This is a genomic window from Ruminococcus sp. (genome assembly GCF_024691275.1).
Classification (GTDB): Bacteria; Bacillota; Clostridia; order Oscillospirales; family Ruminococcaceae; genus Ruminococcus.
Genome location: NZ_JAILNU010000085.1, coordinates 1 through 57,671, shown reverse-complemented (window position 1 = coordinate 57,671; position 57,671 = coordinate 1). Strand labels below are relative to the sequence as shown.

The 57,671-nt window shown below is 42.9% G+C and carries 49 protein-coding genes, 2 tRNA genes, 1 pseudogene and 1 riboswitch; of the genes and pseudogenes, 37 read left to right on the top strand and 15 right to left on the bottom strand.

Annotation, left to right across the window (positions count from 1 at the left end; all coding sequences use genetic code 11):
- Positions 1-269: 269 nt before the first annotated feature.
- Positions 270-2,207, top strand: coding sequence for a nucleoside-diphosphate sugar epimerase/dehydratase (locus K6G33_RS10340; protein ID WP_296779115.1), 1,938 nt, complete (start codon positions 270-272; stop codon positions 2,205-2,207).
- A gap of 289 nt (positions 2,208-2,496) precedes the next feature.
- Positions 2,497-4,593, top strand: coding sequence for a glutamine synthetase III (locus K6G33_RS10335; protein WP_296779113.1), 2,097 nt, complete (start codon positions 2,497-2,499; stop codon positions 4,591-4,593).
- Between the two features lie 117 nt (positions 4,594-4,710).
- Here K6G33_RS10335 and K6G33_RS10330 read toward each other — a convergent pair.
- Positions 4,711-4,797, bottom strand: a tRNA-Leu gene (locus K6G33_RS10330).
- A 340-nt stretch (positions 4,798-5,137) separates the two neighbouring features.
- Positions 5,138-6,670: a sensor histidine kinase KdpD gene (locus K6G33_RS10325; RefSeq protein ID WP_296779110.1), complete on the bottom strand. Its 1,533-nt coding sequence runs from the start codon at positions 6,668-6,670 to the stop codon at positions 5,138-5,140.
- A 93-nt stretch (positions 6,671-6,763) separates the two neighbouring features.
- On the opposite strand from K6G33_RS10325, the gene K6G33_RS10320 reads away from it, so the two are divergent.
- The 18 genes from K6G33_RS10320 (at position 6,764) to K6G33_RS10235 (ending at position 23,082) form a co-directional block, all read left to right on the top strand.
- Complete coding sequence (locus K6G33_RS10320) at positions 6,764-7,450, top strand: response regulator transcription factor (protein ID WP_296779109.1); 687 nt, start codon at positions 6,764-6,766, stop codon at positions 7,448-7,450.
- 419 nt (positions 7,451-7,869) lie between these two features.
- Positions 7,870-8,802 (top strand): hypothetical protein, encoded by a 933-nt coding sequence (locus K6G33_RS10315; protein ID WP_296779106.1) that lies wholly within the window; start codon positions 7,870-7,872, stop codon positions 8,800-8,802.
- A 137-nt stretch (positions 8,803-8,939) separates the two neighbouring features.
- Entirely contained in the window at positions 8,940-11,126 is a 2,187-nt protein-coding gene (locus K6G33_RS10310; protein ID WP_296779103.1) for a hypothetical protein, read from the top strand.
- Between the two features lie 359 nt (positions 11,127-11,485).
- On the top strand, positions 11,486-12,349 hold the full coding sequence (locus tag K6G33_RS10305; RefSeq protein WP_296779100.1) for a radical SAM protein: 864 nt from the start codon (positions 11,486-11,488) through the stop codon (positions 12,347-12,349).
- A 14-nt stretch (positions 12,350-12,363) separates the two neighbouring features.
- A complete protein-coding gene (locus tag K6G33_RS10300) occupies positions 12,364-13,026 on the top strand; it encodes a response regulator transcription factor (protein ID WP_296779098.1) in 663 nt (220 codons plus the stop codon).
- Between the two features lie 90 nt (positions 13,027-13,116).
- On the top strand, positions 13,117-14,031 hold the full coding sequence (locus K6G33_RS10295; RefSeq protein ID WP_296779096.1) for an ABC transporter ATP-binding protein: 915 nt from the start codon (positions 13,117-13,119) through the stop codon (positions 14,029-14,031).
- A complete protein-coding gene (locus K6G33_RS10290) occupies positions 14,024-14,884 on the top strand; it encodes an ABC transporter permease subunit (RefSeq protein ID WP_296779094.1) in 861 nt (286 codons plus the stop codon). Before K6G33_RS10295 ends, K6G33_RS10290 begins: the two co-directional genes overlap by 8 nt.
- 9 nt (positions 14,885-14,893) lie before the next feature.
- Positions 14,894-15,781 (top strand): ABC transporter permease subunit, encoded by an 888-nt coding sequence (locus K6G33_RS10285; RefSeq protein WP_296779091.1) that lies wholly within the window; start codon positions 14,894-14,896, stop codon positions 15,779-15,781.
- A 9-nt stretch (positions 15,782-15,790) separates the two neighbouring features.
- Positions 15,791-16,576, top strand: coding sequence for a hypothetical protein (locus K6G33_RS10280; RefSeq protein ID WP_296779090.1), 786 nt, complete (start codon positions 15,791-15,793; stop codon positions 16,574-16,576).
- 10 nt (positions 16,577-16,586) lie between these two features.
- Positions 16,587-17,462 (top strand): sensor histidine kinase KdpD, encoded by an 876-nt coding sequence (locus tag K6G33_RS10275; protein WP_296779087.1) that lies wholly within the window; start codon positions 16,587-16,589, stop codon positions 17,460-17,462.
- A gap of 64 nt (positions 17,463-17,526) precedes the next feature.
- Positions 17,527-17,634: riboswitch (TPP riboswitch) on the top strand.
- Between the two features lie 58 nt (positions 17,635-17,692).
- Positions 17,693-17,887 carry a sulfur carrier protein ThiS gene (gene thiS, locus K6G33_RS10270; RefSeq protein ID WP_296779084.1) on the top strand — a complete coding sequence of 65 codons (195 nt, stop codon included), beginning with the start codon at positions 17,693-17,695 and terminating at the stop codon, positions 17,885-17,887.
- A 3-nt stretch (positions 17,888-17,890) separates the two neighbouring features.
- On the top strand, positions 17,891-18,529 hold the full coding sequence (gene thiF / locus K6G33_RS10265; protein WP_296779083.1) for a sulfur carrier protein ThiS adenylyltransferase ThiF: 639 nt from the start codon (positions 17,891-17,893) through the stop codon (positions 18,527-18,529).
- Positions 18,530-18,549: 20 nt separating this feature from the next.
- Positions 18,550-19,320 (top strand): thiazole synthase, encoded by a 771-nt coding sequence (locus K6G33_RS10260; protein ID WP_296779080.1) that lies wholly within the window; start codon positions 18,550-18,552, stop codon positions 19,318-19,320.
- A complete protein-coding gene (locus K6G33_RS10255; protein WP_296779078.1) occupies positions 19,320-19,802 on the top strand; it encodes a GNAT family N-acetyltransferase in 483 nt (160 codons plus the stop codon). The genes K6G33_RS10260 and K6G33_RS10255 overlap by 1 nt, the downstream gene beginning before the upstream one ends.
- Positions 19,803-19,815: 13 nt before the next feature.
- Positions 19,816-21,069: a 2-iminoacetate synthase ThiH gene (thiH, locus tag K6G33_RS10250; protein WP_296779076.1), complete on the top strand. Its 1,254-nt coding sequence runs from the start codon at positions 19,816-19,818 to the stop codon at positions 21,067-21,069.
- On the top strand, positions 21,062-21,658 hold the full coding sequence (locus tag K6G33_RS10245) for a thiamine phosphate synthase (RefSeq protein ID WP_296779073.1): 597 nt from the start codon (positions 21,062-21,064) through the stop codon (positions 21,656-21,658). The genes thiH and K6G33_RS10245 overlap by 8 nt, the downstream gene beginning before the upstream one ends.
- A 5-nt stretch (positions 21,659-21,663) precedes the next feature.
- Positions 21,664-22,299, top strand: a complete 636-nt coding sequence (thiE, locus tag K6G33_RS10240; protein ID WP_296779071.1) for a thiamine phosphate synthase — start codon at positions 21,664-21,666, stop codon at positions 22,297-22,299.
- Between the two features lie 9 nt (positions 22,300-22,308).
- Complete coding sequence (locus K6G33_RS10235) at positions 22,309-23,082, top strand: TatD family hydrolase (RefSeq protein ID WP_296779068.1); 774 nt, start codon at positions 22,309-22,311, stop codon at positions 23,080-23,082.
- Between the two features lie 202 nt (positions 23,083-23,284).
- Here the strand turns inward: K6G33_RS10235 and K6G33_RS10230 are convergent, their stop codons facing one another.
- Together K6G33_RS10230 and K6G33_RS10225 are read right to left on the bottom strand one after the other, a co-directional pair.
- Positions 23,285-23,758: a TspO/MBR family protein gene (locus K6G33_RS10230; protein ID WP_296779066.1), complete on the bottom strand. Its 474-nt coding sequence runs from the start codon at positions 23,756-23,758 to the stop codon at positions 23,285-23,287.
- A 57-nt stretch (positions 23,759-23,815) separates the two neighbouring features.
- Entirely contained in the window at positions 23,816-24,478 is a 663-nt protein-coding gene (locus tag K6G33_RS10225; RefSeq protein ID WP_296779065.1) for a metallophosphoesterase, read from the bottom strand.
- 343 nt (positions 24,479-24,821) lie between these two features.
- Between K6G33_RS10225 and K6G33_RS10220 the strand changes: the two genes are divergently transcribed.
- Positions 24,822-26,246 carry a D-alanyl-D-alanine carboxypeptidase family protein gene (locus K6G33_RS10220; RefSeq protein WP_296779062.1) on the top strand — a complete coding sequence of 475 codons (1,425 nt, stop codon included), beginning with the start codon at positions 24,822-24,824 and terminating at the stop codon, positions 26,244-26,246.
- A 38-nt stretch (positions 26,247-26,284) separates the two neighbouring features.
- Here the strand turns inward: K6G33_RS10220 and K6G33_RS10215 are convergent, their stop codons facing one another.
- Positions 26,285-27,022, bottom strand: coding sequence for an SH3 domain-containing protein (locus tag K6G33_RS10215; protein ID WP_296779061.1), 738 nt, complete (start codon positions 27,020-27,022; stop codon positions 26,285-26,287).
- Between the two features lie 164 nt (positions 27,023-27,186).
- Between K6G33_RS10215 and K6G33_RS10210 the strand changes: the two genes are divergently transcribed.
- Positions 27,187-28,038, top strand: coding sequence for a prephenate dehydrogenase (locus K6G33_RS10210; RefSeq protein ID WP_296779058.1), 852 nt, complete (start codon positions 27,187-27,189; stop codon positions 28,036-28,038).
- On the opposite strand, the gene K6G33_RS10205 is transcribed toward K6G33_RS10210, so the two are convergent.
- On the bottom strand, positions 28,035-28,982 hold the full coding sequence (locus tag K6G33_RS10205; RefSeq protein WP_296779056.1) for an RluA family pseudouridine synthase: 948 nt from the start codon (positions 28,980-28,982) through the stop codon (positions 28,035-28,037). The genes K6G33_RS10210 and K6G33_RS10205 overlap by 4 nt on opposite strands.
- 209 nt (positions 28,983-29,191) lie before the next feature.
- Between K6G33_RS10205 and K6G33_RS10200 the strand changes: the two genes are divergently transcribed.
- From K6G33_RS10200 to asnB, 14 genes are all read left to right on the top strand, one after another.
- Complete coding sequence (locus K6G33_RS10200; protein ID WP_296779053.1) at positions 29,192-30,805, top strand: glycoside hydrolase family 25 protein; 1,614 nt, start codon at positions 29,192-29,194, stop codon at positions 30,803-30,805.
- A gap of 63 nt (positions 30,806-30,868) precedes the next feature.
- Positions 30,869-34,204 carry a PD-(D/E)XK nuclease family protein gene (locus K6G33_RS10195; RefSeq protein ID WP_296779050.1) on the top strand — a complete coding sequence of 1,112 codons (3,336 nt, stop codon included), beginning with the start codon at positions 30,869-30,871 and terminating at the stop codon, positions 34,202-34,204.
- 2 nt (positions 34,205-34,206) lie between these two features.
- Positions 34,207-37,848 carry a helicase-exonuclease AddAB subunit AddA gene (addA, locus tag K6G33_RS10190; RefSeq protein ID WP_296779047.1) on the top strand — a complete coding sequence of 1,214 codons (3,642 nt, stop codon included), beginning with the start codon at positions 34,207-34,209 and terminating at the stop codon, positions 37,846-37,848.
- Positions 37,849-38,680: 832 nt separating this feature from the next.
- Positions 38,681-39,652, top strand: a complete 972-nt coding sequence (locus K6G33_RS10185) for a M15 family metallopeptidase (RefSeq protein WP_296779045.1) — start codon at positions 38,681-38,683, stop codon at positions 39,650-39,652.
- 77 nt (positions 39,653-39,729) lie between these two features.
- Complete coding sequence (locus K6G33_RS10180) at positions 39,730-40,875, top strand: D-alanyl-D-alanine carboxypeptidase family protein (protein WP_296779042.1); 1,146 nt, start codon at positions 39,730-39,732, stop codon at positions 40,873-40,875.
- 129 nt (positions 40,876-41,004) lie between these two features.
- Positions 41,005-42,339 (top strand): glucose-6-phosphate isomerase, encoded by a 1,335-nt coding sequence (locus K6G33_RS10175; protein WP_296779040.1) that lies wholly within the window; start codon positions 41,005-41,007, stop codon positions 42,337-42,339.
- A gap of 69 nt (positions 42,340-42,408) precedes the next feature.
- On the top strand, positions 42,409-42,816 hold the full coding sequence (locus K6G33_RS10170; protein WP_296779038.1) for a hypothetical protein: 408 nt from the start codon (positions 42,409-42,411) through the stop codon (positions 42,814-42,816).
- 95 nt (positions 42,817-42,911) lie between these two features.
- Positions 42,912-43,361 (top strand): DUF177 domain-containing protein, encoded by a 450-nt coding sequence (locus K6G33_RS10165; RefSeq protein ID WP_296779036.1) that lies wholly within the window; start codon positions 42,912-42,914, stop codon positions 43,359-43,361.
- Positions 43,362-43,395: 34 nt separating this feature from the next.
- The gene (gene rpmF, locus K6G33_RS10160) at positions 43,396-43,581 is read left to right on the top strand and encodes a 50S ribosomal protein L32 (protein WP_019678749.1); all 186 of its coding nucleotides are present in this window, start codon (positions 43,396-43,398) and stop codon (positions 43,579-43,581) included.
- A gap of 75 nt (positions 43,582-43,656) precedes the next feature.
- A complete protein-coding gene (locus tag K6G33_RS10155; RefSeq protein ID WP_296779035.1) occupies positions 43,657-44,958 on the top strand; it encodes a DUF512 domain-containing protein in 1,302 nt (433 codons plus the stop codon).
- Positions 44,959-45,039: 81 nt separating this feature from the next.
- Positions 45,040-46,368 carry a ribosome biogenesis GTPase Der gene (gene der / locus K6G33_RS10150; protein WP_296779033.1) on the top strand — a complete coding sequence of 443 codons (1,329 nt, stop codon included), beginning with the start codon at positions 45,040-45,042 and terminating at the stop codon, positions 46,366-46,368.
- Entirely contained in the window at positions 46,368-47,048 is a 681-nt protein-coding gene (gene plsY / locus K6G33_RS10145; RefSeq protein WP_296779030.1) for a glycerol-3-phosphate 1-O-acyltransferase PlsY, read from the top strand. Before der ends, plsY begins: the two co-directional genes overlap by 1 nt.
- 21 nt (positions 47,049-47,069) lie before the next feature.
- Positions 47,070-48,059 carry an NAD(P)H-dependent glycerol-3-phosphate dehydrogenase gene (locus K6G33_RS10140; protein WP_296779028.1) on the top strand — a complete coding sequence of 330 codons (990 nt, stop codon included), beginning with the start codon at positions 47,070-47,072 and terminating at the stop codon, positions 48,057-48,059.
- A 27-nt stretch (positions 48,060-48,086) separates the two neighbouring features.
- Positions 48,087-49,625: an asparagine synthase (glutamine-hydrolyzing) gene (asnB, locus tag K6G33_RS10135; protein WP_296779025.1), complete on the top strand. Its 1,539-nt coding sequence runs from the start codon at positions 48,087-48,089 to the stop codon at positions 49,623-49,625.
- 117 nt (positions 49,626-49,742) lie between these two features.
- Here the strand turns inward: asnB and K6G33_RS10130 are convergent, their stop codons facing one another.
- The 9 genes and pseudogenes from K6G33_RS10130 to K6G33_RS10085 all read right to left on the bottom strand — a co-directional run bounded on the left by K6G33_RS10130 (position 49,743) and on the right by K6G33_RS10085 (position 57,185).
- Positions 49,743-50,936, bottom strand: coding sequence for a homoserine dehydrogenase (locus tag K6G33_RS10130; RefSeq protein ID WP_296779023.1), 1,194 nt, complete (start codon positions 50,934-50,936; stop codon positions 49,743-49,745).
- A gap of 20 nt (positions 50,937-50,956) precedes the next feature.
- Positions 50,957-51,400, bottom strand: a complete 444-nt coding sequence (locus tag K6G33_RS10125) for an ACT domain-containing protein (RefSeq protein WP_173450057.1) — start codon at positions 51,398-51,400, stop codon at positions 50,957-50,959.
- Between the two features lie 185 nt (positions 51,401-51,585).
- Positions 51,586-52,860, bottom strand: coding sequence for a replication-associated recombination protein A (locus tag K6G33_RS10120; RefSeq protein ID WP_296779020.1), 1,275 nt, complete (start codon positions 52,858-52,860; stop codon positions 51,586-51,588).
- A 348-nt stretch (positions 52,861-53,208) separates the two neighbouring features.
- A pseudogene (locus K6G33_RS10110) lies at positions 53,209-53,550 on the bottom strand (VOC family protein); the annotation flags it as partial.
- Positions 53,551-53,593: 43 nt separating this feature from the next.
- Positions 53,594-54,154: an HD family hydrolase gene (locus tag K6G33_RS10105; protein ID WP_296779151.1), complete on the bottom strand. Its 561-nt coding sequence runs from the start codon at positions 54,152-54,154 to the stop codon at positions 53,594-53,596.
- Positions 54,155-54,245: 91 nt separating this feature from the next.
- The gene (glyA, locus tag K6G33_RS10100) at positions 54,246-55,502 is read right to left on the bottom strand and encodes a serine hydroxymethyltransferase (protein WP_296779017.1); all 1,257 of its coding nucleotides are present in this window, start codon (positions 55,500-55,502) and stop codon (positions 54,246-54,248) included.
- 136 nt (positions 55,503-55,638) lie between these two features.
- Positions 55,639-56,622, bottom strand: coding sequence for a dockerin type I domain-containing protein (locus K6G33_RS10095; RefSeq protein WP_296779015.1), 984 nt, complete (start codon positions 56,620-56,622; stop codon positions 55,639-55,641).
- A 9-nt stretch (positions 56,623-56,631) separates the two neighbouring features.
- A complete protein-coding gene (locus tag K6G33_RS10090) occupies positions 56,632-56,910 on the bottom strand; it encodes a hypothetical protein (RefSeq protein WP_296779013.1) in 279 nt (92 codons plus the stop codon).
- Positions 56,911-56,930: 20 nt separating this feature from the next.
- Positions 56,931-57,185, bottom strand: a complete 255-nt coding sequence (locus tag K6G33_RS10085) for a hypothetical protein (RefSeq protein ID WP_296779012.1) — start codon at positions 57,183-57,185, stop codon at positions 56,931-56,933.
- 169 nt (positions 57,186-57,354) lie between these two features.
- Here K6G33_RS10085 and K6G33_RS10080 point away from each other — a divergent pair.
- Positions 57,355-57,430: transfer RNA gene (locus tag K6G33_RS10080), tRNA-Pro, on the top strand.
- Positions 57,431-57,671 lie beyond the last annotated feature (241 nt).

Below are 57,671 nucleotides of genomic sequence, written 5' to 3'. Positions count from 1 at the left end.
TTACATTTATTTGAATAAATCGCTTAAAACATAGAATGACTTTGGTCATATTGCTGAAATTGTTTTAAGATTTTTATAGATTTATGTTTTCTTCTTGATTTTTATTGGTGCAAAATGTATAATTAATGTATAAAAATAGAGAGGGAAATTATATAAATAAATGTTCATATTACTGTATTTAACATTTTGTATTTTTAACAAAACATATGTTTATTATTATTCAGCAGTAACCATGCATTTATTCAGAATGATATCTGGAGTGGATTATTATGAGAGATTTATTTAAGAACTTCAAATGCCGTAAGATCGTCCTTGCAATTGCGGATTTTTTCATTGTCTGTATTGCTGCACTGATCGCTAATTTTATTCTTTCCTTCATGGGTCGGGATATCGACGAGATGAAGCTTGTGATATCTATCGCCGTAAGCGCGATATGCTGCACGGGCGGCTTGCTCATTACGGGAGCATATAGCAAACTATGGCGTTATTTCAATAAAAAAGACTATCTGTCGTGTATATACGGCTCAGTCGTCGGAATAGTAGTTGCGGCATCTATAGTTTATATTATTGACAGTTCATTCTATCCGCTGTATACGCTTCTGCATATGGTTTTCCTTATTACGGGTGTCAGTCTCTTCCGATTCCTTTTCAAAAGTACTTTTATTACACTTGTAAAGCCCAAAAAATTCAAAGGCAAGCGTACTATGGTAATAGGCGGCGGACAAGCTTGCAAAACTATCCTCAATGAGATATATAATGCTCAGAATTCTCCGTATGCAGGAGATAAACAGGTGACTGTATTTGATCCTGTGTGCATCATCGACGATGACAAGGACAAGATAGGCTCTGATATCGGCGGTGTGGAGATAGTCGGCACTACTGCCGAAATAAGCAGGTTCGTAAAGGAAAAGAGAATAGAGCAGATACTTTTTGCGATCCCTTCGTGCCTTGAGGACGAAAGAAAGCGTATCCTTGATATATGTGCCGATACAGGCGTTTCCGTAAAGGTAGTGCCGTTTATAGGCAACCTTGTTTTCGATGAGAACAACAAGACTATTATACATCAGATACGCGATATAAAAGTCGAGGATCTCCTCGGACGCGATCCTATAACCTTTGATAATGCTGATATCAAGCGTTTTATCGGCGGAAAGGTATGTATGGTCACAGGCGGAGGCGGTTCGATAGGCTCGGAGCTTGTACGTCAGATATCGAAGTACAGCCCGCGTCAGGTAATAATCGTGGATATATACGAGAATAACGCCTATGATATTGAGCAGGAGCTCAAAATGGAGTACGGCGATGACCTTGATCTCGTTACGCTTATTGCTTCGGTTCGTGATTATTTCCGCATGAATCAGATATTCGAGACATACAAGCCTGATGTGGTTTTCCACGCAGCTGCACATAAGCACGTTCCGCTCATGGAAGTATCACCGATGGAGGCTATCAAGAACAATATCATTGGTACATTCAATGTTGCCACTCTCGCACAGTTTCACGATGCTGAGAAATTTGTCATGATATCTACGGACAAGGCTGTGAACCCCACCAATGTCATGGGAGCTTCAAAGCGCTGCTGTGAGATGATAGTGCAGTATCTTGCTCAGCAGCATGAGGGCAGAACTGAGTTCGTGACCACCCGCTTCGGAAACGTTCTCGGCTCAAACGGCTCGGTGATACCGCTGTTCAAGAAGCAGATAGAGCAAGGCAGAGCCGTTACTGTTACTCACCCTGATATCATACGCTACTTCATGACCATACCCGAGGCTGTCAATCTTGTTATGGAGGCGGCTGCGATCGCCAACGGCGGTGAGATATTCGTGCTCGATATGGGCAAGCCCGTCAAGATAGTTACTCTTGCCGAGAATCTTATCCGTATGTACGGCAAAGAGCCTTACAAAGATATCGAGATCAAATTCACAGGACTGCGCCCTGGTGAGAAGATAAAGGAAGAGCTCCTTATGAACGAGGAGGGACTCCAGAAAACATCGAACAAGCTCATATTCATCGGAAAGCAGATCGAGATAGATGAGCTTACGTTCCCGTTCAGACTCAACCTGCTGAGAAATGCAGCTCTTGAAAATAATGAAAAGTCAGCAGTTGATGCGCTCCATGAAATGGTGCCGACTTTTACAACTCCCGAAGCCTTCAACAGCAAGGAGCTGAAAAAGGAATCACTGGAAAAGGAAGTTGCTTCTGCCTGATACTATGCTTATCCCATTCCTTTCGGGGGATATTTATAATACTGCCGATCATCAGGTCGGCAGTATTTTTGCGATTTGGGCTATTCTGCGTGTTCACGGAGAGCCTTTTTACGACTGTTGTCAAAATACACCTTTTTTCAAACCGTGAGAATTATATTTTGTATCAAGAAGAAAAAGTGACAGCAAACACTTGTCCTTATATTGACAAAACTATACAGTAGTGATATAATTTTGAATTATAATGGTGTATTGTATATATAGAGCATTTCAGCTCTGAGGAGGAAAATATATGTCAGTGAATATTCCCGAGATTTTTGCCTGCAATGTCTTTAATGAAGATGTAATGAAAACAAGGCTGCCTAAGAATGTCTACAAGGCGCTCAAGAGAACGATGCAGAACAACGAACCTTTGGCAGATATGGAAACTGCCGACGTTGTTGCCAATACCATAAAGGAATGGGCTATCGAGAGAGGCGCGACCCACTACACACATTGGTTCCAGCCTATGACAGGTTCGACTGCTGAAAAGCATGACTGCTTCATAAATCCTGCCCCGAATGGCATGGCTATCATGGAGTTCTCAGGCAAGGCTCTCGTTAAGGGCGAGCCTGACGCTTCTTCTTTCCCTTCAGGCGGACTCAGAAGAACAAGCTCTGCAAGAGGTTATACAGCGTGGGATCCTACTTCTTACTGTTTCGTTAAAGAGGGAAGCCTCTATATCCCAACTGTTTTCGTATCATATACAGGAGAAGTCCTTGATAAAAAGACACCTCTTCTCCGTTCAATGCAGGCTCTCAGCAAGACAGCGGTACGCTTCCTGAAGCTCTTCGGAAATGACAGGGTCACAAGAGTTACTTCGACTGTCGGTGCAGAGCAGGAATACTTCCTTATAGATAAGAAAATGTATGATCAGCGTGAGGATCTTATCCTTACTGGAAGGACGCTTTTCGGCGCAAAGCCTCCTAAGGGTCAGGATCTCGATGACCAGTACTTCGCTAATCTTCGTCCAAGAATAGCTGCTTATATGGCAGATCTTGACGAGGAACTGTGGAAGCTGGGCATCTATTCAAAGACAAAGCACAATGAAGTTGCTCCTGCACAGCATGAGATGGCTCCGATATTCACGACTTCCAACCTCGGTACAGACCAGAATGAGCTGGCTATGGAAGTAATGGAGAAGGTCGCTCTCAGACACGGTCTTGTATGTCTTCTTCACGAGAAGCCTTTTGAAGGTGTTAACGGTTCAGGCAAGCACAATAACTGGTCCATGTCCACAAACGACGGTCAGAACCTGCTTGATCCGGGTGACACACCTATGGATAATCTCCAGTTCCTTACGATACTCTGCGCACTTATCAAGGGTGTTGATGAGTACGCTGATCTCATGAGACTTTCTGCCGCTTCCGCCGGCAACGACCACAGACTTGGCGCTGATGAAGCTCCTCCTGCTATCGTTTCAATGTTCCTCGGTGAGGAGCTTGAAGCTGTATTGCAGGCTATTGAGGACGACGGAGAGTATAAGACAAAGACACGCGCCTTCAAGATAGGAGTTGACGCGCTCCCTTCATTCCCGAAGGATTCAACAGACAGAAACAGAACTTCGCCGTTTGCGTTCACAGGTAACCGTTTTGAGTTCAGAATGGTCGGTTCATCGGACAATATCGCTTGTCCTAATGTTCTTCTCAATACGATCATGTGCGAAGAATTGAGCCAGTTCACCGAAATACTCGAACCTTTCAAGGGCAAGCCTGATTTTGATGCAGAGGTAAGAAAGCTCCTCAAAACTGTTATCAAGGAGCACAGAAGGATCATATTCAACGGCGACGGCTACTCGGCAGAGTGGGTGAAGGAGGCAGAGAGAAGAGGTCTTCCAAACTATGCTTCAACTGTTGACTGTATGCCTCATTATACTGATGAGAAGAATATCCGCATCTTCCGCAAGTTCGAGATATACAACCAGAACGAGGTAGCTGCAAGAACCGAGATACACCTCGAAAAATACTCAAAGACGGTTCGTATCGAAGCTCGTACAATGATAGAAATGGCAAGAAAGCAGCTCCTTCCGGCTACTATGGAGCACGTTCAGACTCTCTGTGAGGCTATTGCAACAAAGAAGCAGATCGGCTTTACCTGCAATACAGACGAGAAGATCGCAAAGAAGCTCAACGAGCTTGCTGACCGCTTCTATGACTCCATCGAGAGACTGGAGCAGCGTGTTACAGAGGCGAATGCAATTAACGGTATCCAGAAGCAGGCTGAGTTCTTCCACGATGTAGTGCTCGCTGAAATGGATATAATGAGAAGCATTGCTGACGAGATAGAGCTCAATATGCCTTCTGCAAAGTGGCCTATCCCTGCATATTCTGAGATCATATACAACGTTTGATAAAATACATTAGCCCGAAGGCTTTACGGAGAATATCCAAAAGCTTTCGGGCTTTTTGCTGTAAAATGCAGAAGATAAAAACAAATGCTCCCTTGAAAGGGAGCATTTGTACTATGTTGGTGCGGATAACAGGACTTGAACCTGCATGAACTTGCGTTCATATGGACCTGAACCATACGCGTCTGCCAATTCCGCCATATCCGCAGATGTCTGATAAATTTTACACGGCTCAGACTGACCGAGGCGGACTGTAAAAACAGTTGATCCACAGTACTTAAATATTTTACCACGAATTGAAACGTTTGTCAAGCTTTTTTTGAAAAAAGTTTTGTATCTTTTATTTAATCAATATCCCCACTCATATGAAAGAAGTGGGGATACTTTATTTTTTCACATCATTAAGCATTAGCTTGGATAAGATTATACCAATGTAATATGGAAGAATGACAGAAAGAATTTATTATTGGCTATATTAACTAATTATTATATTCCAAATAAAATACACTGGCTTTTTTTCTGAAATTATGGTATAATATAAAAGTATTTATCGTACAGGCAGTGTGAACATAAACGACGTTCCGTTGCCATACTCGCTTTCAGCCCATATCTTACCGCCGTGGGACTCAATTATGAATTTGCATATGTAAAGTCCAAGTCCCGTGCCTGTTTCGGAATGCTTTCCCTTGTAGTAACGTTCCCAGATATGTGGCATATCCTCTGACGAAATACCGCTTCCTGTATCTTTTACTGTTACTTTTATGAATTTTCCCTCCTCTTCTGCCTTGATAAGAATTGTACCGTTTTTTGTATGCTTCAAGGCATTGGAGATAAGATTTACGAACACACGCTGTAATCTTGAACTGTCAGCATTTATTTTCGGCAATTCAATTGGTATACGAATTGCGAGCCTGTTATTGTTCTTGTTGAGCACAGCAAAATAAGTTTCGACGGTCTTACGCACAAGGCTGTCCAGATCACAGGGAGAAGGTTCCAGAATCATTCGACCTTCTTCGATTCGGGTAGCGTCAAGTATCTGCGTTACCATAAGAGCCATGCGATTAGCTTCAGAGGAGATACGCTGCAGCTTTTCCATTATAGGTTCTTTATCAAAGTTGTAAGCAAGCTCCATCTGCGCATTCTGAGCATAGCCTGACATGGTAGCAAGAGGCGTTTTTAACTCATGTGAAGCGTCCGAAAGGAAAGTGGTCTTCATTTCGTTGACCTTTACCAGCATATCATGCTCGGAAACGATAGGGTCTGACAGCTTTTTGGAAAGAATTACCGAGATAATGATAAATAATACCATAACTCCTGCAATTACAGCTATTATGACATAAACATAGCGTTGGAAGAGTGTGTTCATTTCATCTAAAAGAGATTTGGTCTGCTCAGCTGCAATATTATTAATTAGCTCAGTATAGTGATTCTGATTAAACATGATAACACCGTAGCATATGTCATCATAGAGCACATTATGGTTTATCAGATGATCCCATGCACATATGTATCCGCTGCCTTTCAAGCTGTATGTTCCGCTGCTTAATTCAGTATATTGTCCAACGTGTTTTTGAAATGAGTACTCTTCACCGTAAAAATCAGAGTGTTGTTCATAATCATTATTAAATTCTTCGATAGTTTCCTGAATAATGCGATCACCTTCAGGATCTGAAGGTATACTATGAAATTCTCCGTTGGAAAAAGTAAAACCTATAATACCTTCTATTTCCCAATTTGAAGGAGATATATCAAAATACTCCATCAAATGAGTTTCAAGAACAAGATTCTGATCTAAATCAGGTATATCCTGCAAAGATCCTATCACTGTACATACACTATCGCCAAAACTCTCGATTGATGACTGTAAGCTTCCAAGCTTTATCTGAAAGAAACCGTGGGCGGTAGTATCAACGGTATTGCTTGCGATCTTAGATGTATGCTCAACTACTATATTAGTTGAGCGTTTATATACAAGATTAAAGACTAAATAAAATATCATCATTATTGCAATAATACATAATAGCAGAACGCTAAGGAGTCTTCTGCGCAAAAGGCGGCTTTTAGGCATTTTCTTTTTCATTTTTATCCGCTCCTTTCATTATCTTGAATTTATTATACCATACTTTTATAAAAAAGTGTACAATATTACAAAATTGTAATAGGAGGAATTTATATGCCACACATATTATTAGTTGAAGATGATTCGGACATTATGCGTATCAACAGAACATTCCTTGAAAATGAAGGATATACTATTCATTGCGCGGATTCAGTACAGACTGCTGCGTTCAAGCTGGAAGAGTGCGTTCCTGACCTTGTGCTCCTTGATGTTATGCTGCCCGACGGTGACGGAATGGACTTCTGCAAGATACTGAGGCAGAAAACACAAGCGCCTGTGATATTCCTCACAGCTCGTGACGAGAATGACAGCGTTGTAATGGGCTTCCGAAGCGGCGGAGACGATTACATAACCAAGCCATACGACCTTAATGTATTAAAGGCGCGTATTGAAGCCCAGCTCCGACGCAGTGTCAAGCAGCAGCCCCAGCACCCAAGAATTGAACTTCCTTATCTTATTATCGACCTTTTTGCAGGAACTGCTACCCTTGACGGCAATGAATACTCCCTTCCACAGCGTGAATTGCAGATATTTTATATGCTCGCCTCGCAGATAGGTTCGCGTATAAGCTACCATGACATATACAAGACTATTTACGGCTGTGACGTGGAGGACAGCAAAAACACCATAAGAGTTAATATTTCCCGTCTGAAAAAGCATCTGAATATTGACGATATGAGTACATACGAAATAGCTGCCACATCTGAAGGTGAGTACGTTCTCAGACGTGTAATGTTCTGAAGCGATTCCGATTATAATTTGTGATTATCCAATATGTTCTATATCGCAAACAGCCGCAAATGCCAATGGCTCAATAAAATCTGATGAAGCAGCCTGAACCTTAGAAATGAACCCTTATCAACACGGAAAGCGGTATACAGCTTACTGATATATATGCATGTCAGTTCGGTGAAGCTCATTATACACGTCCTCTTGAGTACTGAACTCTTAAATACAACAAATCTTCTGATATGGTTTTCTGTACAGATATCTGCACAGAAAACCATTTTTTATACGTCAAAAATACAGCGGAGAATGCTTTTTTTCTTTTCAATTACAATTTTGTAATTTTACAACAAATCCCATGTCTGTAATGCTATAATGACATTGTCAAAAGAGAACGTTTCAACTCTGATAAAGTAATGATAAGGAGAATAATTATGAAAAAGCATTTTATTATTATCGCAATGACAGGCATACTCGCTTCAATGACCGGCTGCGGAAGCATAGAAACAGGCGATGCTGTATCACTCAAAACAACAACTCCTACAACGACTGCTTCCGTTACAGCAACAGTTACCTCTGGAACTAAAACGTCGACCACAACGGCAAAAACGATTCCTGCTCAGGATCAGACGACCGCTTCAATTATAACTGGAGCAAACAACGAAAAGAATGACAGCGATTATGAAATAGTAAATGCTGATATTCAGAATATCACAGGTTTATGGATAGAGGAATGTGAGTTCAATCCTCGAACACTGAAAATCAATTCTGATTACAGTTACGAGCTTATCTACAGCAGCGGCGGTTCACAGTATGGCACAGTAAAAATCGAAACTGCTCCCGCAGCTGACGGCTCACCTGCCTGTTGGTATAACTTATATGAAAATGACGGAACAATTTTTATGAGTTTCCCAACAAATTCGGACGAATCACCGCGTTATCACCTTTATTCAGGACATGGCCGTGGATGCTCCTTTATACGTGATATGGGAAATGCATCAGGCGGTATCTCCGCCTTTAGTATAACTCCTGATGATTTTATCGGAACATGGAGCGTCGGAAGATGTTACATCAATATAAACAGCAACGGCAACGGTACATACAATGTCGATGTAAAATGGAATTCCAGCGCAGCAGAAGGCAGTGCGTGGACATACATCTGTACATACGACGCTGAGAATGCCGCTCTTGTTTGCGATGGTACAGGTGTAAACGTGGATTATGTTTATACCATTGACGGACAGAGCTCATTTACGGAGAATTATAATGACGGAAGTGCCATATTCACACTCAACAGAAACGGATGCCTGATGTGGCATGACTACTACGCAAATGTTGCCGACGGTGATGAATTCATACGCATATAAAAAAGCGATTACAAAATTGTAATTCAATTACAATTTTGTAATTACAGCCATATCGCCTCAAAAAATATGTTATCATATAATCATAGAAAGGCACCACGCCGAAACAAAGCAATTTTAAAAGGAATGAGGTAGTTTTTATGAAAAAAATGATTTCTTGTCTCACAGTTCTTACAATGCTTGCAGCATTACCAACAGTTGCAGCTTCAGCAGCCGACAACACAGCCTACGAACCGATCGCTGTACAAGATTCTGCTGATGTAACAGATATCAATAATCTGGTCGGTCAGTGGAAGTATATGGCTGCTCTCGAAGGTATGAATATAACAGCAGGAGTTATAAATAACGGAATTATTGATATTAACCCCGACAGTACATACATCTATACCGATCTTGGCGGCAATACTCACTCAGGTGTGATAAAGGTGGATCATGATACATTCGGCGGAGAATATAATGTTCCGTTCTTTGCATTCTATGAGGGCGATGAGTTCTTTATCGGGTGCTATTGTGAACAGAATGAGCCTTTTGTGTATGTCCTCGGAAACGGCGGAACAGGTAAGCTGGTATCGGTCAATCACGATTTTTCTGCAATAACAGGCGAATGGGAAGAACAGGTCGACGACGGAAGGATCTTCAATATAAGCGCAGACGGTGCGTATACTGTGACTTATCCTGATAACGTAACGGATTATGGCTTTATTAAGATCGGAAAAAAAGCATTTTCCGAAGATGACGGCAGCAAATGGTACAATTTCTATAATGCAAATGGGATGGTATGGATCAGCATTCCGGTGACTGACAGCGAAACTGTTGATGATTTACGCGAAGGTGATTTTATTTTAAAGCGCAAGAACGCTGACCCAAGAAATAAATACGGTTACTATACTCCCGATAAATACCTTGAAGCAGGTGTAAGCACAGCTGCTCTTATCGGTACATGGACAGACGCAAAAAATGACAGCGCAGTTCTCATAGTTACAGAGGGAATAAGCCTTTATAACAGTAATTTTGAGTACATTAACGGAAACGAAACGGTAAAAGGCGTTATAAACCTTGAATACATTCTTACCCAGAGCGGAGAAAAAGAATACTGGTATAATTTCTATAATAACGACGGAACATTCTGGAACGGATTTAGCGTCAGCGGAGAAATCCCCCTTAACGATTTTTTCTCGGGTCAGGACGGAGCAACACATTTTGTACGTTTGCAGGATGAAAAGAGCGCAGACAAGAAAGAGATCGCAGCAGCAAGAATGAACGATTTTAATGAAATACTTGCAGTTATGAATGCAAGTCCACAATATACAGCAGACAATGGAGAAATTGAAGACTATGTAAAGGTAACTGACTCTCGTTTTGCTTCGATATCCGATGTCAAGAATTTCATCTCCGATACCTGCACAGAAGAACTGAAAGACGAGCTTATCAGAGACTGTGATGATTGCTTTATCGAAAAGAATGGTTCACTATACGTGAAAAAAACCGGACGCTCATTCTTTAGCTTTGAAACATCATACGGTATAGCTGTTACTGATCCTGCAATGAACTGTTTCTCAGCATTGACAATAGGTGAAAATGATCTTTTTGGCAACGGAAAAGCTGAGTTAAGATACTCTGAAGGACGATGGAGAATAAAAAGCTATGAATACGGCGAATGGCGTGAGCTTATGGCTGTAGAAAATTTCGATATTTCAGGTTTTGCAGGAATATGGTATGAAGACACCAAAACGGGCGTTGATATTCTTGATATCAGAACAGACGGAACATTCTCATACACTAACGAATATGGTTCCACATTTGGAACGTTAGAAGCTATATATGGAATTGGTGAAGACGGCGAAAAGGTAATAGTAATTGAGCTTGTCAGAAACGGAGATATTATTACAATTGCAAACTTTTACCCAACTTCAGAAAATCCATGCAATGATATATATTTAAATCGGGAAGGCGGATCGATCCATTTTGTACGTCACGCAGAAACGGGTAAATACACCGTTGAAAAGCTAATGGAAATGTCCGTAAAGGATTATGAAGAAAAAACGGGCAGAAAACCTGCCAATACACATCCGATGATAAATTATGACAATTCCGTAACTGTAATATTCAGCGATGAAGATGGAAAAACTTTTGATGCATATAATCTTGATCCCGATACAGGCATTGGTGAGAGATTCGCTGATAAAAGCGTGGTCAATCTCCCGCAGACAGGCATTAATTCACTTGCACTTGCAGGCACATTGGCAGGCGCTTCTGCTATTACACTTCTGGGTATCGGTGCTGTGATAAGGTCGGGAAAGCTTCGCAAAAAAGAAGATGAAGAATAAAAAAGCGCTATAGCACAAAAGAAAGATAGAAATACGGTCTCACATAATCGTGAGACCGATTTTTTTCACTATCATATCATAAGCTGAACCATACTCATCTGCAAATTCAGCCATAACTGTTTTAAAATTTGGGGGGATTTGAGATGATCCCGAAGATTTCTCCTTGTCTGTTGCCAATTAAATTTATATATGATATAATGAATGCAAAAGCATTCATTATAAATTTATTTTAAAGCCCTTGCAGATACGCAGATCAACGATCTGCTCCCTGCAATCGGGCAATTATATCATAACGCTTCGCTTATGATATAATTAAGAAAATACGCAGCCGCCGACGGTCAGGACTGAGAGTTGATAAGATGCATTATGTTGAAGCAAAGGGGATACTGTCTCCCAAAAACGGAATGAATATATACAGAGGCTGTACACATGGCTGTATTTACTGTGACAGCCGAAGCTCGTGCTATAATATGCCTCACGCATTCGAGGACATCGAAGTAAAGATCAATGCTCCCGCTCTCCTTGAAAAAGCACTTGTATCAAAGCGGAAAAAATGCATGATAGGTACAGGCGCTATGTGTGATCCGTATATGCCACTTGAAGCTGAGCTGAATCTTACACGTCGATGTCTCGAACTGATAGACAGGTATCAGTTCGGAGCAGCTTTGCATACAAAATCAGACATGGTGCTGCGTGATGCGGAGCTTCTTGGATCAATAAACGAGCACAGCAAAGCTGTAGTTCAGATGACTCTGACGACATTTGATGATGAACTCTGCCGTATTATTGAACCGGGTGTATGTCCTTCAAGCAGACGGTTTGAGGTACTCATGGAGATGAAAAGGCTCAATATCCCGACAGTCGTCTGGCTTTCGCCGTTTTTGCCGTTCATTAATGATACACAGGAGAACATAGATGGATTGCTGAGATACTGCGCAGAAGCAGGCGCTAAAGGTATCATCTGTTTTGATGTGGGAGTAACTCTGCGTGAGGGCAGCAGAGAATACTTTTATGCGGCTCTTAACAAGCATTTTGCGGGACTTTCTGACAAATACCGCCGCGAGTTCGGAACGTCCTATGTGATAAGCAGTCCTCACAGCAGGGAGCTTATGCATAGAATAGATGATTTTTGCGAAAAATACGGCATTATCCATGACATAAGCAGCTGCTTTGAGTATATGAAAGAATACCCCGAACCATATGAGCAGCTTACTTTTTTCTGACAGGAGATACAATAATGAACGAACATATTTTTATAATAGATGATGATATACATATCGGAAATATGCTTGAGGAAGCTCTTACCCGTGAAGGGTACAGGGCCTCGCGGGCGTATTCGGGAACGGAAGCGCTTATGCTTGCAGGCAGCATAAAGCCTGATCTGGTGCTTCTTGACCTGATGCTTCCTGGACTTAGCGGCGAGGAACTTCTGCCTAAGCTGAAAAATATTCCCGTAATAGTTGTCAGTGCAAAGATAGACGTGGACAACAAAGTCGAGCTGCTTCTGAGCGGAGCGGCTGATTATATCACAAAGCCGTTCAATATAAAAGAGCTTATGGCACGTATTAAGGTACAGCTCAGGAACAGAAAAAATGTCACGGAACAGGAAAAGCTTGTATGGGGAGAACTGAACCTTGATATAAATACCCATAACGTCACAGTGGCAGGTGTGGATACCAAGCTCACAAGGACAGAATTTGCGATATTGAAGCTCCTTATGCAGAACCCGGAGCAGGTCATTACCAAGTCCGCCATGCTTGAAAGGATAAGCTGCGATACGCCTGACTGTACGGAAACTTCCCTGAAGCAGCACATAAGCAATCTTAGGAAAAAGCTGAGAAGCGTCAATGAAAAGGAATACATAGAAGCAGTATGGGGGATTGGATTTAAAATGGCATAAATCTTTACTCTATTTTTACTTTTATCTTTACCGTTTTCTTTACTGTTTCATGTTATAATGAATCCGAAAAGAAAAAAGGAGGATACTATCATGGAATATGTACTCAAAACCAATGGATTATGCAGATACTACAAAAGCTTCAAAGCACTTGACGGACTTACGCTTAATGTTCCGAAGGGGTCTATATACGGACTTGTCGGAAGGAACGGCGCAGGAAAGACGACATTTTTCCGTGTGATATGCGGTCTTCAGGAACCAACTTCGGGAGACTACGAGATATATGGGATAAAGAATAACGATAAGGCTATAAAGAAGTCGCGCAGAAGAATGGGAGCGGTCATTGAAACTCCGTCCATATACCTTGATATGACAGCTGAGAAGAACCTTGAATATCAATGCCGTATGCTGGGACTTCCCGATATGAAATGTGTGGATAAGCTCCTCAAACTGGTAGGACTTGAGAACACAGGCAAAAAGCGGGTCAAAAACTTCTCGCTCGGCATGAAGCAACGTCTTGGAATTGCGATTTCTTTGGTGGGCGAGCCTGATTTCCTTATACTTGACGAGCCAATAAACGGACTTGATCCGCAGGGTATCGTCGAGGTACGCGAGCTCATACTCAAACTCAACCGTGAAAAGGAAATAACGGTAATAATTTCAAGTCATATCCTTGACGAGCTTGCAAAGCTCGCAACGCATTACGGCTTCGTGGATAACGGAAGGATAGTCCGTGAGATGAGCGCTGAGGAGCTTGAAAGAAGCTGCCGCAAGTGCATAAACATGGAAGTGACCGACACAAAGGCGCTTGCAAAGGTGCTTGACGGAATGGGTGTGGAGTATAAGATACTCTCGGAAAACACTGCCGATGTTTATGCAAAGCTGAACTTCTCGCAGCTTTCAAAGGCACTTGATAATGAAAACTGTGAAGTTATCTCCATGACAGAACATGATGAGAGTCTGGAAAGCTTCTTTATCTCTCTTGTCGGGGGTGGAAAGAATGACTGATCTTCTTTCTGCTGAGATGCGAAAATGCTTTACAGGACTGCTTTTCTGGCTGATAAGTATTTTTGTTGTGGTCATGTCTTTTAGTTTCAATGCAATTTGCTTCATCAGCACAAAAAAAGATAAAAAAGAAGTATACAATGACAGCATTTTGTATGTGGGACTTATTATACTTCCGATCATAGCAGCTATTTTCGTTGCGATTTTTATAGGAACAGAATTTTCCGAAGGAACTATTCGCAGCAAGATCGTTGCAGGTCACACTAAATATGAAATATACATATGTGAATTGATAGTTTGTGAAGCTGTGATGATACTTATACAGTATGTTTTCTTTTTTTGCATATATGCTTTTTCGTTTTTATTCTTCGGAGCGTTCCACCATTCGTTTTCACTGATGATGAAGCTCCAGCTTCTGGGCTTGCTCGGAACTGTAGAAATGACGGCGGTGATATTTATGATATCAATGCTGGTAATGAACAAAGCTGTTTCCATTTCATCATGTATGATACTTGCGGTATGTCTTTTTGTTGTCGGGGTCATCATATACAATAAAATAGAAGAGCATTATTCCGAGCTTATAGTATTAGATGACGGCTTTATCACCGAAACTCAAAGATCGACCCTTATAGCTCACAGTTATGTATACGGAGTTGATACAGAGGGACTTAACGGCGGCAAGCTGCTGCGGTACGAGTTCTTTTATGATTATCTTCCTCAGTGCCAGGCATCAAGATATATTTATGAGCGCTCTGTGCCTTATCACTGGCAGAGTTTTGCCGTATATGATGTCCTTACAACGATCGTTTCGACTTTTATCGGAGCATTTTGTTTCCGAAGATCAAAACTGAAATGAGGTGGCGCAATGTTTAATCTGATAAGGGCAGAATTCAGGAGAATGCTTAATTTCAAAGGCTTTTACATATATTTGATCCTTTCATTTCTGTTAGGTTCATTTTTTCTGAATGAACGTGATACATTCTCAAGCTATGAGGTGATGATCGTATATTTTACTATGTTGTATGGATTCCTTGCCTCTCCGTTCATATCACTTTTTGTATGTCGGGATCATCATGACGGAACTATCAGGAATAAAATAATCGCAGGACATTCAAGGAGCTCCATACTCATTGCGGAATATATAGTATGTTTTGCTGCGGCAATGATAATGTTTGGTGTTTACTGGACGAACGTCTTTATAAACATGAAGTCTGATAATGGGCGATTCAGTTATTCTTCTTTAATGATAATAAAATTTATGCTGTGCTGCGTACTCATCACGGCAGTATATACTGCATTGATAGTAACGGCTGCTATGCTTATCGGTTCCAGAGCCAGTGCTGTGGTATGGACATTAATTTCACTCATTTTGCTGATAATGGGAGGCAGTTTGATATCAGGCATGGTAGAAACAGATACTATGGAGCGTATTAAAAAAGATATCGGGTTCTATGATGCAGATGAAGAAGAGCTGCTTTCGGATACTGAGAGGGAGATATGTGTTTTCTTTGATGATCTGTTGCCGTTTAATCAGTCTATGCAGTTGGAACACTATATACTTTTGGCGAATTTATATAATAATGATAAGATAAATTATGCTTCGGAATATAAAAAATTATATGAAGAAGAGGCGAAGGTATGTCGTAAAGAATTAATTAATAAAAGTACAAAGTTCTTGTTTGTTGACGCTGCATTTATAGCGGTCATTACAGCTTTCGGAGTATTCTTCTTCCGTCGTAAGTCACTGAAATGAGGTGATACGATGATAAATATAATACGTTCCGAACTAAAACGTCTTGCAGGCTCGAAAGCCTTTTACATCACATTAGCTGTATCATTGCTTTTAGCATTTAATATGGCGGATTTAAAAAACGGTCATATCCTTGATTTTGATCTGAGCGGAACTTTTGGTATGTTTGCAGGCTATTACGGATTGATAGCAGCACCGATGACTGCTTTGTTCGCAGGCAGGGAATTTTCGGACGGAACTGTCAGGAATAAGCTGATCTGCGGAAGATCCAGAGCAGAAGTTTATATTGCTGAGACAGTCGTTTGCTCATTGGCAGCTATAGTGATACAGACTTCTGTGTTTGCGATGTCGTTGATTTATTGTAAGTTCAATGGCATCGTTCTGATCGTAAGCGTGTGGGAAATGATAAAAATAGCTGCGGTTGGATATATCGCAGTAATAACGTATACGGTGATATTTGTGATGGCAGTTATGCTTATATGTGATAAGACAAGCTCAGTAGTGTGGTCAGAGGTAATGGCGGTACTGCTTATGCTTGCGGGAGGATTTGCAATTGACAAAAAATATAGCGATAAATGGCGAAATAACAAGGCAATACTCCTTATGAACGATATCATTCCTTTTTCTCAGACGGCAGAGGTAGCTGTTGAGCATGAAATGACAGGTTCGGAAGAATGTATTGAGATAACCTTTGATGCTTCAGACAATGCTGTCAGGTGTATGGTTTACGGCAGTCTGACCATTTTTCTGACGACAGCTGCGGGCATATACTTTTTCCGCAAAAAAACATTAAAATGAGGTGGTCTGATTGATATATTTTCTGGTGGTCGGTCTTGCAGCTGCTGTGGCAGCACTGCTCATAAAGCTGTATCTTCTGCGGCGTTCTGCAAATGAGGCAGCAGAAGCTTTTTCGGACTGCCTAAAAAATGATACCAATAACATTATATCCATATCAAGCGGCGATAAATATATGTGCAGATTAGTTTCGGAGATAAATGAGGGACTTCAGCTCCTGCGAAGCGAGCATCATCGGTATGTCGTGGGAGATAGGGAACTGAAAAATGCTGTAACCAACATCTCTCATGACCTGAGAACTCCTTTGACAGCTATATGCGGCTATCTGGATATGCTGAAAGATGAGGAGAAAAGTCAGGACGCTCAGCGCTATCTTGAGATAATAAGCGGCAGGACAGAAGCTCTGAAACAGCTTACCGAGGAGCTCTTCCGCTATTCGGTCATCATGTCCTCGGACAGCGAGCTGAAAATGGAGCAGGTGGTGCTGAATGACGCTATCGAAGAAAGTATTGCGGGGTTCTACTCGCTTTTGAAGGAAAAGAAGATAGAACCTGAGATCAATATGACGGAGAAAAAAATAATACGAATGGCTGACCGTTCCGCACTTGGACGTGTATTCTCGAATCTCATCAATAATGCGGTTAAGTACAGCGGCGGCGACCTTTCTGTAAATCTTGACGACGAGGGAAAGATAGTTTTCTCAAACAGTGCTGCGGATCTTACTTGCGTTGAAGTCGATAAGCTTTTCGACAGGTTCTATACCGTTGAAGCTGCACGGAATTCCACGGGCCTCGGACTATCTATCGCAAGAACTCTTGTTGAGCAGATGGGTGGAACTATCACAGCTTTGTTTGAAAATAAAATCCTTTCCATAATAATAAAGCTTTGAACACTTTCGCTGTTAAGAAAAAAATGAAAAAAGTACTTGATTTTCAGAAATGACAGTGATATAATAAAAGAAACAGGGGAGCTTGTGCGGACAGGCTGAGAGGAAGGTGCGACCTTCGACCCTTTGACCTGATTTGGTTAATGCCAGCGTAGGGAGTCTGTTTTGTAATAATGATACATTCAGGGAACTGCGTCGGTAGTTCCCTGAATTTTTTATTAGGAGTGATCTTAATGGTCAAGATAAACGGCGAACTGCTTGATAAGGACGGAAAAACTGTAACGGAAATTCTTTCGGACATGAATATAAGCAGTCAGCAAGTGGCTGTGGAACTGAATGAGGAGATAGTTCCGAAGGCAAAATATGCAGAAACGGTACTTAAAGACGGCGATCACGTTGAAGTAGTGCGTTTTGTTGGAGGCGGCTGATACTTGATACCGACGAGAGAAGAAATGTATGCTGCGCTGGAGGAAAGACACGGCATCGAGCTGCAGCAGAAGCTGAATGCTGCTTCTGTTGCGGTATGCGGACTGGGAGGTCTGGGCTCGAATATCGCCGTTGCTCTTGCAAGAGCAGGCGTGGGAAAGCTCCATATAATAGACTTTGACAAAGTCGATATCTCCAACCTCAACAGGCAGCAGTATTTTCCCGAACAGCTCGGGCAGTTCAAGTCTGATGCAATGTTCGATACTTTGAAGCGTATCGCACCTTACTGTGATATCACAAGTGAGTGCGTGAAGCTTACAGAAGAGAATATATCGCAGATTCTTGCCAATGACGATATTATCGTGGAAGCCTTCGACAAATCCGATCAGAAGGCTATGCTGGTAAATTATGTGCTGGAAAATATGTCGCAGAAATATATTGTGGCAGCTTCCGGAATGGCAGGTCTTGTGCCATCGAACCTGATAACCACAAAGCGTGTTACAAAGCGCTTTTACCTTTGCGGCGACGGGGTGAGCGATATTGCCGACGGTATGGGACTTGTTTCATCGAGAGTCCTTATCTGTGCGGGACATCAGGCTCATGCAGTGATACGGATAATCGCAGAGCAATATGATATAAATTGAGACATAAAGGAGTAATTACAATGAAAGAAGATAAGCTTATTATCGGGGGACATGAGTTCTCCTCACGTTTTATACTGGGTTCGGGAAAGTATTCCCTAAGCCTTATCGAGGCTGCTGTAAAGTATGCGGGAGCTGAGATGATAACACTGGCTGTACGCCGTACAAACTCAAAGGAGCACGAGAATATTCTCGACTATATACCAAAGGGAGTCACACTTCTTCCGAATACCTCAGGTGCAAGAAATGCTGATGAAGCTGTACGTATCGCACGTCTTGCAAGAGAGCTGGGCTGCGGAGATTTTGTAAAGATCGAGATCATGCGTGATACAAAGTACCTCCTCCCCGATAATCAGGAGACCGTCCGTGCTACGCAGATACTCGCCAAAGAGGGCTTTGTGGTAATGCCTTATATGTATCCCGACCTTAACACAGCCCGTGATCTTGTCAATGCAGGTGCGGCTTCCGTAATGCCTCTTGCTTCGCCTATAGGATCGAACAAGGGACTTGCTACCAGGGACTTCATACAGATACTCATTGATGAGATAGACCTGCCTATTATAGTTGACGCAGGTATCGGCAGACCCTCACAGGCTTGCGAGGCTATGGAAATGGGAGCTGCTGCCGTAATGTCCAATACAGCCCTTGCAACAGCAGGCGATCTTCCTGTAATGGCTGAGGCTTTCAAGCAGGCTGTAGAAGCGGGCAGAAAGGCTTATTTAGCTGGTCTCGGACGAGTTCTTACCCGTGGTGCTGCTCCTTCAGACACACTCACAGGCTTCCTTCACGACTGATGATACATCTTGAAAAGGTAAACGGCAGAAATATATGGGATATACTTGAGCTCAGCGTTGACGAAGCGCAGAAAAGCTTTGTTGCAGACAACAGTACAAGCATTATCGAAGCCTATTCCACACTTTGTAGCGGCGGTCATGTTTTCACGTTTGGGATATACGATGACGAAACGCCTGTGGGATTCCTTATGATAGGCTTCGGTACTGACGAATGCTGGGAAGCTCCGCCTGCTGTTGCCGAGGATAATTACAATATATGGCGCTTTATGATAGACAAACGCTATCAGCATAAGGGGTACGGCAAGGCTGCATTGAAGCTCGCGCTGGACTATATCCGTACATTTCCCTGCGGAAAGGCTGAAAAATGCTGGCTTTCATACGAGCCCGAAAATCACGCAGCTGCAAAGCTGTACAGCTCGTTCGGTTTTGGAACGAACGGCGAAAAAGACGGCGATGAGGTAATTGCCGTGCTGAATTTATAAAGAAGGTAATATAATGGAAAATCATTATTTTGTTGACTCGGACAAGCTCTCCGAGGCTGCACTTAAAAAGAAGCACACTCTTGAAACAGACCCGTCCTCACGTACCAACCACATGGAGTACATGGAGGGCATGGAGCATATCAAGTCCGATATCATGGACAGGGTGCTCACGGAGATGAAGAACTACGACTATTCGCAGTATACGGCAAGGGACGTAAATGCTGCCCTTAATCACGATATTTGCTCGGTCGAGGACTTCAAGGCGCTCCTTTCGCCTGCCGCAGAGCCGTTCCTTGAAAAAATGGCTGAAAAGGCAAGACTTGAGACGCAGAAGCATTTCGGAAACACGGTCTATCTGTTTACTCCGCTCTATATTGCCAATTACTGTGAGAACTACTGCGTTTACTGCGGTTTTAACTGCTATAACGACATAAGGCGCATGAAGCTCAACATGGAGCAGATAGAGCACGAAATGAAGGTGATCGCCGACAGCGGTATGGAGGAGATACTTATCCTCACAGGTGAGAGCCGCGTACAGAGCAGTGTCGAGTATATCGGCGAAGCCTGCAAGCTCGCCCGCAAGTATTTCCGCATGGTGGGTATTGAGGTGTATCCGTTGAATACCGACGAATACAAGTACCTCCACGAATGTGGTGTTGACTATGTTACCGTATTTCAGGAGACTTACAACAGCGACCGCTATGAACAGCTCCATCTTCTCGGTCACAAGAGAGTTTTTCCGTACCGTTTCGAGGCTCAGGAGAGAGCTCTTATGGGCGGCATGAGAGGAATTGCCTGTTCTGCGCTTCTGGGACTTTCTGATTTCAGAAAGGACGCTCTTGCAAGCGCTCTCCATGTATACTATTTACAGAGAAAGTACCCGCAGGCTGAGATATCCCTTTCATGTCCCAGACTTCGTCCCATTATCAATAACGACGAGATAAATCCTCTTGACGTACACGAAAAGCAGCTCTGTCAGGTGCTCTGCGCCTACAGGATATTCCTTCCGTTCTGCGGTATAACCGTATCCTCACGGGAGAGCGAGACCTTCCGCAACGGTATCGTAAAGATAGCTGCAACAAAGGTCTCGGCAGGAGTATCAACAGGCATTGGCGATCATGAGAGCAAGTATACAGGCAAAGAAGCCGAGAATGCAGAGGGCGACGAGCAGTTTGAGATCAACGACAGCCGCAGCTTCGACAAGATGTACAAGGATATGTCGTCTGAAGGACTTCAGCCTGTACTGAACGATTACCTCTATGTCTGATATCGTATGTATTACGGCGCGGAAACTGTGCTGCGGAGACTTTTTTGAACAGCTCGGACGGATAGCGGAAGCAGAGCCAAGATATATCGTACTGCGCGAAAAAGACCTTGATGAAGCACAGTACCGCGAACTTGCAAAGAAGTCTGTTGAGAAATGCAATGGGCACGGTACTAAGCTTGTTCTTCATTATTACTGGAAGGTTGCCGCTGAACTCGGTGCGGACAGTATTCATCTGCCGCTGCATATACTTCGTGAAATGAGTGCTGAGGACAAAGCTGGCTTCAGTCTTATAGGCACATCTTGTCACTCTGTTGATGATGCTCTCGAAGCGCAGTCGCTGGGAGCTGATTATATCACCGCAGGTCATGTCTTTGCGACGGACTGCAAAAAGGGACTTCCGCCTCGGGGGCTTGACTTTCTGCGTGATGTCTGCTATAGTGTTGATATACCTGTTTATGCTATAGGTGGGATATCGCCCGATAATATAGCTTCTGTACGGGAATGCGGTGCGGCAGGAGCCTGCATTATGAGCGGCTTTATGAAATGTCTTTCTCCGAAAGCATACATGGGTGAATTTAACGGGAAGTGATTGATTTGAAAATAAACCATAAAGACCTTTTGCTGTATGCAGTTACAGAAAGAAGCTGCCTGCGCGGCATAAGCCTCGAGGAAGCAGTTGAACAGGCTATACTTGGCGGAGTAAGCATAGTTCAGCTCCGTGAGAAGAATATCAGCGGCGGCGAGCTTATGGAAGAAGCGAAAAGACTTCTGAAAATATGCCATAAATATAATGTTCCGTTTATAATCAATGACGATTACGAAGCAGCTCTGAGGTGCGGAGCAGACGGTGTACACGTAGGTATAGAAGATGCTCCTGTAGCTGATATAAGACGTATTGCAGGCAATGATTTCATTATCGGCGCGACAGCAAAGACCGTTGAGCAGGCAAAGCTTGCAGAGGGATCGGGAGCTGATTATCTCGGAGTGGGGGCAGTGTTCCCGTCGCCTACAAAGAAAAATGCGGTAAGGATTACTCCTCAGCAGCTCAGCGAGATATGCGGTTCTGTGAGTATTCCCGCGGTAGCTATCGGCGGTATAAATGCAGAAAATGTACATACCATAAAGGGCTGCGGACATAAAGGAATAGCAGTCGTATCGGCAGTATTCGGAGCTGAAAATGTTAAGGCAGCGGCAGAAGAGCTTCACAGGAAGGTCATTGAGACATTATAAGGTGAAAATATGATAAAATATTATGACATTGGCTTGAATCTGTTTTGCAAGCAGTTCAGAGAGCCTGAGAAAATCATAAACGACGCGGCGGCAGAAGGTGTCAGCTGTATCCTCACGGGTTCTGACATGAAAAGCAGCGAGAGCGTCAACAGTTTCGTTAAGACACATGATTGTTTTGGTACCTGCGGGATACATCCACACAGCGCAGACAGTGCAAAAGCGGAGGATTTCCAGCGTATCCGCAAAATAGTATCCGAAAATGAAAAGATAGTTGCAGTGGGGGAGTGCGGACTTGATTACGACAGAATGTTTTCGACCCGTGAAAATCAGGTGCGCTGCTTTGAACATCATATCAGGATAGCGGAGGAACTCGGAAAGCCGCTTTTCCTTCATGAGCGTGAAGCAGCAGATGATTTTATCGCACGTTTCAAAAAGCACGGCGATATATGCAGCCATTCTGTTGTACACTGTTTTACAGGTGATAAGGAAACGCTGAAAAAGTATCTGGATATGGGCTTTTACATCGGTATAACAGGCTGGATATGCGACGAAAGGCGCAGTGGAGCGCTCAGGGAAGCCGTAAAGTCCATACCTCTTGAACGCGTTATGATAGAGACCGATGCGCCTTACCTTACCCCTCGTAATATCAAGGGACTTGACCGCACTAACGTGCCGCAGAATATAAAGTATGTGGCAGCAGAACTTGCGAAAAATATACGTGTTGATGAGAAGGAGCTTATCGAAGCTGTCAGGGAAAACACGAAACGTTTCTTTAATATATAAAAAATGCTGCACGGTATTTATTACCGTGCAGCTTTTGCTTATTTACAGCAGATTCCGAGCATATCGCAGAGGAATTTCCAGATATTGCAGCACATAATGTTTACCTCCTGATCTTATTGTCCCTTTCGGGATAATTTTATTATATCAGAGAAAGTCAGAACATTCAATGCAAAGATTCTGGAAGAAAAACTGGCAGTATCAGTCAGTTGATAATGTATGTGGCTGCTGCGAGATATGAAGCGAATAACAGCCATATCAGGTATGGGATATTCAGTTTTGCCGCGAACTTTCTTACCCTGGAGAATGCGAGTATCATCAATACAACAAGCAGCATCAGAATTATAGCCGTGACCGCTGCCGCACCGAGAAGTCTGAAACGAAAAAATATTATGCTCCATGAAAAATTTACCGCAAGCTGGGCAAAATACACTTTGAGTGCAAAGGCGCGATCCTTTTTCTTTTTGTTTGTGTTCCAAACCATATATGCAGAAATTCCCATAAGTGCATAGAGTATAGCCCATACCACAGGGAATATCCATGCAGGCGGAGACAGCGGCGGCTGTTTTATCTCTGCATAAAACGATGTGAAATCACCTGATATCAGTGCAGATACAGCTCCTGTGAGCTCGGCTGTGACGACAAAAATGAGCAGATCCGTCAATTTGAATTTATTCATAGTATTACCTCACTTGTTTTGATAGTAAATACTATGACGGAACTGCTCATATTATGTTTATTTAATAGGGATAACGCTGTTGAACACTGCAAAAAACTTTATCGGGATATGCTTGTCGATATGGCACTTGCCAAAAAACCATTTTTTATAATTACAGGTCTTTATCACATCTTCAAAGAAAGCGTGTACTTCAAGCCTTTCGAGCACGTCAACACTCAGGCATTCTTTCAGTGAAGCAGGCGGCTCATGAGTGATGATGTAGTCGACATAGTAGTTGTTTTCGCGCAGATGCGTGATCGCTTCTCTGATCTCCTCATGGGAAGGCTGTTCGCGTTCCCACCAGTCGTTGTCACGTCTGAATTCGATATCCTGACTGTGACCGCCGCCAAAGGTGAAGATCTTTTTCTTTTCGATAGTATAAACCTGACCTCGCATGAGGTGAACGATATTGGGGGCGATGATTCGCGCCTTTCCGCCTTTCCACTCAGAGACAGGATACTTTTCCAGCATATCGAAGTTTTCGTGGCAGCCGTCCAGAAAAGCGATAGTAAAGCTCTTTTCAGCAAGCTTTTTCAGTGCAGCCCTTTCTGCTTTGGAATCGTCCCAAAGGAAGCCGAAATCTCCGGCGATAATAAGAGTATCGCCGCGTCCTACTTTTTTCATTTCAGGGCTTTTAAAGCGGCTAATATCTCCGTGAGTGTCTCCTGTTACGTAGATCACATTAAAAACCTCCGTTCTTCTGTTCAATTATGTATGCAGCTATTTATATCTATGCTGCTTTCGTTTTGTATAAATATATTGTAGCACATTTTTGTCAAAAGGTAAAGGGGTGAATAAAAAAAATAGTAAAATTTGAAAAAATTCAAAAAAACTCTTTTAAAACACGAAGGAATCTGTTATAATATAATGTGTTGTAAATAACCGCTGAAAGGCGATTATTACCCCGAACTTTGTTCAGGGATGCAAATTCCTTATAAGATATGGAATTTGAGCAGACATTAATATAGTTTGGAGTTTTAAACGGAACTACTGCGTGTAAATCGCTTGGAATAAAGGAGAATATATGAAAAAGCTATTTTGTGCTCTTGCAGCTATAGTATTTGTACTTCCTTTCGTCATTGTCAGGAATGCTTCGGCAGTAAATTTTCCGCTGATCTCGCCTATACAGAGCGAATCAGCCGTTCTTATGAACCTTGATACGAATACGATAATACATCAGAAAAATGCTGACAGCAAGCAAATGCCGGGACCGCTCGTAAATATCATGACAGCTGTTGTCTGTCTTGAGAATTGTTCAGATCTTTCCGAGCAGGTCACTATAGATGAATCAGACTACGAGTATCTTTATAATATAGAGCATCCCGACGATCTCAGATTTGCGAATATACTTGACGGCGATGTTCTCACGATAAATGATCTGCTGTATGCTATGATGCTGACATCATCTGTGGAAGCAGCCGAGACATTAGCGCATAAGTTCGGTGACGGCAGTTCTGCTAAGTTCGTTGAGATGATGAATGCAAAGGCAGCCGAACTCGGACTGGAGAATACTAATTTCACAAATGCAACGGGAATGTATGACCCGAACCAGTATACCACGGCTAACGATATGGCAAAGCTTGCCGTTTACGCTCTGGGTGTTCCGTATTTTGAAAAGATATCTACAACATGGACATATACTCCACAGATCCCTATGGATCCAAAGAGACATTCCGATCCTGATGAATGGGTGTGGACTCACTCGAACATTCTGATGGAGCCTGAAGGCAACTATGAGTACAGCGGTTCAAAGGGAATAAAGACTGCGAATCTCGATCTGGCAGGAAGAAATATCGTTACTATGGCGAGCCGCGATGGAAACAAGTATCTTGCAGTTCTTTTGAAATCGCCTCTTAGCGACGCTGACGGTGAGACAACATATTATCATCTCACAGATGCAATGAGTCTTTTCAACTGGGCGTTCAATCATTTTTCATATGAAGTTATCCTTGCAGATACTGCTGAGGTAGGAGAACTGCCGGTTGAGCTTGCAGAGGGCAACGATTACGTCCTTGCAAGACCTAAGGAAGAATTTACTATACTCTGGTATGACGGCATAGATATATCGACAATAAGCCGAGACAAAATAGTATGGTACAAGAATTCACTTCAGGCACCTGTAGCAAAGGGCGAACCTCTCGGAAAAGTTACTCTTGAGTATTCGGGTGAGGAGCTTGGAACGGTTGAGATAGTGGCAGTCAGCAATGTTGAGCGTTCAGCATCGAAGTACAACCTGTATGCAGCAAAAATGTTCAAGAAGTCGCGCTGGTTCAGCAGAGCTCTTATGGTGGCATTCCTGCTGTGTGCAATATATATCATGATCTGTGTATATGCGTATATCTCGTTCAAGAGCAAGGCAAAGCCAATGAAACCGATCTATGCAGTACCAAAGGTGAACGATAAGGATCGCCGTAGAAGAAGAATGCAGGATCAGAACAAGGATCAGTAAGTAATATGCCGTACAGCATTTAAGCTGTACGGTATATTTTATAATGTGATAAATCTGCTGCTGGAATAGCCTGTTATACCGTTGTAGTTCACGACGTACCAGCCGTTTGTCTCGCCGTTTACGGTAACTGTTGCGCCGTCAGGTATCGAGCCGATTATAGTACCGCTCATATCAGGATAGCTGCGGATATTGAGACCGCTTCCGTTGGTGGTGACAGTTCCCCATCTGACAGCGCCAGCCGCGACAAAGGGGATACCAAAGAAATCACAGAGAGAGCCTGTGATATTCCGTGCGATATTTTCAAGATTGTTTTTCAGCCACGCTTCGTCGGCGTAATTGTCATGATAGCCAAGCTCACATAAGACTGCAACAGCTTTTGTGCGCAGAACCTCTCCGAGAGAGTACGTTGGGACAGCTCTTACCTTGTCAGGCAGAGGATATATAGTTTTCAGATTGTTTGCAATGATATTTGCGAGCTTTTCGCTCCGGCTGCTTTTCGGAGCAAAATATATGTCTATACCGCGCAGTCTGCCTGACAGATTCTCGGGAGCGGCGTTTGAGTGAAGTGCAAGGTGAACGTCGTATGTGCCGGCATTTGAATCGGCTATCGCACCTGTAACATTCCGTACCGGATCGTTCCTGACAAAGTTTATGCCGCATGAGCGGAGATAAGGCTCCATACGATCAGCGAGGAGATTCATATACAGTTCTTCATTGCCGTCGGTGGCATATTGGTTCCACTCCTGAGTAGACGGACTTAAAAAGACCTTTGGCATAAAACCATTCCTTTCGGTGGATTTGAGAGATCTCTCATGTTATTTTATGCCATTTACGCAAAAAATGTTATATGAAAAGTTTTGAAAAAACAAGGCAGCACTTGACTTTTTGCGTTTAAAGCGTTATACTTTAAATGACAAAAGAAATCTGGAGGTACTTTTTTATGAAAATACTTGTTGTCGGACTTGGACTTATCGGAGGTTCAATTTGTAAAGCATTGAAAAAATATACATATCACACAGTTGTGGGCAGTGACCTTAATCATGATATCGAGAACGCAGCACTTCGTGATGTAGCTCTTGACGAGGTGTTTAACGGTGATTACAGCGGCTACGACCTTATTATAGCTGCACTTTTCCCCGAGGCTACAGAACGTTTCTTTGCCGAACACGCTGCCGAGATAGACAAAAACACCCTTATTACCGATGTTTGCGGTATAAAGGGTGCGTTTTCCGAGCGTATGAAGAAGATAGCCGAGGATAATGGATTAAGATATGTGGGTATCCACCCTATGGCAGGAAAGGAGTTCGGCGGTTACTATAACAGCAGCTCTGATCTTTTTGTAAAAGCAAACTTTATTATCGCTCCGTTTGAAGGAAGTGATGAAAAAGATATCGAGCTTCTCAGAGAGCTTGCAAAGGAGATAGGTGCAGGAAAAATAGTAGTAACTACTCCCGAAAACCATGATAAAATGATCGCTTACACCTCACAGCTGGCACATATCGTTTCAAGTGCATATGTCAAAAGTCCTGAACTCGGACTTGAATGCGGATTCAGCGGCGGAAGCTTTCAGGATATGACGAGAATAGCTACGATGAACGAGAGGATGTGGACTGACCTTTTCATGCAGAACAGGGATAATCTTCAGTATGAGCTTGATACGCTCATTTCAAATCTTCTGAAGTACAGTGAGGCATTGAAAAGTGCCGATGCGGACAGAATGAGAGAGCTTATTGCCGAGGGCAGAGAGCTGAAAGAAGAAAATCTCCGCCATAGAGTCGGTCAGCCTAACTAAAAGAATTTTTTCTCGAATTCGGGAGTGTCAGCTGTTATTTTCAGCTCGTTGAGGTAGCGGAATGAAGAAGCTTCGGGAAGCTCGAATCTCAGTTCATATGCGCACAGAGCCTGGCGGAATACGCCGAAACGTTTATTTACAGCGGAAATGCCGTATTTACCGTCGCCGAGGATAGGCGCTCCGATATGAGCAAGATGTGCTCTTATCTGATGAGTTCTTCCCGTGAACAGCGTAACTTCGACCAGCGACAACGGACCTTTTGAAGCGAGCACCTTGTAACCTGTTTTTATGGGCTTGAAGCCATCTTCGGGCGAGTCGGATATCTTTACGAGATTTCTTGACTCGTCTTTTTTATGATATGCGGTAATGATATCCTCTTTCTTCGGGAGAGGAGCGGCTGTCACACAGTGATATATCTTGTGAACGTTGCCGTTTCTGATGGCCTCATTGATGTCACGAAGCGCGGCAGCTGTTTTTGCAGCCGTTACCAGACCACAGGTATTCCTGTCGAGTCTGCTGCAAAGAGCAGGCGCGAAGGAGCTCTCATTTTCCGGCAGGTACTCTTTCTTATCGTAAAGGTAGTGCTTGATACGGTCTATAAGAGTGTCGGTCATAGGACTGCCGTTGGAATGAGAGTCAAGCCCCAACGGTTTATTGACTATGATGACATTTTCGTCTTCAAATACGATGCTTAGTTCGGAAGGATGTTCCAGAAAGCTCATATCATGATTTTTTTCAGCAGCCACTTCGTCTTTTACGTAGACCGTGAGGATATCTCCTGCGTTAAGACGGGTAGATATCTCGCATCGTTTGCCGTTGATCTTAATGTCTTTTTTGCGGATCAGACGGTACATCATACTTTTTGGAAGCTCAGGAAGAGCTTTTGATACAAATTTATCTACTCTCTGACCGCTGTCGTTGTCATTAATAACAAATTTCTTCATTATTTCACTCCTAAATATTACAGAAAAGTATCTATTAGTTACAAAAAGTTTTTGTGATTTTTTTCAAAACGCACAAAAATCATATCGGAAATTGCTTTTTTTGTTATATGTAGTTGCAAATTGTTCATATCTATGTTATAATTTACAAAAGGAAACATATGGGGTGTTTTCTTTTTTTGTCATGTTTATGAAAAGGAGCTTGATTTGCCATGAAGCATTTAAAAAGATTACTTTCTGCGCTGATCTCCTGTGCAACAATCAGTTCATGTGCAGCATTTACTGCATCTGTTGCCGCTGACAATACTGAGATTGACATATATGATAATAGCACAAATTGCTCAGAAAGTAAAGAGGACGATTCACAGAGTGTTCCGACGCAGGTTTGGAGAGTCGGAAAACCGGGGGAAATTTCTGTACAGACAGAGACACAAACAGAGAATGAGACCCCGTTCAATGTTTTTGATATTTACGACGCTCATCAGAATTATGTTAAGCTCAAGTCAGGGGACAAGAGCATGATGTATAAAAAAAGCGAAGGTATTGATGTATCTTACGCACAAGGTAAGATCGACTGGAAAACCGTAAAGGCAAGCGGAATAGATTACGCTATCATCAGAGCCGGCTACGGTAATGCAAATGATTATCCATGGCAGGTCGATAACTGGTTCAAATACAATATAGAAGAAGCTCAGAAGGTGGGCATTGACGTTGGCGTATACTGGTACAGCTATGCTTTTGACGTTGATGCGGCACGTAAAGAAGCTGAGTCTTGCTGTAATGTAATTAAGTCTTATGATCTTCAGTATCCTGTATACTTTGATATTGAAGAAGAAAAACATAAGCAGATGTCTGATTATGAAGTTTCGGCGATAGTTGATACCTTCTGTACAACGATGCAGTCAAATGGATATCGTACAGGCGTATACAGCTTTGCAAGTCTGCTTTCATCAAAGATTTATCAGCAGGTACTTGACAAGTATGACATCTGGGTAGCTCATTGGAACGTAAATTCACCTTCATATAATAAAGATTACGGTATGTGGCAGTATACGGACAGAGGTTCTGTTCCTGGTATAGAAGGTCCGGTCGACAGAGATCATTGTTACATAAATTTTCCGTATCTTATATCGCCTGAGACCTATATTCCTGACGGATCGGAAAGAAGCGCTTCAGTTCCGCTTTATCCTGCAAATGTAAACAAGGGTATGGCAGGCGGAATTGATGTGTCTGTATGGCAGGGCAAGATAGACTGGAGCAAGGTCAAAAGCTCGGGAAAGAGCTATGCGATCATCAGAGCAGGATACGGAAATCTTGCTACACAGCGCGATAAGTACTTTGAAGCCAATGTAAAGGGTGCTCAGGCAGCAGGTATAGACTGCGGAGCTTACTGGTACAGTTATGCTGAATCACCTGAAGATGCTGTACTTGAAGCAGAGGCTTGCTATGAAGTTATAAAGGGATACAAGTTCCAGTATCCTGTATATTACGCTATAGAAGATACTTGCTTTTCTTCTATGAGCTCTCAGGAGATAACAGCTATAGTAAATGCTTTCTGCTCAACACTTGAGAAGAAAGGATACTATGTCGGCATAAAGAGCTATGCAAATTTCCTCAATACACGTCTTGATGCATCTATATATTCAAAATATGATGTTTGGGTGTCACATTATGGCGTAACTAAGCCTGATTTCAGTAAGAATTACAATATGTGGCAGTATTCAAATGAGGAAAAGGTAAACGGAATCAACGGTTATGTAAACAGTGATTATGCATACCTGAATTTCCCTAAGATTATGAAAGATAACCATTTAAATGGTTTTTGATGAATTTTGAAGATATGCATACCGTTTTTTGCGGTATGCATATTTTATGTAACAGGAGAAATTATGGTTGAATTTATTACAGGTCCTGCCGGAAGCGGTAAGACTACGTGTATGTTCGGGCGCATAAAGGAAAAATGTGACAGGTCTGATAAGTTATGCATACTTGTCCCCGAACAGTATTCGAATGATTTTGATAAAAAGCTCTACTTTTATGTCGGAGCTGAAAAATTCAATGATCTGTTTTCTCTGAGTTTTACAGGACTTTCAAGACAGCTTTTTCAGCTTTTCGGCGATCCTGACCGTAAGGGTGAGTTCGCCGATGAGATGGCGAAGATGATACTGGTGTATCAGGCTGTGGATTCAGCACTTGCTCGTCCTGAGTCGCTGAGCAGTTTCCGCAGGCAGAGTTTGCAGAGCGGCTTTGCCGAGGAGATCATAACTCTCATACGTGATATGAAAAGAGCGAATATATTGCCTGAGGAGCTTATGGTCAAGTCGAAGCTCCTTGACAGAAAACTCATGGAGAAGACCAATGATATTGCAGCAATATTCCTTGAGTATCAGCGCCTTATGAAAGAATATGGCTTCAAGGACGAGCTTGATAATACAAGGGAAGCTGCGTCTATAGCAAATCTCAACAGATATTTCAGCGGCAAGAATATTTTTCTTGATGAGTTCGAGAGCTTTACCGCAGATCAGTATGAGATGCTGAAGGTCATGATAGCGTCTGCTGATAATGTCTGCATCACAATGAGGACGGACGACGTTAATGCAGGTGCTTATACTCTCTTTGAGACAGTAAACGATACATACAGGAAGATAATGAATATTTGCCGTGAACTCGGCAAAGAAACTAAGATGACAGAGTGCAGGGAGTGTTACAGGTTTGCATCTCCCGATCTTGAATATATCAGCCGACGTGTCCTCGGTAATATGAAAAACGAGCCTGAGAAAGCTCCAAAAGCCGAAAATATACGCATATTTGAGGCGCGTGATATGTACAGCGAGGCTGAATACGTCTGTGCTGCGATAAAACATCTTATCTATGACGATAGGACTCTCAGATATCGTGATATAGCCATTATCTCAAATGACATCGCTAATTACTCCGATGTACTGAAAGCAGCATTCAAAAGGTATGATATACCGTATTTCATGAGCCTCGAAAAGCCTGTTGCTCATACGGCGATAATGGTTTTCTTTACGACTCTTCTCGATATTCTCGGAAGCAGGAGGTTCAGGTCGGAGCAGATATTCAGGCTGCTGAAAAGCGGTCTTCTTGACGTTTCGCTCACAGAGGTATCATTGCTTGAGAATTATTGCTACAAATGGGACGTAGACGGAGATATGTGGAATGAAGTATTTACAGCTTCAGATGACGATATAGAGCTGCTTGAAGGTATACGCAGCAGGACTGTCGAGCCGCTTATCAACTTGAAAAAGAAGCTTAAACGCGATAAAAATGCTTCAAAAATATGCGCACATCTGTATGAGTATATCTCAGGCTGTAAAGCTGAGGCAAATACTGCCCGTCTGATGGGAGAACTGATAAAGCAGGACAAGGATTATGAAGCGGCTGAGCTTAAAAGGCTTTGGGGCTGTCTTATCGACATTCTTGACAGTATCAATGATACTCTTGGCGACAGGGAGATAAGCTTCTCTGAGACCGCAAGGATAATCAGGTCAATGATAGGGCGGATCAAATATTCGGTACCGCCGCAGACGCTTGATGCAGTTACAGCGGCTTCCGCGAGAATGGCACGTCTTAACTCTCCGAGGGTCGTGTTCGTAATGGGAGCCAATGACGGCGATTTCCCTAATCAGATAAGTCAGCACGGACTTTTTTCGGAAGCTGACAGGACAAAGCTTGCGGAAAACGGTATCGAACTCTCAACTCCGCTTGCAGAGCTTATAGCCTCGGAGCGCCTTGTGGTTTATAAGGCCGTATCGGCAGCTTCCGATAAGCTTTTTATAACCTATCCGCTGTCAGACCTGGGAGGACAGGCAAAATATCCTGCCAGAATAGTTGACCGTATTATCGAGATGTTCGGCGATAAGAGCATACGCTGTACCGATGAGGATATCCCTGTACATTACTATGCAGTGACATTCCATTCGGCTTTTTATCATTATATGCAGGAACGTGCCGGTTCGAGCGCTGCTGTTGCCTCTATTAAGAGCCTTCTTATGAGCGAGCCCGAGTACAGGAGGAGACTTGCATATGTGTTCGGCAGATGCGGTCAGGTACAGGATTATCGCATAGACAAGGACGTAATGATGCAGCTGCAAAACTTTGAACCGCTGAAGCTTTCGTCAACAGGACTTGAGGAGTATAATCTCTGCCATTTCAAGTATTTCTGCGATAAATGCCTAAGACTTCATCTTAATGAGAAGGTTGAGCTTGATGCAAGGATAGCAGGCGAGCTTACACATGAGTGCTTTTACGGCATACTTGGAAAGCGCACTAAAAGAGAGTTCATAAGTATGACGTATGACGATGTGAAAAAAGAGATAGACAGCTTTGCGGAAAAGTATATGAAAGAGAGTCTCGCGGGAGATTTCGGCAAAAATGCAAGATTCGGACTTATTTTCAATAAGCTTACGGAGCGAATGTCAGAGGTCTTCATGTATACTCAGAGATCACTCATGGCATCGGATTTTGAGCCGCATGATTTTGAGCTTGACCTGCGTGAGAGCCATTCTGTGATGCTTCCGTTTGCAGACGGAAAGCAGCTGAGTTTCGGCGGCATAGTTGACAGAGCAGACGTATGCAGTATAAACGATGACAAGTATCTGCGCATCATCGACTACAAGAGCAGCCGAAAGGATATAACTGCCGAAACACTTGCAGGCGGTATAAATATGCAGATGCTGCTGTATCTTTTTGCAGCGACGGACAAGGGCGGCATATATGAAGGTTATGATCCTGCGGGAGTACTGTATTCTCCTGTGCGTATTGCAGATGTTCAGCTTGAGTCTCACAAGATAGATTCAAAGAACAGCAGTGCTTTGAAGTCGGCTTTGCGTACAAGCGGACTCGTGCTTGGTGACAGGGACATACTCGAAGCAATGGAAAAGAATGTCCGCGGCGAGTTTATTCCTGTTAAGCTCGATAAGAACGGAGTCCCCGATAAGAATTCCGATTGTATTTCGCAAGAGGGAATGGCGCTGCTCAGAAATTTCACATATAAGAAGCTTACGGACATGGCAGAATCCCTTTATTACGGCGATGCAGAAGCGATACCTCTTGAAATATCGGGAAAGCTCCCGTGTACGTACTGCGATTACATAAATATCTGCGATAATTCGGAGCTTTTAAGACAGCGCACCCCCGATGAAGCAGATATTGCCGAGGCGGAAGCTATACTTGGCAGAAAATATAGCGAAAAGGAGGAGTAACATTGGCCTGGACACAACAGCAGCAAAATGCAATAGATGCAAGGGATACATCTCTCATAGTATCAGCAGCTGCGGGAAGCGGAAAAACAGCTGTCCTCACCGAGAGACTTGCACAGCTCATAGCCGACAAGGATTCGGGAGTAAGAGCAGACCGAATGGTAATAGTAACATTTACCAATGATGCGGCATCTGAAATGAAAAAGCGCCTTGATATGAAACTGAGAGATCTTATTAATGAGCGCCCTGATGACCGCCACCTGCTCAAGCAGCAGATACTGCTCCAGAGTGCTCGCATCTCGACCATAAACTCCTTCTGTTTTGATCTTATACGTGACAATATTGGCGAAAACGGGATAACATCAGGGTTCAGCGTTCTTGATGATACGGATAACAAAGTGCTCAGAGCAGGTGCGATGGACGAGCTTATAAACTACTACAGCGCTGAGGAGTATGACAAGATATCTTTTATGTATGACCGCTTCTGTATAAAGGACGAGAAGCGTCTTGTGGAAGTGATCGAGAGAGCTGACAGTTTTCTTTCGTCGGTTGCTCTGAGGGAAAAGTGGCTCGATAAAGCTGTTGAGATGTACAGCGCTGAACTGACCAGCTCAGAGTATCTGAAAAGTTTCACGGAAGCTCTCAGGGCAGAGCTTGAAAAAGCTCTTAAAGCAGCAGATGACAATATTGCGATGATAAAACGTATTTTTCCTGATATGTCTGCGGCAGCGGCGGTCAAGTCCTATGAGCAGGCAGAAGAGGACTACGATAAGGTATCGGGACTTCTTGCAGTGCTGAGATGCGGACGTTTGCCTTCAAACGAAGAAGCAGAATCGGCAGGGAGCTTTTCTGACCTTGTAAGGGTGGGAAAGACCGAGCATAATAAGGCTCTTCGTGAGATATACAAGAAAAAGCGTGACATAATAAAGAAAACAGTTGCGAAAATTGTAAGCAGCATCGGGACCGTAGAAAGTGATTACGCCGAAAGCGGAGAGGTGACACAGATACTTGTGGAAATGCTCAGAAAGTATCAGGAGATACTCTGGGAGAAAAAATGCGGGAAAAACGCGCTGAGCTTTGATGACGGCGAACGTCTTGCGCTGGAACTTCTTTCCGAAGAAGATGAAAATGGAAGGATAATCCAGTCAGAAACCGCGAAAAAAGTTGCGGATTACTATGACATCATCATGATAGATGAGTATCAGGACTCAAACAACAAGCAGGATATGATCTTCAAGCTCATATCGAAGAATTATAAGCTTGACAGCGAAGGTCAGCCGCTTTACGGCGATAATGTCTTTCTTGTAGGCGATGTAAAGCAGTCTATCTATCGTTTCAGACTTGCAAATCCGCGTAATTTCATAAACACTCTGCGCAGCTCAACTGCCTATGCTCAGGACAGCGATTCTGTGAATCAGTACATAATGCTGAACAAGAACTTCCGAAGCTCTCCGCAGGTGATTGATTTCGTAAACTATGTTTTCGGGCAGATAATGTCGGAAAAATGCGGAGATATAGATTATAACGATGACGAAAAGCTTTATTTCGGAGCGAACCACTACGATAACGGCTGCGATGATGAGCGCATCACACATATCAGCTTTATAAACGACGATCAGGAAGACGAAGATGAAGAAACAGTCGTAGAGCTTAACCGTGAAGCGGTTTTTACAGCTGCAAAGATCGCAGAAATGCTGCGTGAAGGAGTTACTGTTACCGATCGCAGCGGCAATGTCAGACCATGCAAGCCTTCTGATTTTTGTATCCTTGTGAGGAATAACGTCCACATAAATATGTATGCCGATGAGCTGAACAGGATAGGTGTGCCTGCGAAGGGGAACGAGGAATCAGGATATCTGAAATCACGAGAAATAGCCGTTCTCATAGATCTGCTGCGTGTAATAAGCAATCCCTTGCAGGATATATCCATAGTAGCGGTCATGACATCTCCCATGTATATGTTCAGTATAGCTGATATCGCAGTTATACGCTCGTTTGACAAGAAACGTGCGCTTTTCCCGATAATAAGGGGAATAGCCGACGGCGAATATGAGGAATGCACGGATATGTTCCTGAGACAGAGATGTGCGGATTTTCTTGATTCTCTTGATACATTCAGGCTTGACTCCGTAACAATGACGATAGGTGAGCTCATAGGTGAGATATATGATTCGACGGATTTTATCTCGGTAATGCAGCTCTATAGTGACGGCGATAAGAAAAGAGCTAATCTCCGCGCACTTATACAGTATGCGCAGAACTATGAAAGTACTGCGGCATATGACGGTTCGGGAGGACTAAACGGATTTCTGCGGCATCTTGATCGTGTAATGGAAAACGGTGATTACGCACAGGGAAAGGTCTCCGCAGCGGCAGGCAATTATGTTTCGGTACTGACTATGCATCGTTCAAAGGGTCTGGAATTTCCGTTTGTGTTCATAGCCGAGACAGCGGTCAAGTTTAAATTTGATGCAAAGCCTGTAATGTGCAGTCCCGACAGCAGGATAGGGTATATACTCTATGACCCCATTCTTTATCGCAAATACAAGACATTTCAGCAGATAATGCTTGCTGAGGAGGAAGAAAGGGAAACACGAAGCGAGGAGATGAGGCTTTTATATGTTGCTCTCACAAGAGCACAGCAGAAGCTTTTTATAAATCTGAAATGCGATGAAAAAGCGATGAAACGTGTCAAAGCTATAATTGAAAGCTGCGTACTCTGCAATGGAGAAATAGCAGACACGGTGCAGGAAGCGAAGAGCTTTTCGGACTGGCTGTGGGCGATACTGATTCGCAGTGACGGATTTGATGCAGCTGCGGAGCGTCTTGGCATAGATATGGACGGAATGATCTGCGATGCAGAAAAGCGCGGGGAAAAGCTGTACGAATTTGAGTTCGCGGAGAATATAACCGCATCAGAGACAAATGAAGGTGATGAAGCCGAAGAAGCAGCCCCTGATGAAGCGCTGATCGCCGACATGAAAAAGATAATAGCCTTTGATTATGACAGGACATTGTCGGTGACACCTGCAAAACTGAGCGTGACCCAGATAACAAAAAAACTGAAGGACGATGAAGAAGTCTTTGATTTCAAGCTAAAGCGACCGAAATTCACATTGTCAGGTTCCGGACTTACAGGTGCTGAACGAGGAACGGCGATCCATACTTTTTTCCAGTACTGTGATTTTGAGGCTGCAATAGAAGACACAGAAACGGAAATAAAGAACGTGGCTGAAAAGGGAAACATAAGCGAGGCAGAAGCAGTATCAATAAGCATAGAAAACGTTCGCGCGTTCTTTGACAGTGAGCTATATAAGCGTTTATGCGATGCTGAAAGATATGAGCGTGAAAAAAAGTTCATAGTGGCAGTTGCCGAGCTTAACATTGAAAATGAAGTTATTGATAAGCTGAAAAGATCGGACGGCATGATAAAAGGTATCATAGACCTGCTGTTTGAGGAAAACGGCGAAATTGTCGTAGTGGACTACAAATCAGACAGGGGGATATCTCTTGAAAAGCTGAAGGAGCGCTATTCAATGCAGCTAAGGCTGTATAAAGCAGCGTTGGAGCTGACAACAGGAAAGCGTGTTAAAGAAGCGTATCTGTATTCGTTTGAGAAAAAATCTCATATTGCAGTAGATATATGAACTGAAAGCTCTCGGGAGTCTCCTGAGAGCTTTTTAACATTTGTTTCAACAATGATTTTGAAATAGTGCTGTAATTAAACAGCGTGGCTTTGTGCAATTCGTAGATTTCACGAATTATGTTGACAATATATTAAATTTGTATTATAATGAGTAAAGATAGATAAAAAACAAAGTGTAGAATGAACAAAAGAAGGAAACAATTTATCGGTACTGGAATAGTGATTACAGGCACGTCGGTTTTCTTAGTGTTCTTATATTTGTCCGGGCATTTACGGATTATTGTCTGATGATTAAGCAGTCGTACAGATACTGTGATGATCTGTCGGATAGTTTTAACGTAAATACAGGTATTCTATCTGTTTTTTTCGGATATGCCACAGAACAAACACAGGAAACGGCAGTGCCTTTTTGTTGTATCTCTTTAAAGACGGACAAGTCGCAGAGCTTCGATAAAAAGTATGACGAAGAATGTTTTTCAGATAAATATTTATGACGGCAAAGAAATATGACGTACAGCGTGAACACTTTCAGCTGTATTTCGCAATGTAGAGACAATACTTGCCGTTATTATTGAAGATATAGATCCTTTCCGGCTGCTGTACACAGTACAAGTGACATAGTAGTGCGGAGCATAGCCCTGTACTGCGGGCGAAAGCTTTGAAGGAAATGCCTTATATATAGCAGAAAACTGCATGGCAGGCTTTGCAGAGACAGCTTAAAAGATATATATTTGTACTCTGCATGGAACAACAAACTGAAATAACGCATATTAAAATTATACATTAAAAAAGATAAAAAAGAACGTGTAGAACAAATTCGGAGGATATGTATAATGAAGGAGACGAAGAGATGCAAGCTCAAAACAGAGCGCGTCTTTCTTGCTATGGGTATAATTGTCGGTACTCTTTTTGGCGCAGATGGTGTCAGAAGGAGCTTTGAGAGCAGAAGACCTTATAATCTGAAAGTACAGGGCGATTTCCGTGATGCCGGAGAGCATGATGAGGCTCCAGCGGGCAGCAGTCTTTCATTTACGCCGTCAGCACAGACAACGACTGTCTTTGAAGGCGTTGAGAATGTTGGCCTGTCTGAGTATGAACTGTCCAAGGAGGACGTTTCTAAGGGCGTACTTTCGATATATACCGATTCTAAGGCTGCAAAAGAATCAGATCAGGAGAAGATGACTGATCTTTCCAAAGCCAAGAATGATTTTTATACTCTTTGCGATGAGAAGGTTTATCTTAATGAAGACGCAGCTGATGCTCTTAATTCCATGATGGAAGATTATGCAAACGAGACTGCTCTTACGGATTTCATTGTATACGGTACAACAGAAACATATACAGGTGACGGTTCTTACTGTCCAAAGGCGTTTGCTGAGTCAAAGGCAGGATACTGTGTGGATCTTGCTCTCAATGCAGGCGGATATGTATTGCCATATGATGGATATGATGCAGAGGGCTGGGTAGTTGAGAATTGTTGGAAATACGGATTTATAGTAAGATATCCAGAGGGAAAAAGGGAGAAAACAGGAAATGAGTATTGTCCTTGGCATTTAAGATATGTAGGCGATATCCATGCAGCTATAATGAAACAGAAAAGTATGTGCCTTGAGGAATATGTGGATTTTCTTGAGCAGTACACTCTGGAAGAACCCTATTCATTCTCGTTTAACGGTATTGCTTATCAGATATATTCTGTTACAGGCAGCGAGGACAAATTGACAACAAGAGTTCCTGTTGCAGGAAACTATGAACTTTCAGGCGATAATAAAAATTCGTTTATTATCACCGCTCTTAAAAACTGAATAACAAGAGCAGCTTTTCGGCTGCTCTTTTTCATTAGCTGCACCTTTTGCACATATTATTGTAAGAGGTGATTTGCGTGAAAAAGATTATTAAAAGTTTTGCAATTGCAGCGGCGGGCGTTTTTCTTACTTTTTCGCTTATAAGTGCTGATGAAAGCTGCGAAAAAGCTCCTGCTGCCTATGTGCTGATGGAAGCGGAGACCCATAGCGTTCTTGAAGGAAAGAACGAAGATATGCGGCTTAATGCAGGATATTTGTCGAAGCTCATGGGGCTGCTGCTCATTGCTGATGATATAGACAGCGGCGAATATGGCTTGACAGATATCGTTACGGCTTCTGATAATGTGAAAAATACGAAAGGCTCAGTTGTATGGCTTGAAAGCGGCGACGAAATGAGCGTGGAGGAACTGCTTAAAAGCGTTATCATCGGAAATGCAAATGATGCAATGACCGTTCTTGCGGAGCGTTCTTCGGGAAGTGTCGAACAGTTTGTCATGGATATGAACGCAAAAGCTTTTGATCTTGGACTGAGGGATACTGTTTTTGTGTCGCCATACGGGTATTATAATGAAAAAGAATATACAACCGCCCATGATACGGCTATTATCTGCTCTGAGCTTGCTGAGCATGAATGTCTTCTTCCGTACTTTTCGACATGGCGGGATTTTGTAAAAAACGGCAGGACAGAGCTGGTCAGCGAGAATACTTTGACCCGAACTTATGAACGGCATATCGGCTTTAAAGCCTGCCACTCCGCGGAAAGCGGATTCTGTATCGCGGAGGGCGCGAGAAACGAAAAGGGAACAACTTTTATCGCAATTGCTCTCGGAGCTGAAAACGAAAGTGTATCCTTCGGCTGCGCAAAGAAGCTGCTGAAAAGCGGGTTTAGAGGATATAAGGTGCTTCCGACCGTGTTTCTTGAAGAAATGATGAAGCCCCTTGACATAAGAAACGGCGTTGCTTCAAGTGTGGAACTTACGCTTGCATCACAAGGCGCAGCGGCTGTTCCGAAAGCCGCAGGAGAGCTCAGAGCGCGTGTTGTTATCCCTGATTACATCTCAGCTCCTGTAAAGGAGCGGCAGAAGGTGGGAACGGCTGCTTTTTATAATGAAGACACTCTTGTTTATGAGACTGATATTATAACAAAAACAGCTGTTGACAGGCTTGATTGGTGCTATGTTTTCAAAAATACGTTATATAAAATGATAAGGAATAAGAGTTGAATTTGTAAGAAATATACAAATGTTGAAAATGTTATGTAAAGGTACTTGAAAAAAATCGGAAAATATAGTATCATAAAGATGGTAAATTATATTTGTATGGCTTGCCATACATATTGGAGGTAAATTTTAATGTCTTTAAAACTCAACACCAAATACTTGAAGGACTTTGTGAATGCTGATGAATTGACCGGTATCAAAGCTCAGATCGAAGCTGCTGCTCAGTCACTCCACAGCAAAACTGGTCTTGGCAATGATTTTTTAGGCTGGGTAGAGCTTCCTACAGCCTATGATAAGGACGAGTTTGCTCGCATCAAGGCTGCTGCCGAGAGGATCAAGGCAAATTCTGATATTCTTATCGTTATCGGTATCGGTGGTTCATATCTTGGCGCAAGAGCTGCTATTGAGCTCCTCAAGTCACCTCTTTATAATAATATGAAGAAGGATACACCTGATATCTACTATGTTGGCAACAGCATCAATCCTGCTTACCTCAACGAGATCATTGCTCTGTGTGAGGGTAAGGACTTTTCCGTAAACGTTATCTCTAAGTCAGGTACTACAACTGAGCCTGCACTTGCTTTCAGAATCTTCAAGAAGATGGTAGAGGATAAGTACGGCAAGGAAGAAGCTAAGAATCGTATCTTCGCTACTACAGACAAGGCAAGAGGAACTCTCAAGAATCTTTCTGATACAGAGGGCTATGAGACTTTCGTTATTCCTGATGATGTCGGAGGACGTTTCTCTGTTCTCACAGCTGTTGGTCTTCTCCCGATCGCTGTAGCAGGCTGTGATATAGATGCTCTTATGAAGGGCGCTGCAAAGGCTCAGGCTGAGCTTACTGCCGATTTCGACAATAACGATTGCTATAAATATGCTGCACTCAGAAACATTCTTTACAGAAAGGGCAAGTCTGTAGAAATGCTCGTTTCTTATGACCCAAGCTTCGTAATGATGTCTGAGTGGTATAAGCAGCTCTTCGGCGAGAGTGAAGGCAAGGACAATAAGGGTATCTTCCCGTCAGCAGCTGTTTTCTCAACAGATCTTCACTCTATGGGTCAGTATATCCAGGACGGTGCAAGAATACTCTTTGAGACTGTCGTTGATATCAAGAAGCCTAAGACAGACCTCTTCCTTGAGCCTGATGCTGAGAACCTTGATGGCCTTAACTTCCTTACAAACCAGAATATGTCTGTTGTAAACAGAAAGGCTTTCGAGGGTACAGTTCTTGCACATACTGAAGGCGGAGTTCCTAATATCATTCTCGAACTCGATGACACTACAGAAGAAAATGTTGGTTACATGATCTACTTCTTTGAGAAGGCTTGCGCTATCTCAGGCTACGTTCTGGGTGTTAATCCTTTCAACCAGCCTGGCGTTGAAAGCTACAAGTCAAATATGTTTGCACTTCTTGGTAAGCCGGGTTATGAAGGTGCAAAGGCTGCTCTTGAGGCTAAGCTTGGCTGATAGGTCTGTTTAGCTCATAATACAAAAAAATACGTCATAAATGCCGCAAGGCACGGAAGGAGTAAATTTATGATTAAACTTATTACTGGAAAAAAAGGTACAGGTAAAACAAAGATACTCATTGATAATATCAATGATGCTGTAAAGTCAACTAACGGCAACCTTGTTTGCATCGAAAAGGGCGACAATATCAGACGTTCTATCAGCTTCAGAGTAAGATGGTGCGATACAGAGAGCTTTGCAATAGAAGGCGCAGACGCTTTTTATGGCTTCGTAGCTGGTATGCTCGCAGGCAATTACGATATCAAGGACGTTTTTGTTGACGGTATCCTCAAGATCGTTGGCAGAGACTATGATGTTCTCGGCTCACTCTTCGAGAAGCTTGATAAGCTCACAGGTGAAGAGGCTACTATCGTATTCACAGTTTCAGCTGATGATTCTGAGCTTCCTGAGAGCGTTAAGCAGTTTATCAAGTAATTTTGCGAAAAAATTTGAATTTTTTAAGCTTAACTATTGACAGATAAAGTCATTTAGTGTATAATGTATCTTATGGTGCTCTGAAGGATTATAATATGAAGATCAACTTAAAACAGATATTCAATATTGTCGGAGAGACAAAGGAGTTTTCCTATGAGATCCCAGCTGAGGAGTTTGGTGATATAAAAGGCTACACCTTTCAGTCACTTGTAAATCTTAGCGGTAAATTCTATAACAGAGCGGGAGTTGTGTATCTTGATTATTCCGCTTCGTTCAGTCTCCTCAATACCTGCGACAGGTGCTTGAAGGAGTACGTTAAGGATTATGATCTCGGCTTCGATCATATTGTTGTTCCTTCCGTCAGCAATGATGATAACGATGATTATATCGTGGCGGACGGTGAGAGCATTGAGCTGAATGAAATTGCACTGACGGATATTCTTATCAGCTTGCCTACAAAGAATCTTTGCAAGGACGATTGCAAGGGATTGTGTATGGTGTGCGGCTGTGACCTTAATGAGACTCAGTGCGATCATCTTAATTAATTTGAGCTGTGAAGCTCTGTAAGGAGGTGCCAGAATGGCTGTACCAAAGAGAAAAACTTCCAAGGCAAGACGTGATAAGAGACGTTCAGCAGTTTGGAAGCTTGAAGCACCCGCAATGTCCAAGTGTGATAACTGCGGCGCATATAAGGCTCCGCACAAGGTTTGCAAAAACTGCGGATTCTATAAGGGCGTAGAGGTTCTTAAGATCGACGCTGAATAATCGGCTTGATCCGATAAAAAGAGAAGGAGAGGAGGAGTGATCCTTCTCTCCTTTTTAAGTGTTTGGAGATATTTTATGGTTAAGATCAACAGCGTTTTGCATGGCTCACCGTCGGAAAGACACGGGGTAAGAAAAGGGGATATCCTTGTTAAGATCAATGGTCATGGTATTAAAGATGTCCTTGACTATATGTATTATGCTGCCGATACCGATATTACGCTTGAGATAGAACGTGATGGCGTTTTAATGACCTTTGATATCGTCAAGGACGAATATGATGACCTCGGACTTGAATTTGAGACTTTCCTTATGGACAACAAGCAGTCATGCAGCAATAAGTGCGTGTTCTGCTTTATTGACCAGATGCCGCCGGGTATGCGAGAGACTCTCTACTTCAAAGACGATGATGCGAGACTTTCATTCTTACAGGGAAATTATGTTACTCTTACCAATATGAAGCAGGAGGATATCGACAGAATCATCGAAATGAAGCTTAATATCAACGTTTCTGTCCATACTACCAACCCTGAGCTGAGAGTCAAAATGATGCATAACCGCTTTGCAGGAGAAAAGCTGAAGTTTATATGGCAGTTAGCCGAGAGCGGTATAAAACTCAATTGCCAGATAGTTTGCTGCCCGGGACTGAATGATGGTGACGAGCTCAGAAGATCGCTCACCGATCTCGGAGGTCTGATGCCGAATATTACAAGTATGGCGGTAGTTCCTGTCGGTGTTACAAAATTCCGCGAAGGTCTTTATCCGCTTACTACATTTACAAAAGAGACTGCCGCGCAAACTATTGACATTATCGAAGAATTTCAGCAGATATTCCTCGAAAAGTTCGGTACACGCACCGTTTTTCCGTCTGATGAGTTCTATCTTATCGCTGAAAGTGAGCTTCCTCCAAAGGAAGCTTATGAGGACTTTTCACAGTATGAGAATGGAGTTGGTATGCTCCGTTCCCTTATCGACGAGTTTGAGCAAGCTCTCGAAATGGCGGAGTGGGAAGGTGGAGAACGTCATGTTTCCATCGCCACAGGTTATTCGCCTTATGGTGTTATAAGTATGCTTGCTAAAATGGCTGAAGAGAAATTCCCTAAGCTGAAATGCGACGTTTATCGTATCCGAAATGATTTTTTCGGCGAAACTATTACTGTTACGGGGCTTATCACTGCCCAGGATCTTATTGCTCAGCTTAAAGGCAAGGAGCTCGGAGATAATCTTCTGCTGTCACAGGCAATGGTAAGACGTGATTCTGACGTTTTTCTCGATGATCTCACTATTTCGGACGTTGAGACTGCTCTTAATGTAGTGATCCGTACAACACCAAGTGACGGATTTGAACTTCTTGACGCTATAATGGGTATAACCTATTGATCTGCATATACTGAACATTTACAAGAGGTTTTGATACTTCTTGATGTAGTAATAATATTTAACAGAAAGGAGAACGGAACAATGTCATTACCGATAGTTGCAGTTGTCGGACGTCCTAATGTAGGTAAGTCCACACTTTTTAACAAGCTCATCGGACAGCGTCTTTCTATCGTTGAGGATACTCCGGGTGTTACCCGTGACCGTATCTACTCAAAGTGTGAATGGCGCGGCAGGGAATTCATGGTCGTTGATACGGGCGGTATCGAACCTGACAGCAACGATGTTATTCTTGCACAGATGAGAAGACAGTCAGAGCTTGCTATCGAAAAGGCTGACGTTATTGTATTCGTTACTGATATTCGCTGCGGTGTCACCGCTGATGACTATTCAGTAGCGCAGATGCTCCTGAAAAGCGGAAAGCCTATCGTTCTCGCAGTAAACAAAGTAGATAACCTCGGAGAGCCTCCTATGGAGCTTTACGAGTTTTATAATCTCGGTCTGGGAGACCCTTACCCCATATCCTCTGTACACGGTCACGGTACAGGCGATATGCTCGATAAGGTCTTTGAGAGCCTCCCTGACGGTGATGAGCCTGAGTATGACGAGGATCATATCAAGGTAGCCGTTATCGGTAAGCCTAATGCGGGAAAATCTTCACTTATCAATAAAATAGCAGGTGAGGAGCGCGTTATCGTTTCCGATATCGCAGGAACTACCCGTGATTCAACGGATACTGTCATTGAAAATGAATACGGCAAGTTCGTGTTCATTGATACCGCAGGTATCAGAAAAAAATCAAAGGTGACCGAAAAAGTAGAGCATTACAGCGTTCTGAGAGCTTATATGGCTGTTGACCGCGCTGATGTCTGTGTTATCATGCTTGATGCGGCAGAGGGCTTCACCGAACAGGATTCAAAGGTCGCAGGCTATGCGCACGAGCAGGGAAAAGCCTGCGTTGTTGCTGTAAATAAATGGGATCTTATCGAAAAAGATGATAAGACCATGCAGGAGTACAGAACTAAGCTCGAGAACGATTTCAGCTTTATGTCATATGTTCCTTTTGTGTTCATATCGGCAAAAACAGGTCAGCGCATCAATAAGCTCTATGAGCTTATAAAGTATGTCTATGAGCAGAACAGCATGAGAATATCCACGGGTATGCTCAATGACGTTCTTGCGTATGCTACGACCCGTGTACAGCCGCCTTCAGATAAGGGCAGAAGACTGAAGATATACTACATGACTCAGCCTTCGACAAAACCTCCTACTTTCGTGACTTTTGTAAACAGAGCAGATCTGTTCCATTTTTCTTACAGAAGATATATTGAAAATCAAATACGCTCAACATTCGGACTTGAAGGAACTCCTGTTCGATTTATTGTACGTGAAAGAGGAGGAAACGACAAATAATGAATATTTTTCTTTCATTCATAGTTGCTGCTGTTCTCGGATATTTGCTTGGCAGTATCAATTCCTCGATCATCGCCGTAAGAATGATGACAGGAAAAGATATCCGTGATATGGGCAGTAAAAATGCAGGCCTTACCAATACTTTAAGATGTGCAGGTAAGCAGTGTGCGCTTTTTACGCTCATAGGCGACCTTTCCAAAGGTATCATAGCTGTATTGCTCTCACGAGGCTTTTGCCACCTTGTAGGTGCAGGACTTACACCTGACAATGATACGCATTATATCGGGTATATAGCAGGATTCTTTGCAATACTCGGTCATGTTTTTCCGCTTTATTACGGATTCAAGGGGGGCAAGGGCGTACTTGTTGGCGCTGCATCTTTGATTGCAATAGACTATAAGGTATTACTGGCTTCGCTGGCAGTGTTTGCAGTAGTGCTTGCTATTTCAAAATATGTATCGCTTTCATCATTGATATCAGCAGTGTACTGTCCCTTCGCAAATCTTTTAATGTCATGGATAGTTGATGATTATTCATTAGGAAGAAGTTTCCTGTATATGCTGCTGTCACTGCCGATGATGTCCATGATAATATGGATGCATCGCTCAAATATGCAAAGACTCAAAGACGGGAATGAGAATAAATTTACATTTAAACCCATAAAAATGGATAAGGAATGATTTTCATAAGGAGATGATCGTATGGCAAAGATCGTTATACTTGGTTCAGGCGGATTTGGTCTTAGTCTTGCAATAGTTGCGGAGCATTGCGGCCATAATGTTACTGTATGGTCAAAATTTCAGTCAGAGATAGATGATATACGTTCTCATGGTGAGCACGTTCAGAAGCTTCCTGGAGTACCTATTTCAGAGAGCATTGCAATGACAAGTGACATATCCTGCATAAAAGGCTGTGATATACTTCTGTTCGGTATCCCTTCATCTTTTGTAAGATCTGTTGCAAGGGAAGCTGCTCCGTATATTGACGATCATATGGTCGTTGTAAATACAGGCAAGGGACTTGAAGAAGGAAGTCTCAAAACTCTCAGTGAGGTAATAAGCGAGGAGATAAAGACTGACAAGCTGGTAGTGCTTTCAGGTCCTTCTCATGCCGAGGAAGTTGCAAGATGCGTACCTACCACTATCGTAGCAGCTTCTTCAAATCATGGTGCAGCTGAGCTTGTTCAGCGCGAATTTGGCAACAGTTACCTCAGAATATATCTCAATGACGACGTAAAGGGCTGTGAGATAGGCGGCGCACTCAAAAATATCATAGCACTTTGCGTAGGAATATGCGACGGTCTCGGCTATGGCGATAACACAAAGGCTGCGCTTATGACGCGCGGAATACATGAAATAGCAAGACTCGGAAAGGCTTGCGGTGCAGATACTGCTACATTCAGCGGTCTGACAGGTATCGGTGATCTTATAGTGACCTGTACAAGTATGCACAGCCGCAACAGACGCGCAGGTATCCTTATAGGTCAGGGAGTTTCTCCTGAAGAAGCTGTTAAGCGTGTTGGTACAGTTGAAGGCTATTTCTGCTGCAAGGCAGCATATCAGCTTGCAAAGAGCGTTGGAGTTGAGCTTCCTATAACGGAACAGCTTAATAAGATCCTTTTCAACGGCGGAGATGTAAGAGCTGCACTTGGTGCGCTCATGAACCGACCACAGAATTACGAAGAAATATAAGCAACACACTATAAGAGGTGAATTAAATTGATAAATATCTGTGATTACAGAGGTCATATACGCAACTGGCACGGACTTTGCGATGAGCTTGGTATAGATAATACCCTTTCCCGTGAGGAGCGCGAAAAAGCTATAATAATCAAGGCTTATGAAAAATGGGGCAGGGAAATGGCAGACCATTTTTACGGAATGTTTGCATTTGCCCTTTATGATACAGAGGAAGACAAGTATTTCTGCCTGAGAGACCATTTCGGAACAAAACCGTTCTATTATTACATAACCGCTGACAATAAGCTGCTCTGCGGCACGAATATAAGCAAAATAATGTCTCAGGAAGGCTTTGTCAAGGAGCTCAATGTGGATATGCTCCAGATATATATGACGCTTACATATGTAGCAGGTGAGGATACTTTCTTTAAGGGCGTTAAGAAGCTCATGCCCGGACACTGGCTTGAATTCAAGGACGGTAAGCTCACTGTAGAGCGCTACTGGACACCTACATTCAAGCCCGACGATAGTAAATCACTGGACGACTGGGCTGACGAGATACATACAACTCTGAAAAATATCTTCCCTGAGGTCAAGGACGCTGACGAAACAGCTGAATCCTTCCTTTCGGGCGGAGTTGATTCCTCCTATGTTCTTGCAATGAGCGACGCTAAGAGAGCTGACTCATGCGGATATGACGAGGAACGCTTTGATGAATCAAGAGTTGCTGCCAAAACAGCAGAGCTTCTCAATGTTGAGCACAGCGTTGCAAATATACAGCCTAAGGACTTCTTTGACATAGTTCCTTTTGTAATGTACAATATGGAGCAGCCTCTCGGTGATGCTTCTGCTATAGTATTCACACTTGGCTGCAAGGCTACTGCCGAGCACACAAAGCTCTGTTATTCGGGCGAAGGCGCTGACGAGTTCTTCGGCGGATACAATATGTACCGCAATGCAGAGCGCTACGGCGACAACCTCAAGACTTTCTATGTCGGCAACACAAACATAATGAAGGAAGAGGAAAAGCAGAAGATACTCAAGCACTATGATCCGAATGTGCTCCCTATTGATCTTGTGAAGTACATTTACGACGAGACTGAGGGACTTGACCCCCTCACAAAAATGTCAGATGTTGATATACAGATATGGCTTGAAGGCGATATCTACCTCAATGTTGACAAGATGAGTACAGCCTGCGGTCTGGAGATACGTATGCCGCTCACTGACAGAAGAATATTCGATATCGCATCACGTATGCCTTCAAAGTACAAGGTAAACGAGGAGCAGAACAAGGTCGCATTCAGAACAGCTGCTGCAAAGGTGCTTCCTGAGGAGATAGCCTTCAGAAAGAAGCTGGGCTTTATCGTTCCTGTAAGGATATGGCTTGCCGATGAGCGTTACAACGAAGATGTACGTATTAAGTTCAAGAGCGATATGGCTGCACAGTTCTTTGACCTTGACGAGATAAACGCGATATACGACGAGTATGTTGGCGGAAATTCCGATAACTGGCGCAAAGTCTGGACCATATATACATTCCTCGTATGGTATGAGGAATATTTCGTAAAGAGATAATAAAAACTCCCCGATCAGTTGATTAACCGATTCGGGGAGTTCCTTTTTACATATGGAATCAGACGGAGAGCAAAATAATAGCACCTCTGACAAGCAAAGGTGCTATATAAATATGTCTTAATCAAGAACAGGGAGATATGCAAGAGCTCCGAGTTTCTTTGCCTTAGCCTCAGCCTGAGCAAATGTGAGCTTCTCTGTTGTGATGTATGAAAGACCATTGTCATTGTTGTAGACTTCAACGCCGCCGATAGCAGAATCGTTTGGTACGCGGAAATACCACTTTGAGTTGTAGTTCTCGATCTTTTCAATGAAGGAATCATCGGAAGCAGACTCCCATGACTGAGAGAATACAGTTACCTTATGCTTTACAGCTTCGATAACATCTCCGAGAACAGCACTTGCAGTCGGGAGCTTACCGGCACCTCTGCCGTAGAACATTGCCTGATCTATGCCGTCACCGTACACAAGAACAGCGTTAAACACGTCATTTACACCTGACATGATGCTGTCGTATGATACCAGTGTAGGCATAACGGAAGGAAGGATCTTACCGTTTTCGAGTTTTGTAACGGAAGCAACAAGCTTTATAGCGTAGCCGAGTACATCTGAAGCCTCAACATCGCAGAGCTGTATATCTGTGATACCCTTTGTGAAGACGCTCTTTGGATAAACGTGCTTGCCGAAAACCAGAGAAGATATGATACATATCTTACGGCAGGCATCGTGACCCTCGATATCAGCAGTTGGGTCTTTCTCGGCGTAACCGAGTTCCTGAGCGAGCTTTAATGCCTCGGCAAAAGGCATATTATCATTGTACATCTTTGTGAGAATGAAGTTTGTTGTACCGTTGAGGATACCTGCGACCTTTGAGATATCGTTAGCTGCAAGGCACTTATGTAGAGGTCTGATTATCGGGATAGCACCGCCGACGCTTGCTTCAAAGAAGAAGTTGCAGTTGTGTTCCTTAGCTGTCTGAAGAAGGATATCACCTTTTTCAGCAACGAGCTCCTTGTTGGAAGTAGAAACGCTCTTGCCCTTTTCAAGACAAGACTTTACAAATGTGAAAGCAGGTTCAACGCCGCCCATGCACTCTGCAACAGAAGACACCTCATCATCGTTCAGAATATCATTAAAGTCCTTGGTGAACTTGTCGGCATATGGAGAATCAGGGAATTCTCTTAGATCGAGGATATACTTGATATCCATTTCAGTTCCTGCACGTTTTTCGATGCTTTTTTTATTTTTATAAAAAAGCTCGACAACGCCAGAACCAACAACACCGTGACCTAAAACTGCAAATTTGACTGACATAAAAGAAACCTCCGTATAACTCACTCGGCAGAAAGAATTTTTACTTCTAAAACTCCGTCGAGTTCAGTAATTGAATTTAAAGCAGCGATCTCCGCATTGGAATCGCCGGTAAGTCTGAGTGAAATATTAACAGCTGCTGCACCATCTACGGGGATACTCTGGTTAACAGTGAGAATATTAGCATTCAGGTCATGAAGAAAAACAAGCGCACTTGATAGAACTCCCGGACTGTCACTGAGGAGCAGATAGATATTGACGATCTTTCTGTTGAACAGCTCCTCATATGAAAAAACGCTGTCCTTGTATTTGTAGTATGCACTTCTTGAAATGCCGATGCGCTTACAGGCAGAAGCAAAACTTTTTTCCCCTTTTTGAGCCATAAGCTTTTTTACCTCAAGTACTTTTGTGAAGACTTCGGGCAGAATTTTTGAATCGGCAACAATAAGCTGTGATTTAGTATCCATAGAAATCACCTTTTATTATAATGTTTACTGTGTAATAGTCCGTCACTGGAGAACAATTGTACATTACATAATTACTATACCATTTTTTTGCTATTTTGTCAAGCCCCAATAATTACTTTTATGACTTGAAAAAATAGGTATTTTGCTTAATAAAATATCCGCAGCCGATAAACTGCGGATAGAGCTTACTTATTGTTTTCATTCAATAGCTTTTGCCTGTACTGTAATGCAGCCTGTTCCTGTTTGTTATCTCCGAACTGATAATATATGCGATCGGCAAGGGCATCGGGGAGATACTGCTGCTTTACGTAATGATTCGGGTAGTCGTGGGGATAGAGGTAATGCTGACCGACGACTTTAGCGCCTTTTCCGTCATAGTGAACGTTCTGCAAGTGGCGCGGGAAATCGAGAGCATCACAGCTCTTCAGGTCTTCCAGAGCGGCGTTTATAGCCTTGTAAGCGCTGTTGGACTTTGGCGCTGTAGCCAGAAGTATTGTCGCTTCGGCTATCGGCAGTCTTGCTTCAGGCAGTCCCAGCTGCAAAGCTGAATCTACACAAGCTTTAACGATCGGAACAGCCATAGGGTAGGCGAGTCCCACATCTTCGGAAGCTATGCACAGCATACGCCTGCAAAGGGGCAATATATCACCTGCTTCGATAAGTCGGGCAGCGTAGTGCAGAGCGGCATTCTCGTCAGAGCCGCGAACGGATTTATGGAAAGCCGAGAGTATATCATAGTGCTGGTCGCCGTCGCGGTCGTAGCGCATATTGCTGCGCTGAGCGAGGACTTCCAGAGAGGCGGTGGTAATGGTAATTTTGCCCTCTGACGGCTCGCCGCATACTACAGATAGCTCGGCAGTATTGATAGCTTTGCGGACATCTCCGCCGCAGCTGTACGCGATGCGTGTTATTATATCGTCGGAGGCTTCGATTTCATAGCCGTTCTCCTCGGACATTATACGAAAAGCTCTTTTTATGGCAGGAACGAGCTGCTCAGCGGTAACAGGCTTGAACTCGAACACAGTGCTTCGGCTTATGACAGCATTGAAAATGGCAAAATAGGGATTTTCCGTAGTTGATGCAATAAGTGTTATATCACCGTTTTCGATGTATTCGAGGAGGCTCTGCTGCTGCTTTTTGTTGAGGTACTGTATCTCGTCAAGGTAGAGGAGTATGCCGTTTTCGCTGCCGAAAGTTCCTATATCGGCAACAACGTCCTTGATATCGGAGAGTGAAGCGTTAGTGCCGTTGAGCTTATACAGCGACATACCGCAGTTCTCGGCAATTATACGTGCGACAGTGGTCTTGCCCACGCCTGACGGACCGTAGAATATCATATTCGGGACAGTTCCGCTTTCGATTATGCGGCGAAGTGGTTTGCCCTCTGCGAGGATATGCTCCTGACCAACAACATCGGCAAGAGTTTTCGGGCGTATTTTATCGGCTAAAGGTGCAGACATAGTGACCTCCTACATAATTATCTCAGATTTGAAGTATTTTTCCTGAAACTCAACTTGTTTCATTATCTCATCTTTGGAAAACGTAACATTTTCGGGGCATACTACCCATTTTTCCTCCACATCATCGGAGCGTCTGATAACAGCGATGATACGACCTGTAAAAGTATCGACAGCTTCATGGACTCCGAGTATATATGCGTCCTGTTCTTCGCTGTCCTGAGCTATCAGACCTTCGATATATCCATAATTAACTTTATATATCATGTCCGCATGATTCGGGTGAGCGCTTCCAAGCGGACGGTCAACAGTTACAGTAACAGTTCTGCCGATTATCTCATTCAGCTTATACGGAGCAGTTATCTCTATGTGATTTCCTTCGCTGTCAATGAATTCAGCCACAAAGTTATCTTTTATCCGCGTAACAGGGAAGCACAGCTCTTTTCCTTTGAGTTTTTTCTGCATTGAGCTAAGGCTGTCAACGCTGATGCTTGGCAGGCAATTGCTTCCGAATGTGTGCGGTTCGTTCTTCTTTTCATAGGCAAATAAGCCCAATCGAAAACCATTCACGTCGAAAACGCTGTAGGTATCGCTTTTTTCGGTTACTTTCTGCTCAAAAAGCTCCTCATAGAAATTTATTGCTCTGTCCATGTCTTTGACACAAAGATAGAGCGAATTGATTTGAAATTCCATTTTAACACCTTGAATTAATAATATAAATCAGAATTTATATCATTTATTCCATATTGATTTTTTCGATTGTATCTTCAAGAATCGCTTTTCTTAGTTCAGTCAGCCATTCTGAAAAAGCGACATCATCGAATGCATAAGTCTTATTCAACTCAAATTCATTTTCCGACCATGTATTTAGTGGAGACTCATTATGCTGCATCAGTGCTTCAAGTTTATCAAGTGCTTTATATATCTTAGCTTCTGCTGTTTTTTGAGCTTCTATTTCACTAAATAATGCAGTAAGGTCATTGGATACTTCGGTCGGCATTGAATTTACCCATTTTTGCAAAAGCGAATCTTCTGTTTCTCTCTCTGCATCAGTTTTAATGAAAGTAGGAATATCGCCGGTAAAGCATTCTCCGAGGTCGTGAATAAGGCACATATTTACAACTTTATTTATATCAACATCAGGAAACTCATTGCGCAACAACAACGCCATAAGAGATATTCTCCAGCTATGCTCTGCAACACTCTCTGTCCTTCCATGTGAAGTCGTACAATGGCGCGGAGTGTCCTTTAGTCTTTCTGCTATATGTATTATATCAAGATATTCGCGAGCATTCATTGACATTTTCACCTCTTTAAATTCCGATTTATATTACCAAAACATAAAAATATCGGGACGGACAGCCTGTCCGTCCCTTAATAGCTATTGATTACTTATAAAGTGGGAACTTCTCGCAGATAGCGTTTACGCCTGCACGGATCTCGTCAGCCTTGTTCTCGAAATCAGTAGCGCAGAGGTAGATGTACTCAGCGATCTTTTCCATTTCCTCGATACCAAGACCTCTTGTTGTAACAGCAGGAGTACCGATTCTGATACCGCTTGTTACGAAAGGCTTCTCTGGGTCATTGTGGATAGCGTTCTTGTTAACTGTGATATAAACCTCGTCAAGTCTGCGCTCAAGCTCCTTACCTGTGATGTTGAAAGGACGGAGATCAACGAGCATGAGGTGGTTATCAGTACCGCCTGAAACGAGGTTGAAGCCTCTCTTGAGGAGACCGTCAGCGAGTGCCTTAGCGTTAGCAACGATTCTCTGCTGATAATCCTTGAACTCAGGCTTGAGAGCCTCACCGAAGCATACAGCCTTAGCAGCGATAGTGTGCATCAGAGGACCACCCTGTGTACCCGGAAAGATAGCGGAGTTGATCTTCTTAGCGAGGAACTCGTTGTTTGTGAGGATAAGACCGCCTCTTGGTCCGCGGAGAGTCTTATGTGTAGTAGTTGTTGTGATATCAGCATATGGAACAGGTGACTGGTGGCAGCCTGCTGCAACAAGACCTGCGATATGAGCCATATCTACCATAAGGAGTGCGCCGACAGCTCTTGCGATCTCAGAAAGACGCTTGAAGTCAATAGCACGAGGATAAGCAGATGCACCTGCAACGATAAGACGAGGCTTTGTCTTGTTTGCAAGCTTATAAAGCTCGTCATAGTTGATAGTCTCTGTCTCGTCATCAAGACCGTATGAAACGAAATTGAAGTATTTACCTGAAAGGTTAACAGGTGAACCGTGTGTGAGGTGACCACCGTCTGCAAGGCTCATACCGAGAACTGTATCACCCGGCTGGAGAAGAGCAAAGTAAACAGCTGTATTAGCCTGAGCACCTGAGTGTGGCTGAACGTTAGCGTACTTAGCGCCGAAGAGCTTGCAAGCTCTCTCGATAGCGATAGACTCTACCTCGTCAACGCACTGGCAGCCGCCGTAGTAACGCTTTCCGGGATAACCTTCAGCATATTTGTTGGTGAGAACGCTGCCCATAGCAGCCATAACAGCAGGAGAAACTATGTTTTCGCTTGCGATAAGCTCGAGATTTCTCTGCTGACGAGCAAGCTCCTTGCCCATAGCTTCGCCTACAGCAGGATCGTAGCTGCTAACGAAACCGATTGAATCCATAAGATCGTTGTACATTATAAGCACTCCTTTATAATTAGTGAATTTGCGCAAATGCATTACTTTTTAATTATACATTATTTTATATTAAATTTCAATAGGTAAAGCGAAAAAAAATGAATATTAGCAAAAAACCCCGCAAAGCGGGAAAATTTCACTTTTTTGGTGCAGAAGCAACATAGTCGATGATATTATCCCAATCTATCGCGGATGCTGAAACAGAAGATTCTGCATAATATTTGAGGATATATGAAGCATCTCTTGCGTCGATCTGACCGTCAAGGTCAACGTCAGCGAGTTTTGCGAACTTATCGCTGATAGTGTAGGTAGAGGAAGCCGCGAGCGAAGCATAGGCTGTAAGGACAGCTGAAGCATCGGAAGAGTCTACATGACCGTCCCCGTTGACATCTCCGAGGTTATTATAGCAGCTTATTTTGAACTTGAACAGAGCTTTTTTATCGCCGATAGGGTAGACGGTTATGTCAGCTGTATCGCTCTTTGCGAAAGCCTCTGAGAGCTTTGAAGGTGAAGCAGCACAGCTTGATGTGATATCCATTGTGGTTTCATTTATGATATAGTTTCCGTTTTGATCTTTTTCCGGAGTCTGTACCGTCATTTTTATTGATACATCAAGTCCTTCGAGCATAACATTTCCCTTTGTTGAGAAATATCTTGTTTTGGTCGGCATCTTATTAACTGATATGGTAGCGGTTTTAGAGAGTGCGCGGATAGTATAGTCATTATCTGCAAAGTCGGGGTGGATATCCCACGACGAGAAATCCTGCTCCGTATTGACATCGATGTGCTTATGCAGAGATTTAAGGTCAACAGCTGTATAATTGATAGGGTCGCCCTCTTCAATGTCGAAAGCCGCCATAACTTTTCCGTCAAAATCAAGGAAGGTTACGTGATAGTTCCTAAGACCTGTCGTGGTTGTAGTTGTTGATGTTGAAGTAGTAGTTGTAGTAGATGAACTTGTACTTGTAACAGATGAAGCAGTTGTTGTTTCTCCTGCTGTGATTTTTGGGGCTGTAGGGAGCGAATTTACATCGACTGATTCAGCCTGGGCAGCAAAGATCGACGTTCCTGAGATAAGCATAAGAGAAGAAAAAGCTAAGATAAATTTCTTTATTATCATATATTCCACCTAACCGTTTCTGATACAGAATAATCTGCAATATTTTGATAGTTTTTCACAAGCTTTTGTATATTGTTCGAGCTTGAGCTTCATTGTCATAAAATTAGCGTATAAAAATCTCTGTGAGTTTTCGTCAAAGGCGTAGATCGCGTAAAGTATGACCTCATCATCGGCAAGATCTTTAGCAGCTTCCTGAGCAGCTGCATGGTATTCATCGAATCTATCCTCGATATAATCAAGAGGGTAAAAGCCGTGATACACGAAGTCGATATAAAGATCTATATCCATATGGATCAGCTCCCGCACGTTTATTTTTTGTCAGTAGGCGATTTGTCGTTAGATATGTCTCTATTTTTTACACGAATTTTAAATGTTACAATTCCTGCTACAGCAGCTGAAAGAATAAAAACAGCAATCATTACAGCTATTACAGTGCCTTTTGATAGACCTGAGCTTTTAGAATTATCAGCGGCAAAAGCATACAAACCGTTTCCGCACAGATCGTAAGTTATCGTACAAGTCATAAACAAGGCAGACATTAAGACAAAAACGCTTTTTTTCATTTTATCAGCACCTTTCAAGTAGTATTATAGCATATAATAATAAAAATAGCAATATTTGCACAGAAATATTATAATATAAGAATTATTTGAAAAAAATCTGAAAAATCCCTTGACAAAATCAAATTTGGGTGGTATAATATACATCGTTGATTGCGGAATATATACACGTCTGGGTGTGGCGCAGTTGGTAGCGCGCTACCTTGGGGTGGTAGAGGCCGTGGGTTCAAGTCCCGTCACTCAGACCAGATGCGATCATCATACCCCAATAACCGATACTCATTGAGTATCGGTTATTTTTTTATTACAGATAGGGGAATAACAAAAAACGGAGGACAAACGTCCTCCGTTTCAGCCTGTCGAAAAAGTCCAGCGAAAGCTGGTCTTTTTCGCATTTATGTGGTATAATATAGGAGAAGGGAGCTGAGTAGAATGCTGAGCGAAAACAGAGCGGAACGAAATCAAATGGAAATGTTTTGTATCGACAGT

What these genes read in the sequence shown, in the direction of transcription:
- K6G33_RS10340 (WP_296779115.1), top strand. Translation starts at nt 270, where the DNA reads ATGAGAGATTTATTTAAGAACTTCAAATGCCGTAAGATCGTCCTTGCA.
- K6G33_RS10335 (WP_296779113.1), top strand. Translation starts at nt 2,497, where the DNA reads ATGTCAGTGAATATTCCCGAGATTTTTGCCTGCAATGTCTTTAATGAA.
- K6G33_RS10325 (WP_296779110.1), bottom strand. Translation starts at nt 6,670, where the DNA reads ATGAAAAAGAAAATGCCTAAAAGCCGCCTTTTGCGCAGAAGACTCCTT.
- K6G33_RS10320 (WP_296779109.1), top strand. Translation starts at nt 6,764, where the DNA reads ATGCCACACATATTATTAGTTGAAGATGATTCGGACATTATGCGTATC.
- K6G33_RS10315 (WP_296779106.1), top strand. Translation starts at nt 7,870, where the DNA reads ATGAAAAAGCATTTTATTATTATCGCAATGACAGGCATACTCGCTTCA.
- K6G33_RS10310 (WP_296779103.1), top strand. Translation starts at nt 8,940, where the DNA reads ATGAAAAAAATGATTTCTTGTCTCACAGTTCTTACAATGCTTGCAGCA.
- K6G33_RS10305 (WP_296779100.1), top strand. Translation starts at nt 11,486, where the DNA reads ATGCATTATGTTGAAGCAAAGGGGATACTGTCTCCCAAAAACGGAATG.
- K6G33_RS10300 (WP_296779098.1), top strand. Translation starts at nt 12,364, where the DNA reads ATGAACGAACATATTTTTATAATAGATGATGATATACATATCGGAAAT.
- K6G33_RS10295 (WP_296779096.1), top strand. Translation starts at nt 13,117, where the DNA reads ATGGAATATGTACTCAAAACCAATGGATTATGCAGATACTACAAAAGC.
- K6G33_RS10290 (WP_296779094.1), top strand. Translation starts at nt 14,024, where the DNA reads ATGACTGATCTTCTTTCTGCTGAGATGCGAAAATGCTTTACAGGACTG.
- K6G33_RS10285 (WP_296779091.1), top strand. Translation starts at nt 14,894, where the DNA reads ATGTTTAATCTGATAAGGGCAGAATTCAGGAGAATGCTTAATTTCAAA.
- K6G33_RS10280 (WP_296779090.1), top strand. Translation starts at nt 15,791, where the DNA reads ATGATAAATATAATACGTTCCGAACTAAAACGTCTTGCAGGCTCGAAA.
- thiS (WP_296779084.1), top strand. Translation starts at nt 17,693, where the DNA reads ATGGTCAAGATAAACGGCGAACTGCTTGATAAGGACGGAAAAACTGTA.
- K6G33_RS10260 (WP_296779080.1), top strand. Translation starts at nt 18,550, where the DNA reads ATGAAAGAAGATAAGCTTATTATCGGGGGACATGAGTTCTCCTCACGT.
- K6G33_RS10255 (WP_296779078.1), top strand. Translation starts at nt 19,320, where the DNA reads ATGATACATCTTGAAAAGGTAAACGGCAGAAATATATGGGATATACTT.
- thiH (WP_296779076.1), top strand. Translation starts at nt 19,816, where the DNA reads ATGGAAAATCATTATTTTGTTGACTCGGACAAGCTCTCCGAGGCTGCA.
- K6G33_RS10245 (WP_296779073.1), top strand. Translation starts at nt 21,062, where the DNA reads ATGTCTGATATCGTATGTATTACGGCGCGGAAACTGTGCTGCGGAGAC.
- K6G33_RS10235 (WP_296779068.1), top strand. Translation starts at nt 22,309, where the DNA reads ATGATAAAATATTATGACATTGGCTTGAATCTGTTTTGCAAGCAGTTC.
- K6G33_RS10230 (WP_296779066.1), bottom strand. Translation starts at nt 23,758, where the DNA reads ATGAATAAATTCAAATTGACGGATCTGCTCATTTTTGTCGTCACAGCC.
- K6G33_RS10220 (WP_296779062.1), top strand. Translation starts at nt 24,822, where the DNA reads ATGAAAAAGCTATTTTGTGCTCTTGCAGCTATAGTATTTGTACTTCCT.
- K6G33_RS10215 (WP_296779061.1), bottom strand. Translation starts at nt 27,022, where the DNA reads ATGCCAAAGGTCTTTTTAAGTCCGTCTACTCAGGAGTGGAACCAATAT.
- K6G33_RS10210 (WP_296779058.1), top strand. Translation starts at nt 27,187, where the DNA reads ATGAAAATACTTGTTGTCGGACTTGGACTTATCGGAGGTTCAATTTGT.
- K6G33_RS10205 (WP_296779056.1), bottom strand. Translation starts at nt 28,982, where the DNA reads ATGAAGAAATTTGTTATTAATGACAACGACAGCGGTCAGAGAGTAGAT.
- K6G33_RS10200 (WP_296779053.1), top strand. Translation starts at nt 29,192, where the DNA reads ATGAAGCATTTAAAAAGATTACTTTCTGCGCTGATCTCCTGTGCAACA.
- K6G33_RS10195 (WP_296779050.1), top strand. Translation starts at nt 30,869, where the DNA reads ATGGTTGAATTTATTACAGGTCCTGCCGGAAGCGGTAAGACTACGTGT.
- K6G33_RS10185 (WP_296779045.1), top strand. Translation starts at nt 38,681, where the DNA reads ATGAAGGAGACGAAGAGATGCAAGCTCAAAACAGAGCGCGTCTTTCTT.
- K6G33_RS10175 (WP_296779040.1), top strand. Translation starts at nt 41,005, where the DNA reads ATGTCTTTAAAACTCAACACCAAATACTTGAAGGACTTTGTGAATGCT.
- K6G33_RS10170 (WP_296779038.1), top strand. Translation starts at nt 42,409, where the DNA reads ATGATTAAACTTATTACTGGAAAAAAAGGTACAGGTAAAACAAAGATA.
- K6G33_RS10165 (WP_296779036.1), top strand. Translation starts at nt 42,912, where the DNA reads ATGAAGATCAACTTAAAACAGATATTCAATATTGTCGGAGAGACAAAG.
- rpmF (WP_019678749.1), top strand. Translation starts at nt 43,396, where the DNA reads ATGGCTGTACCAAAGAGAAAAACTTCCAAGGCAAGACGTGATAAGAGA.
- K6G33_RS10155 (WP_296779035.1), top strand. Translation starts at nt 43,657, where the DNA reads ATGGTTAAGATCAACAGCGTTTTGCATGGCTCACCGTCGGAAAGACAC.
- der (WP_296779033.1), top strand. Translation starts at nt 45,040, where the DNA reads ATGTCATTACCGATAGTTGCAGTTGTCGGACGTCCTAATGTAGGTAAG.
- plsY (WP_296779030.1), top strand. Translation starts at nt 46,368, where the DNA reads ATGAATATTTTTCTTTCATTCATAGTTGCTGCTGTTCTCGGATATTTG.
- K6G33_RS10140 (WP_296779028.1), top strand. Translation starts at nt 47,070, where the DNA reads ATGGCAAAGATCGTTATACTTGGTTCAGGCGGATTTGGTCTTAGTCTT.
- K6G33_RS10130 (WP_296779023.1), bottom strand. Translation starts at nt 50,936, where the DNA reads ATGTCAGTCAAATTTGCAGTTTTAGGTCACGGTGTTGTTGGTTCTGGC.
- K6G33_RS10125 (WP_173450057.1), bottom strand. Translation starts at nt 51,400, where the DNA reads ATGGATACTAAATCACAGCTTATTGTTGCCGATTCAAAAATTCTGCCC.
- K6G33_RS10120 (WP_296779020.1), bottom strand. Translation starts at nt 52,860, where the DNA reads ATGTCTGCACCTTTAGCCGATAAAATACGCCCGAAAACTCTTGCCGAT.
- K6G33_RS10105 (WP_296779151.1), bottom strand. Translation starts at nt 54,154, where the DNA reads ATGAATGCTCGCGAATATCTTGATATAATACATATAGCAGAAAGACTA.
- glyA (WP_296779017.1), bottom strand. Translation starts at nt 55,502, where the DNA reads ATGTACAACGATCTTATGGATTCAATCGGTTTCGTTAGCAGCTACGAT.
- K6G33_RS10095 (WP_296779015.1), bottom strand. Translation starts at nt 56,622, where the DNA reads ATGATAATAAAGAAATTTATCTTAGCTTTTTCTTCTCTTATGCTTATC.
- K6G33_RS10090 (WP_296779013.1), bottom strand. Translation starts at nt 56,910, where the DNA reads ATGGATATAGATCTTTATATCGACTTCGTGTATCACGGCTTTTACCCT.
- K6G33_RS10085 (WP_296779012.1), bottom strand. Translation starts at nt 57,185, where the DNA reads ATGAAAAAAAGCGTTTTTGTCTTAATGTCTGCCTTGTTTATGACTTGT.